At 72.7% G+C, this 54906-nt stretch carries 51 protein-coding genes (2 of these 51 only partly in view); 19 read left to right on the top strand and 32 right to left on the bottom strand.

The features are described from left to right. The 4 genes from FGE12_RS19580 to FGE12_RS19565 all read left to right on the top strand — a co-directional run. Window positions 1-1123, top strand: partial view of a GMC family oxidoreductase gene (locus FGE12_RS19580; RefSeq protein ID WP_153868040.1) — the 3' portion only. It extends 443 nt beyond the left edge of the window; only the last 1123 of its 1566 coding nucleotides appear in the window; the start codon falls outside the window, past its left edge; it ends in the stop codon at window positions 1121-1123. 82 nt (window positions 1124-1205) lie between these two features. Further along, window positions 1206-1484, top strand: a complete 279-nt coding sequence (locus FGE12_RS19575; RefSeq protein WP_153868039.1) for a DUF4342 domain-containing protein — start codon at window positions 1206-1208, stop codon at window positions 1482-1484. A gap of 118 nt (window positions 1485-1602) precedes the next feature. Next, complete coding sequence (locus tag FGE12_RS19570; protein ID WP_153868038.1) at window positions 1603-2913, top strand: HAD family hydrolase; 1311 nt, start codon at window positions 1603-1605, stop codon at window positions 2911-2913. A gap of 47 nt (window positions 2914-2960) precedes the next feature. Continuing rightward, window positions 2961-4025 carry a hypothetical protein gene (locus FGE12_RS19565; protein ID WP_153868037.1) on the top strand — a complete coding sequence of 355 codons (1065 nt, stop codon included), beginning with the start codon at window positions 2961-2963 and terminating at the stop codon, window positions 4023-4025. A 34-nt stretch (window positions 4026-4059) separates the two neighbouring features. Here FGE12_RS19565 and FGE12_RS19560 read toward each other — a convergent pair whose 3' ends face one another. Then, on the bottom strand, window positions 4060-5811 hold the full coding sequence (locus FGE12_RS19560) for a hypothetical protein (RefSeq protein ID WP_153868036.1): 1752 nt from the start codon (window positions 5809-5811) through the stop codon (window positions 4060-4062). A gap of 266 nt (window positions 5812-6077) precedes the next feature. Here FGE12_RS19560 and FGE12_RS19555 point away from each other — a divergent pair, with 266 nt between their 5' ends. Beyond that, complete coding sequence (locus FGE12_RS19555) at window positions 6078-6290, top strand: hypothetical protein (protein WP_153868035.1); 213 nt, start codon at window positions 6078-6080, stop codon at window positions 6288-6290. A gap of 49 nt (window positions 6291-6339) precedes the next feature. Here FGE12_RS19555 and FGE12_RS19550 read toward each other — a convergent pair whose 3' ends face one another. After that, on the bottom strand, window positions 6340-7962 hold the full coding sequence (locus FGE12_RS19550) for a long-chain-fatty-acid--CoA ligase (RefSeq protein WP_153868034.1): 1623 nt from the start codon (window positions 7960-7962) through the stop codon (window positions 6340-6342). A 170-nt stretch (window positions 7963-8132) separates the two neighbouring features. Between FGE12_RS19550 and FGE12_RS19545 the strand changes: the two genes are divergently transcribed. Beyond that, entirely contained in the window at window positions 8133-9113 is a 981-nt protein-coding gene (locus FGE12_RS19545) for a YncE family protein (protein WP_153868033.1), read from the top strand. Window positions 9114-9134: 21 nt separating this feature from the next. On the opposite strand, the gene FGE12_RS19540 is transcribed toward FGE12_RS19545, so the two are convergent. The 7 genes from FGE12_RS19540 to fsa form a co-directional block, all read right to left on the bottom strand. After that, window positions 9135-9626 (bottom strand): hypothetical protein, encoded by a 492-nt coding sequence (locus FGE12_RS19540; protein ID WP_153868032.1) that lies wholly within the window; start codon window positions 9624-9626, stop codon window positions 9135-9137. A gap of 95 nt (window positions 9627-9721) precedes the next feature. Beyond that, complete coding sequence (locus FGE12_RS19535; protein ID WP_153868031.1) at window positions 9722-10696, bottom strand: MBL fold metallo-hydrolase; 975 nt, start codon at window positions 10694-10696, stop codon at window positions 9722-9724. Between the two features lie 14 nt (window positions 10697-10710). Then, window positions 10711-11649 carry a DMT family transporter gene (locus tag FGE12_RS19530; protein ID WP_370459075.1) on the bottom strand — a complete coding sequence of 313 codons (939 nt, stop codon included), beginning with the start codon at window positions 11647-11649 and terminating at the stop codon, window positions 10711-10713. A 17-nt stretch (window positions 11650-11666) separates the two neighbouring features. Beyond that, window positions 11667-12773 carry a calcium/proton exchanger gene (gene cax / locus FGE12_RS19525; RefSeq protein ID WP_370459074.1) on the bottom strand — a complete coding sequence of 369 codons (1107 nt, stop codon included), beginning with the start codon at window positions 12771-12773 and terminating at the stop codon, window positions 11667-11669. 112 nt (window positions 12774-12885) lie between these two features. Beyond that, window positions 12886-13851, bottom strand: coding sequence for an electron transfer flavoprotein subunit alpha/FixB family protein (locus tag FGE12_RS19520; RefSeq protein ID WP_153868029.1), 966 nt, complete (start codon window positions 13849-13851; stop codon window positions 12886-12888). Window positions 13852-13891: 40 nt separating this feature from the next. Further along, entirely contained in the window at window positions 13892-14689 is a 798-nt protein-coding gene (locus FGE12_RS19515) for an electron transfer flavoprotein subunit beta/FixA family protein (RefSeq protein WP_194798081.1), read from the bottom strand. A gap of 179 nt (window positions 14690-14868) precedes the next feature. Further along, window positions 14869-15528, bottom strand: coding sequence for a fructose-6-phosphate aldolase (gene fsa, locus FGE12_RS19510; protein ID WP_153868028.1), 660 nt, complete (start codon window positions 15526-15528; stop codon window positions 14869-14871). A gap of 157 nt (window positions 15529-15685) precedes the next feature. On the opposite strand from fsa, the gene FGE12_RS19505 reads away from it, so the two are divergent. After that, on the top strand, window positions 15686-16801 hold the full coding sequence (locus tag FGE12_RS19505; protein WP_153868027.1) for an SIS domain-containing protein: 1116 nt from the start codon (window positions 15686-15688) through the stop codon (window positions 16799-16801). Window positions 16802-16806: 5 nt separating this feature from the next. On the opposite strand, the gene FGE12_RS19500 is transcribed toward FGE12_RS19505, so the two are convergent. From FGE12_RS19500 to mutM, 9 genes are all read right to left on the bottom strand, one after another. Beyond that, a complete protein-coding gene (locus FGE12_RS19500; RefSeq protein WP_153868026.1) occupies window positions 16807-18129 on the bottom strand; it encodes a tetratricopeptide repeat protein in 1323 nt (440 codons plus the stop codon). Continuing rightward, window positions 18126-18686 (bottom strand): 2-amino-4-hydroxy-6-hydroxymethyldihydropteridine diphosphokinase, encoded by a 561-nt coding sequence (gene folK / locus FGE12_RS19495; protein ID WP_194798080.1) that lies wholly within the window; start codon window positions 18684-18686, stop codon window positions 18126-18128. Before folK ends, FGE12_RS19500 begins: the two co-directional genes overlap by 4 nt. After that, window positions 18683-19471 (bottom strand): fumarylacetoacetate hydrolase family protein, encoded by a 789-nt coding sequence (locus tag FGE12_RS19490; protein ID WP_194798079.1) that lies wholly within the window; start codon window positions 19469-19471, stop codon window positions 18683-18685. Before FGE12_RS19490 ends, folK begins: the two co-directional genes overlap by 4 nt. Continuing rightward, the gene (gene dapB / locus FGE12_RS19485) at window positions 19468-20286 is read right to left on the bottom strand and encodes a 4-hydroxy-tetrahydrodipicolinate reductase (protein ID WP_153868024.1); all 819 of its coding nucleotides are present in this window, start codon (window positions 20284-20286) and stop codon (window positions 19468-19470) included. The genes FGE12_RS19490 and dapB overlap by 4 nt, the downstream gene beginning before the upstream one ends. A 37-nt stretch (window positions 20287-20323) precedes the next feature. After that, window positions 20324-21205, bottom strand: coding sequence for a 4-hydroxy-tetrahydrodipicolinate synthase (dapA, locus tag FGE12_RS19480; RefSeq protein ID WP_194798102.1), 882 nt, complete (start codon window positions 21203-21205; stop codon window positions 20324-20326). Between the two features lie 21 nt (window positions 21206-21226). Next, entirely contained in the window at window positions 21227-22471 is a 1245-nt protein-coding gene (lysA, locus tag FGE12_RS19475) for a diaminopimelate decarboxylase (RefSeq protein WP_153868023.1), read from the bottom strand. Then, on the bottom strand, window positions 22468-22800 hold the full coding sequence (locus tag FGE12_RS19470) for a hypothetical protein (RefSeq protein ID WP_153868022.1): 333 nt from the start codon (window positions 22798-22800) through the stop codon (window positions 22468-22470). The genes lysA and FGE12_RS19470 overlap by 4 nt, the downstream gene beginning before the upstream one ends. Before the next feature lie 15 nt (window positions 22801-22815). Then, a complete protein-coding gene (locus FGE12_RS19465; protein ID WP_153868021.1) occupies window positions 22816-24741 on the bottom strand; it encodes a TIGR04551 family protein in 1926 nt (641 codons plus the stop codon). A 149-nt stretch (window positions 24742-24890) separates the two neighbouring features. After that, window positions 24891-25706: a bifunctional DNA-formamidopyrimidine glycosylase/DNA-(apurinic or apyrimidinic site) lyase gene (mutM, locus tag FGE12_RS19460; RefSeq protein ID WP_153868020.1), complete on the bottom strand. Its 816-nt coding sequence runs from the start codon at window positions 25704-25706 to the stop codon at window positions 24891-24893. Between the two features lie 143 nt (window positions 25707-25849). Here mutM and FGE12_RS19455 point away from each other — a divergent pair, with 143 nt between their 5' ends. Continuing rightward, window positions 25850-26455: a superoxide dismutase gene (locus tag FGE12_RS19455; protein ID WP_194798078.1), complete on the top strand. Its 606-nt coding sequence runs from the start codon at window positions 25850-25852 to the stop codon at window positions 26453-26455. A gap of 237 nt (window positions 26456-26692) precedes the next feature. Next, entirely contained in the window at window positions 26693-27517 is an 825-nt protein-coding gene (locus tag FGE12_RS19450; protein ID WP_153868019.1) for a M48 family metallopeptidase, read from the top strand. Between the two features lie 7 nt (window positions 27518-27524). On the opposite strand, the gene FGE12_RS19445 is transcribed toward FGE12_RS19450, so the two are convergent. From FGE12_RS19445 to mtnP, 5 genes are all read right to left on the bottom strand, one after another. Next, window positions 27525-28568, bottom strand: coding sequence for a YihY/virulence factor BrkB family protein (locus tag FGE12_RS19445; RefSeq protein ID WP_153868018.1), 1044 nt, complete (start codon window positions 28566-28568; stop codon window positions 27525-27527). A 104-nt stretch (window positions 28569-28672) separates the two neighbouring features. After that, a complete protein-coding gene (locus FGE12_RS19440; RefSeq protein WP_153868017.1) occupies window positions 28673-28825 on the bottom strand; it encodes a hypothetical protein in 153 nt (50 codons plus the stop codon). Window positions 28826-28834: 9 nt separating this feature from the next. Continuing rightward, window positions 28835-29065: a hypothetical protein gene (locus FGE12_RS19435; RefSeq protein ID WP_194798077.1), complete on the bottom strand. Its 231-nt coding sequence runs from the start codon at window positions 29063-29065 to the stop codon at window positions 28835-28837. A gap of 8 nt (window positions 29066-29073) precedes the next feature. Then, window positions 29074-30081, bottom strand: coding sequence for a fatty acid desaturase (locus tag FGE12_RS19430; RefSeq protein ID WP_153868016.1), 1008 nt, complete (start codon window positions 30079-30081; stop codon window positions 29074-29076). A 154-nt stretch (window positions 30082-30235) separates the two neighbouring features. Continuing rightward, on the bottom strand, window positions 30236-31126 hold the full coding sequence (mtnP, locus tag FGE12_RS19425) for an S-methyl-5'-thioadenosine phosphorylase (RefSeq protein ID WP_153868015.1): 891 nt from the start codon (window positions 31124-31126) through the stop codon (window positions 30236-30238). A 241-nt stretch (window positions 31127-31367) separates the two neighbouring features. Between mtnP and FGE12_RS19420 the strand changes: the two genes are divergently transcribed. Further along, window positions 31368-34577: a TonB-dependent receptor gene (locus FGE12_RS19420; RefSeq protein ID WP_153868014.1), complete on the top strand. Its 3210-nt coding sequence runs from the start codon at window positions 31368-31370 to the stop codon at window positions 34575-34577. 187 nt (window positions 34578-34764) lie between these two features. Here FGE12_RS19420 and FGE12_RS19415 read toward each other — a convergent pair whose 3' ends face one another. Beyond that, on the bottom strand, window positions 34765-36819 hold the full coding sequence (locus tag FGE12_RS19415; protein ID WP_153868013.1) for an AAA family ATPase: 2055 nt from the start codon (window positions 36817-36819) through the stop codon (window positions 34765-34767). A 237-nt stretch (window positions 36820-37056) separates the two neighbouring features. Between FGE12_RS19415 and FGE12_RS19410 the strand changes: the two genes are divergently transcribed. Then, entirely contained in the window at window positions 37057-37914 is an 858-nt protein-coding gene (locus FGE12_RS19410) for a LytTR family DNA-binding domain-containing protein (protein ID WP_153868012.1), read from the top strand. Here the strand turns inward: FGE12_RS19410 and FGE12_RS19405 are convergent. Then, on the bottom strand, window positions 37881-38411 hold the full coding sequence (locus FGE12_RS19405) for a gamma carbonic anhydrase family protein (RefSeq protein WP_153868011.1): 531 nt from the start codon (window positions 38409-38411) through the stop codon (window positions 37881-37883). The two genes, FGE12_RS19410 and FGE12_RS19405, sit on opposite strands and share 34 nt — an antisense overlap. A 242-nt stretch (window positions 38412-38653) precedes the next feature. Here FGE12_RS19405 and FGE12_RS19400 point away from each other — a divergent pair, with 242 nt between their 5' ends. The 4 genes from FGE12_RS19400 to FGE12_RS19385 are packed head-to-tail and all read left to right on the top strand — an operon-like array spanning window position 38654 to window position 44285. After that, window positions 38654-40072, top strand: coding sequence for a TolC family protein (locus FGE12_RS19400; protein ID WP_153868010.1), 1419 nt, complete (start codon window positions 38654-38656; stop codon window positions 40070-40072). Next, window positions 40056-42638: an RND family transporter gene (locus tag FGE12_RS19395; RefSeq protein ID WP_153868009.1), complete on the top strand. Its 2583-nt coding sequence runs from the start codon at window positions 40056-40058 to the stop codon at window positions 42636-42638. Before FGE12_RS19400 ends, FGE12_RS19395 begins: the two co-directional genes overlap by 17 nt. Further along, window positions 42635-43450 carry a phosphatase PAP2 family protein gene (locus tag FGE12_RS19390; RefSeq protein ID WP_153868008.1) on the top strand — a complete coding sequence of 272 codons (816 nt, stop codon included), beginning with the start codon at window positions 42635-42637 and terminating at the stop codon, window positions 43448-43450. Before FGE12_RS19395 ends, FGE12_RS19390 begins: the two co-directional genes overlap by 4 nt. Before the next feature lie 28 nt (window positions 43451-43478). Next, window positions 43479-44285: a phospholipid-binding protein MlaC gene (locus FGE12_RS19385; protein ID WP_153868007.1), complete on the top strand. Its 807-nt coding sequence runs from the start codon at window positions 43479-43481 to the stop codon at window positions 44283-44285. Between the two features lie 37 nt (window positions 44286-44322). Here the strand turns inward: FGE12_RS19385 and FGE12_RS19380 are convergent, their stop codons facing one another. The 3 genes from FGE12_RS19380 to FGE12_RS19370 are packed head-to-tail and all read right to left on the bottom strand — an operon-like array spanning window position 44323 to window position 46850. Further along, entirely contained in the window at window positions 44323-45252 is a 930-nt protein-coding gene (locus FGE12_RS19380) for a DMT family transporter (protein ID WP_153868006.1), read from the bottom strand. Beyond that, the gene (queG, locus tag FGE12_RS19375; RefSeq protein WP_194798076.1) at window positions 45225-46244 is read right to left on the bottom strand and encodes a tRNA epoxyqueuosine(34) reductase QueG; all 1020 of its coding nucleotides are present in this window, start codon (window positions 46242-46244) and stop codon (window positions 45225-45227) included. The genes FGE12_RS19380 and queG overlap by 28 nt, the downstream gene beginning before the upstream one ends. 42 nt (window positions 46245-46286) lie before the next feature. After that, entirely contained in the window at window positions 46287-46850 is a 564-nt protein-coding gene (locus FGE12_RS19370) for a cob(I)yrinic acid a,c-diamide adenosyltransferase (protein ID WP_153868004.1), read from the bottom strand. A gap of 92 nt (window positions 46851-46942) precedes the next feature. Here FGE12_RS19370 and FGE12_RS19365 point away from each other — a divergent pair, with 92 nt between their 5' ends. Both FGE12_RS19365 and FGE12_RS19360 read left to right on the top strand, forming a co-directional pair. Beyond that, on the top strand, window positions 46943-47737 hold the full coding sequence (locus FGE12_RS19365) for a thymidylate synthase (RefSeq protein WP_153868003.1): 795 nt from the start codon (window positions 46943-46945) through the stop codon (window positions 47735-47737). Then, the gene (locus FGE12_RS19360; RefSeq protein ID WP_153868002.1) at window positions 47734-48222 is read left to right on the top strand and encodes a dihydrofolate reductase; all 489 of its coding nucleotides are present in this window, start codon (window positions 47734-47736) and stop codon (window positions 48220-48222) included. Before FGE12_RS19365 ends, FGE12_RS19360 begins: the two co-directional genes overlap by 4 nt. A gap of 68 nt (window positions 48223-48290) precedes the next feature. On the opposite strand, the gene FGE12_RS19355 is transcribed toward FGE12_RS19360, so the two are convergent. Beyond that, the gene (locus FGE12_RS19355; protein ID WP_194798075.1) at window positions 48291-49268 is read right to left on the bottom strand and encodes a kelch repeat-containing protein; all 978 of its coding nucleotides are present in this window, start codon (window positions 49266-49268) and stop codon (window positions 48291-48293) included. Between the two features lie 129 nt (window positions 49269-49397). Here FGE12_RS19355 and mtgA point away from each other — a divergent pair, with 129 nt between their 5' ends. Then, the gene (gene mtgA / locus FGE12_RS19350; protein WP_153868000.1) at window positions 49398-50300 is read left to right on the top strand and encodes a monofunctional biosynthetic peptidoglycan transglycosylase; all 903 of its coding nucleotides are present in this window, start codon (window positions 49398-49400) and stop codon (window positions 50298-50300) included. 22 nt (window positions 50301-50322) lie between these two features. Here mtgA and FGE12_RS19345 read toward each other — a convergent pair whose 3' ends face one another. Next, window positions 50323-52149 (bottom strand): DUF885 domain-containing protein, encoded by a 1827-nt coding sequence (locus FGE12_RS19345; protein WP_153867999.1) that lies wholly within the window; start codon window positions 52147-52149, stop codon window positions 50323-50325. 60 nt (window positions 52150-52209) lie between these two features. Then, entirely contained in the window at window positions 52210-53169 is a 960-nt protein-coding gene (locus tag FGE12_RS19340; RefSeq protein ID WP_153867998.1) for an MBL fold metallo-hydrolase, read from the bottom strand. 70 nt (window positions 53170-53239) lie between these two features. Between FGE12_RS19340 and FGE12_RS19335 the strand changes: the two genes are divergently transcribed. Further along, window positions 53240-54160: a LysR family transcriptional regulator gene (locus tag FGE12_RS19335; RefSeq protein ID WP_153867997.1), complete on the top strand. Its 921-nt coding sequence runs from the start codon at window positions 53240-53242 to the stop codon at window positions 54158-54160. Between the two features lie 6 nt (window positions 54161-54166). On the opposite strand, the gene FGE12_RS19330 is transcribed toward FGE12_RS19335, so the two are convergent. Beyond that, on the bottom strand, window positions 54167-54906 hold the final stretch of the coding sequence (locus tag FGE12_RS19330; RefSeq protein ID WP_370459072.1) for an MBL fold metallo-hydrolase. 790 nt of this gene lie beyond the right edge of the window; 740 of the gene's 1530 nt are visible here — the last part of the coding sequence; its start codon lies off the right edge, out of view — the gene reads right to left on this strand; it ends in the stop codon at window positions 54167-54169.

The following is a 54906-nucleotide window of genomic DNA, read 5'->3' as shown; positions in this document are numbered from 1 at the left end:
GCCGGAGCGCAACAACCGCAACAACCAGCTGCTCTGGGAGGGCCTGGGCAAGCTGGGCTGGAAGCGCGCGCAGCTGCGGCGCAACGTGAACAACTGCGTCAACGCGGGCAGCTGCGGCGTGGGCTGCCCGGTGGACGCGAAGCAGGGCATGCACGCCACGCTCATCCCGGACGCGGTGGAGCGCGGGCTCACCGTGTACGCGAACACGCGCGCGCTCCACATCGAGTGGAGCGGCCGGCGCGCGAGCGCGGTGCACGCCGAGGTGCTGCACCCCGAGACGAACCTCCCCACCGGCGTGCGCCTCACCTTCCGGCCGCGCGCGGTGGCCGTGGCCTGCGGCGCCCTCAACAGCCCCGCGCTGCTCTTGCGCAGCGGGCTGGAGGCGGAAGGCCGCGTGGGCACGCGCACCTGGCTGCACCCGGTGGTGGTCTCCAGCGCCGTCTTCGACGACCCCGTGGAGGCCTACTTCGGCGCCCCCTTGAGCGTGTGGAGCGACCAGTTCATCGAGCGGGGCCCCGGGCGCATCGGCTTCTTCATCGAGACCAGCCCCCTGCAGCCCCTGCTCGCGTCCACGGTGCTCTCGGGCATCGGCGCCCAGCACGCGGACACCATGCGCCAGCTTCCCCACGCGGCCACCTGCATCGGCATCAGCCTGGACGGCCTGCTGCCCGAGGAGCAGGGCGCCACGGTGCGCCTGCGCAAGGGCAGCGTCGGCCGGCTCAGCATCGACTACGCGCTGGGGCCCAAGAACTGGGAGGCGCTGCGCGAGGCGCAGAAGGCCATGGCCCGCATCCAGCTCGCCGCCGGCGCCCGCCGCGTCTCCACGCTGCACGCGGACCCGGTGGTGCTCGAGCGCGCGGAGGACGTGGACCGCGCGCTCGATGCGGCCCCCTTCGAGCGCAACCGGGTGCGCGTCTTCACCGCCCACCAGATGGGCGGCTGCAGCATGGGGCAGGACCCCGCGCACAGCGTGGTGGACAGCACCCTGCGCTTCCACGACCTGGACAACCTCTACGTGACGGACGGCTCGGTGCTGCCCACCGGCCTGGGCGTCAACCCCATGCAGACCATCCTCGGGGTCGCGCGCGTGGGGGCGAGCCACCTGGCGGCGAGCCTCGGCTGAGGCCCGGGCAGCCCCCGGTGCAATCGCTCTGGACGCAGTGCGTAGGAGAGGGCAGACACCCTCTCCACCGGAGACCACCACCATGGCCGAATCGAAGACCGTCTGGGAGCGCCTCAACCTCGCGGGCGACCAAGTCGTGGACACGCTGAAGCGGCTCCTCCGGGAGGGGAGCGTGCGGCGCCTCATCGTGAAGAGCCGCCAGGGCCGCACGCTGCTGGACCTGCCCGTCACCGCGGGCATTGTCGGCCTCGCGCTCGCGCCCGCCTGGGTGTCGCTCGCCACCGTGGGGGCGCTCGTGGGCGGGCTCACCGTGGACGTGGAGCGCAGCGCCGAGCCCGAGGGGCCCTCCACCACGGGCTGAGGGCACCTGGCCGAGGGCGGCCCGCGAGGCCAGGGCCCGCCCGCTCCCTCCCCCTCCGCCCACGGGCGGGGGGCGGTGGCGCGGGATGCTTAGCTTCGGGAGCATGGAAGCGCAGGACATGCCCCGCACGCGCGTCGTCGGCTCCTTCTGGAGCGCTGGCGAGCCGCTCTCCTTCCGCGAGCTCTGCGAGCGCGCGGTCCCTCCGGACACGCGCCTGCTGGTGCTGGACCTCGACCGCACGCTGCACCTCGGCCGCAACATGGGCGAGCTGCTCGGCTGGGAGATCAACGCGTACCAGGCCTACGGCGCCGCATACCTGCGCGACCTGGAGCCGCAGCGCACCGCGGGGCGCTTCTACCTCGAGCGCACGCGGCCGCTCGCGGCGCTGCGCTACCTGTGGAGCGCCGTGCGCGTGTGGGGACTGCCCGGGCTCTCCTACCTGCTCTGGGGCAAGGTGGCCGCGCGGCTGGGCCTCGTGCGCCGCCGCAGCTTCCTGCGCTTCGGCCCCGAGCCGGTGCAGGCCGTGCAGCGCGTGCCCCAGTACGCGCTGTTCCGCCAGATGGCCTCGGTGCCGGAGCCGCTGGTGCGCGAGCTCGCGGCGCGCGTGTGGGCGCGCTACCGGCAGGACCTCATCCTCGAGCGCGAGGACGTGGCCTGGCTGCGCGAGCGCTGCCCCGGCATCCGCATCGTGCTGAGCAGCGCCTCGCCCCAGCAGGTGGTGGAGGCCGCGGGAGAGGCGCTGGGCATCGAGGAGGTGATCGGCTCCTCCCTGCACCGCATCAACGGCGGGCGGGCGAAGCTCGAGGAGCTGCGCGCGCGCTACCCCGGGCTGCTGGACGCGCCGGGCGTCACCACCGTGGGCATGTCCGACACGGGCTACGGCGAGGACCACAGCTGGGTGGAGGCCTTCACGCACCTGGTGGACGTGAACAGCAGCACGGGCTTTCCGCCCATCGTCTCCAGCGCCTCGCCGCTGCAGGCGCTCTACTCCGCGCACATCCTCACCCGCGCCGAGAAGGAGGCGCGCGCACGGGGCGAGCAGTGGCTGGACCCGCGGCGCGGTCGCGCGGGGCGCCGCCACGGCCGCGAGCTGCGGGCCTCCGAGCTCGAGGCCCTGCTCGCGCCGCTGCGCAGCGCGGTGGAGCGGCTCGCCCGCGAGCTGGAGCTGCGCCAGCGCCAGCTCGCGGACGTGCTGGAGCGGGCGCGCGAGGAGCTCGCTGCGATGGACGCGGCGCTCGAGCACGCGGCCGAGTCCTTCGTGGTCGCGCAGCGCGAGCACGTGCGCGAGCTGCGCGACCGGGTGGAGGCGCGGCTCTCCGCGCAGCGCGCGCTGGCCCGCAGCGCCCGGCCCGTCTCCGAGGTCGCCTTCGCCATGGCGCAGGCGCTCGAGCGCTCGCGGCTGCTGCTGGAGCGGCGCGCGCACGCCTGAGCGGGCGTGAAGTTGCCAGCAACTCTCCGCGCGCTTGAAATGGCCGGATGCCCCTCCAGCTCTCGCCCTGGACCGTCTCGGTCCTGCCCCTCCCACGCCTGCCCCGCACGTCCAGCGTCTACCCGTTCGGCTTCTGCGGCGACCTCCCGGTGGGCAGCTGCAGCGGCAGCTCCGGCACCCCCAAGCACTGCGTCTGGCGCGGGGGTGTCGCCGAGCTGCTCGCCCTGCCGCCCAAGCGGCGCGATGTCGGGGTGCGCCTGGGGCGAGGCCACGCGCTGCCGGGCTACTGGACGGGCAGCGGCGCACGCTGCGCGGGCGGTGCACTGCTGTGGCGCCCGGATGCACAGGGCGCCCTTCAGCCCCAGGAGCTCCCGGCGACGGGCTGGCTGAGCGCAGAGGCCTGGGCCGTGGCGGGTGACGTGGTGGTGGGGCACGGGAAGCGCAAGATGAACGCGGACGACCGGCCGCTGGTGTGGCGCGGCGGTGCGGAGCCCGAGGAGCTGCCTGCGCCCGAGTGGGACGCGAACGTGACGGCCACGGATGGCACGCAGCACGTCGGGAGCACCGGCGGCATCCCCTTCACGCGCGCCGCGCTGTGGGACGGGGCGGCGCGCACCTATGTCGACCTCGCCCCGCCGGGCAAGGGGCCCATGACGGCCGCGCAGGGCGTGGGAGACGGGCAGCAGGTGGGGATTCTCTCCGAGGGCGGCATCGCCACGCGCGCGGTGCTCTGGCACGGGACGGCGGACTCGCGCGTGGACCTCACCCCTGCAGGACATGTCGGCGCCTCGGCGTGGGACTGCAAGCGCGGCCTCCAGGTGGGCGTGGTGCAGCGGCGCGTGCTCCATCACACGGACGCGCAGGGTGAGCCGGCCCTGAACGAGTGCTACGAGCGGGCCGCGCTCTGGCAGGGCACGGCGGACAGCTTCGTGGAGCTGCACGGCGTGCTCCCGCCCGAGCTCGTCACCTCCACGGCGCGGGAGCTCCGCGTCGAGGGCGAGCGCGTGCGCGTCTTCGGCTGGGCGCAGCGCCGCCTGAAGGCCCCCGAAGCGAACGGGGACGAGCGGGGCGAGCCTGTGGCCGTCATCTGGGAGGCCACCGCGCGCGGCTGAGCGCCGCGTGCCCGCCCGCGCTGCGGCCCCGTCCTCAGCGCTCCTGCGAGAGGCGCCGCGCGCGCAGGGACGGGCGCCCCAGCGCGAGCAGCGTCAGCAGCACGAGCCACGGCGCGAGGCCACCCCCTGCCCCGCTGCAGCCGTCGTGGTGGCCCTCGTCCGCAGCGGCCGGCTCCTCGGGGATGTCGGTCGCAGGGGTGAACTCCGCCCCCGTCTGCAGGAGATAGAGGTGGCGGCCGAGCGCGACCCTCCACTCGCCCTCGCGCAGCCGCGGCACCCCCAGCGCGCTGGACAGCTCGCGCTCGGGCTGCCCTGCCACCGGAATGAAGCGGCGGCCGTCCCGCTCGAACAGCACCTCGCCGCCCGCGCCCAGGGCATCCACACTGCTCGAGTTGGAGCGCGGGCTCACCTGGACCGGGGTGCCTCCGGTGGGGGGACGGACGAAGACCTGGTACGCGCTTTCGACCGGGAGACTGAAGGCCGCCCACCCCTGCTCGAGCTTCACCGGGAAGGACGGCACGTCGAGGCTGCCCTGCGCCGTCTGCAGCGTCGTGACGAAGCTGCTCTGGCCGCGGACCGGCCATCCCTCGGCGGTGTACGTGAGGTTGATGCCGTCCGTGGCCACGCGCTCCGCGGGACGCACGGCACCCGAGGTGGTGAAGCTCTTGCGCACGCCGTCGTCGAGCCACACCACCTCGCGTTGCTCCGCGAACACCGCGTCGCCATCCGGCCCCAGCGCGAAGGGCGCCATGGTGCCACTCGAGGCCAGCTGCACCTCGTCGCCCGAGCCGAGCTCGCGCCGCACCAGCGCACCGCCCGCCCCAGACAGCAGCGCCCATCCAGCGTTCGCCGCGACGAGGCGGCCCGTGAGCGGCTGCAGCTGTCCCCCCCTCCACTGGAAGGCCTGCTCGCCCAGCGCGAACACCGCTCCGTTCGCGGTGAGCGCCGCAGGCCCCACCGGAGCTCCCGGCACCTCGGCGAGCAGCGTGGCGGTGCGGGTGGCCAGCGTGAGCAGCAGGATCCGCCCTCCGGGCTCCTGGAACAGGATGCGGCTCGCGTCGAAGTCGAGGATGGGACCCTGCACCTGCGCGAGCTCGAGGAGGCGGGGGCTGCGCTCGACGAGGATCGCGCGTGAGGCGACCGCCGGCTGCCCGGCCGCATCCGTGGCGGTGACTTTCAGGTTCAGCGCGCGGCCGTCGAGCGACCGGGTGTCGAGCGTGCCCTCGAAGCGCGAGCTGTCCGCGCTGGAGCGCTGCAGCGCCACCTCCTCCGCGAGCGGCTGTCCGAACGTGCTCTCGAGCACCGCGCCCACGCGCGCACAGCCCGTCGGGTCGTCGTCCGTGCAGCGCACCTGCACCGTGAGCGTGCCGCGCGAGGTCGTCCCCTCGAGCGGCGCGAGCACCTCCACACTCGGTGCCCGGTCGGTCCGGAAGCCCACGCTCGCGCTCGCACTGGAGCCGGCATCGTCGGTGGCCACGACCTCCAGCGCGTGCGGGCCGGACGCGAGCCCCGCGACATCGACGACGCCCTGGAAGTTGCCCGCGATGTCGCCCGAGAGCACCTGCTCGCGGCCCTCCACGCGCGCTACGACGCCCGCGATGGCGAGCTCCGAGTCCACCTTCACCTTCAGGTTGACCTGCAGGTTCGAGACCTGGTTCGCAGCGGGCTCGAGGATCCGGACCGTGAGGGTTCCCGCCTCGGCCCACGCAGACGCGAGCAGCAGCAGGACGCCCAGCGCGCGCCCACCTCGTGTGAGCAGTCGCGGGGTCCATCGGAGGTCGCTCATTCCCCGATTAGACGTGATTGCCTGCGCCGAGGCCATGGAGAAGCGTGCGGCGCCGGCAGGAGCGTCACCTCGCGGCCCCGGAGCCACGGCTGCGCCTGGCACGCGGCTCGCTAGAGCGGGTGCCATCGACCTCGCGCAGGTTGCACGCGGTCGAATTTCCTCTCCCCTCGCCCGTCCGTGTCCCCGTGCACCCTCCCCTCTCCTCTTCCCGTCCCCCTCCCGCGTGGCGCGCAGTCGTCTCCTCGAGGGGCGCCGCCTACGCTTTCGTGCTCGGGGTCTGGCTCGCCGCGCTGGGCACCAGCAGCTGGCTCGCGCACCGTGCGCAGGAGCACTGGACCGCGGGCTCCGTCCGGATGCCCGAGCTCGCCCCCACCGAAGCCCTCCCGAGCGCTCTGGCCGAGCGCCCCGCGCGCGCGGCGCGTCACGGCGCCGAGCGGCGCGCGAACCTCCCCGCCAGCGTCGACGCCTCCCTGCCCTGACGACCTGCCGCGTCGGCCGACATGTCGAGAGCCGCGCTGAGCGGGCCCCTCACTCCAGCGCGTAGCTCGCGAAGCGCTGGCGCAGCTCGCGCTTGAGCACCTTTCCGGTGCCTCCGAGCGGCAGCGCGTCCACGAACTCCACCGCATCCGGCATCCACCACTTCACCAGCCGGGTCTCCAGGTGGCGCAGGAGCTCCTCGCGGGTGAGCTCCTTGCCGGGCGCCCGGACGACGACGAGCAGCGGCCGCTCCTGCCACTTCGGGTGCGGCACCCCGATGGCGGCCGCCTGGGCCACCGCGGGATGCGACATCGCGGCGTTCTCCAGCTCGATGCTGCTCACCCACTCGCCGCCGGACTTGATGACGTCCTTGCTGCGGTCGGTGATCTGCATGTAGCCGTCCGGGTCCACCGTGGCGATGTCCCCGGTGAAGAACCAGCCGTCCTGGTGCGCCTCGTCCGGGTCGCGCCGGAAGTAGGCGCTCGCCACCCACGGCCCGTGCACCTGCAGGTGGCCGGGGGTCCTCCCGTCGTGCGGCAGCACGTTGCCCGCATCGTCCACGAGCCGCAGGTCCACGCCGAACACGGGCCGACCCTGCTTCGCCTTCAGCGCGAGCTGCGCCTCGGGCGCGAGCGCGCGGTGCTTGGGCAGCAGCACGTTCGCGGTGCCCACCGGGCTCATCTCCGTCATGCCCCAGGCGTGGATGACGCGGGCGCCGTGCTCGCGCTCGAAGGCCTCGATCATGCTCGGAGGACACGCGGAGCCGTCGATGGTGACCTTCTCCACGCCGCTGAGCTTCCGGCCCACGCTGCGCAGGTGCTGCAGGAGTGCGAGCCACACCGTGGGCACGCCGAGCAGGCTCGTCACCCCTTCCGAGTCGATGAGCTCGAGCAGACTCGCGCCATCCAGCCCGGGGCCGGGCAGCACCAGCTTGGAGCCGGTCATCGCCGCCGCGTAGGGCACGCCCCACGCGTTGACGTGGAACATGGGCACCACGGGTAGCGTCACGTCCTGCGCGGAGATGGCGAGCGTGTCCGCCATGGAGATGGCGTACGAGTGCAGCACGGTGGAGCGGTGCGAGTAGAGCACGCCCTTCGGGTTGCCCGCGGTGCCCGAGGTGTAGCAGAGCGAGGAGGCCGTGCCCTCGTCGAGCAGGGGCCAGCGGAAGGTGTCCGGGTGGCCGGCGAGGAGCCCCTCGTAGTCGCGCAGCTCGGGGAGCCCCACGCCCTGCGGCAGGTGGGCCGCATCCGTGAGGGCGACGAAGTGGCGCAGCGCCGTGCCCTGCTGCGCGAGGAACTGGGCGAGCTTGAGGAAGGTGGTGTCGAAGCACAGCACCGTGTCCCCGGCGTGGTCCACGATGTAGCGCAGCTGCTCCGGCGGCAGGCGCGGGTTGAGCGTGTGCAGCACCGCGCCGATGCCGGACACGGCGAAGTACAGCTCCAGGTGGCGCTGCGTGTTCCACCCCAGCGTGGCGATGCGGTCTCCGGGCTTCACCCCCAGCTGCTCGAGCGCGTGCGCGAGCCGGCGCACGCGGCGGGCCACCTCCCCCCAGGTGGAGCGCGCGATGGGGCCCTCCACCGTGCGGGTGACGACCTCGGTGGCGGCGTGGAAGCGCGCCGCGAACTCGATCTGCCCCGAGATGAGCAGGGGCTCGTTCATCATCTGACCCAGCATGGAAGCCTCCCTGGGCCATAGCGTACGCGCGTTGGCCCCGGCGTCCCGCACCGCCGGCGTGCGCGATGTGCACCGGACAGACAGTCGCGGGGGAGGACCGCAGGTCCAATGACGAGCACCTCGGGCTGAGCCATCCTTCCCCCGTGCCCCCCGGGGCTTCGAGGTGCGCCATGTCCCAACTGCTCGCGTTGCCGCTGCTCCTCGCACTCCAGGTGCCCTCCGCTCCGACGTCGATTCCCCTCCCGGGCGAGGCGCCCGTGGCGATGGACTACCTCGCCTTCGACCCTGCCACGCACCGGGTGCTGTTGCCGGCCGGCAACACGGGCCGCCTCGACGTGGTGGATACGACCACCGGGAAGCTCACGGCGCTCGAGAGCTTCCCCACGGCGAAGCGCGGCGAGCGCACGGTCGGGCTCAGCTCGGTCACCGTGGGTGAGGGCTCGGTCTTCGTGGGCAACCGCGCGGACTGGACCGTGTGCGCCCTGGAGCAGCGCTCGCTCGCGCGCGAGGGCTGCGTGAAGCTCGCCTCCCAGCCCGACGGCGTCATGTACGTGCCCGCGACGAAGGAGGTGTGGGTGACGCTGCCGGAAGCCCACGCCATGGAGGTGCTCGACGTGAAGAATCCGGCTAGCCCTGCCGTCGTGGCGCGGGTGCCGCTCGCAGGAGAGCCGGAGGGCTACGCGCTGGATGCGGCGCGCGGGCTCGTCTACACGAACCTGGAGGACGCGGACCGCACCGTGGTCATCGACGCGCGCGCCCGCCGGGTGCTCGACACGTGGAAGCCCGGCTGCGGCGAGGCGGGCCCGCGCGGGCTCGCCTTCGATGCCTCCCACCGCCAGCTCGCGGTCGCGTGCACCGACCGGGTGAAGCTGCTGGACGCCGCGCACGCAGGCGCGATTCGCGCGGAGCTGGGGACGGGCGGCGGCGTGGACAACCCCGCCTGGGACGCGGCGCACCACCGCCTCTACGTCGCGAGCGGGAAGACCGCGACGCTGACCATCGTCGACCTGAGCCACGCCGGAGAGCTGCGCAAGGTGGCGAGCGCTCCGACCGCGCAGGGCGGGCGAAACGTTGCGGTGGACGCGGACGGCACGGCCTACGTGCCCGACTCGCGCGGAGGCCGGCTCGTGGTGGTCCGCTTTCCGCGCTGAGGCCGTCAGGACGGAAGGGACTCAGCTCAGCAGGCGCCGCAGGTCCTCGAGCACCTCCCGCTCCTCCCAGCCCAGCAGCGGCCGCGCGAGCAGACCGAGCGCGAGCGGCACGCACCAGAGCAGCAGCACGAGGCCGAGCAGCCCGGGCTTGCGGTCCCACAGCGCGAGCCCCACGCCGCCGAGCGAGAGCAGCAGCAGGGGCGTCCAGGGAGGCGAGTCGAGCCACGCGGGCCGAAGGAGGAGCGACAGTCGCGAGCCTCCGGCAGTCGCCTCCACCTGGCCACGCGTGATGGCGTGCAGGTTGCGCACGAGCGGCCCGCTCACGGCCGCGCGCCGCACGACGAAGCGGGCGCCCTCCACGTGGCCCACCCAGCGCTGGCCCGAAGGCATCCGGGTCCCGGTCCTCTCGAGCATCGGCCCGCGCACGCCGCGCAGCTCCGCCTCGAGGCGCGCGAGCACCTCTGCTGGAGCGAGCGGCACCTCGAGCTGCGCGCTGCGAGAAAAGAGGGACATGACCGGCCCACCATCCTCGACAATGCCCTGGAGGCCAACCGCGCTTCGCCGAGCGTGTTCTGCGGAGGAGACCGGCGCGTCGCCGCGACCCGGCGCTACAGCAGTGCGAGCTGCTGCGGCTTGCCCAGCGGCCGCGCATCCACGCCCGCGTCCTTGAGCGCCTGGGCCAATTCCTCGGCGAAGCCGTGGTGCGTGATGACGTCCGTGGCCCCGGTCTCCTTCGCGTACTTCACGAGGCTCTGGCAGTCCGCGTGGTCGCTCAGGGGGAAGGCCACCTGCGCGCCGTAGCGCAGAGCGCAGCCGGGGTCCATCGCCCAGCCGGTGAGCACCGCGGTCGCGCGCGGCCAGATGGGCGCGAGCCCTCCCTTGCGCGCGAGGTGCGGCGGGTAGAACACCACCTCGTCCGGCTGCACGGTGCCGTTGAACTTGCGCAGGTTCTCGATGGGGACGCCGAACTCCGCGTACAGCTCCGCCACCTCGTAGATGGAGGCGTGCGCCGCGAGCTTGAAGCCGCGCCCCGCGAGGAACTTCATCGCCTCCTGGCTCTTGCCCAGCGCGTAGCCGAGCAGCACCGGCGTCACGCCGCGCTCGAGCTGCTCGCGCACCCAGGCCTCCACCCGCCCCAGCGTCTCCTCGCGCGGCGGGAAGGCGTAGCGCGGATGGCCGAAGGTGCTCTCGATGATGAGCGTGTCGCACTCGGCCACCTGCGCGCGCTCCGCGGTGAGGCTGGGCACGAGATTCAGGTCGCCGGTGAAGACGATGCGCTGGCCATCCGCGCGCGTCACGCGCAGCTGCGCGCTGCCCAGGATGTGGCCCGCCGGCAGCAGCTCGAGCACCAGCGGCCCCAGCTCGAAGGGGCGGTTGTAGGGCGCGGGCAGGGGCGCGCTCAGCTCGCCGAGCCGGTGCGCCATGAGGCGCAGCGTGGCCGCCGTTGCGATGGTGCGCTCGTGGCGGGCAATGTGATCCGAGTGCGCGTGGCTGACGAAGGACAGGGGGGTCTTGCGGATTGCATCCAGGGACAGGGGGGTGCCCGTCAGGTGCAGGCCGGTTCGCTTCAGCTCGACGCTCATGGGGACGGCCGGGGTTATACCGCGTCCTCCCGACGCTCCCCCATCCCCGGCCGGAAGCGGTCCAGGAGGTGGGCCCCCAGCTCGGCGACCAGGACGCCGAGCATGATCAGCCCGCCGCCCAGGGCCTCGCGCGCCCCGAGCCGCTCGTAGCCCAGGAGCACCGAGTAGGCGGCCGCGAACACGGGCTCCAGCGAGTAGATGAGCGCCGCGCGCACCGCGCTGGTGCGCGCCTGCCCCCAGGTCTGCACGCTGATGGCCACGGCGCTCGCGAAGACGCCGCAGAAGAGGAAGCCCATGACGAAGGAGCCCGTCCACTCCACCCGCGGGCCCCCGGGCTGCAAGGGCACACACAGGGCCGAGAGCAGCGCCACGCCCCACAGCTGCACCGCCACCATGCCCATCACCCCCTGCTTCGGGGCGAGCTTCTCGGTGAACGCGATGTGGAAGGCGTAGGCCACGGCGCAGCCCACGGTGAGGAGGTCCCCGCGGGTGAGGCCCCCACCCGCCCCGGCCGCATCCGGCCGGGTGAGCGCCCACAGCCCCGCCACCGCGAGCACCACGCCCACCAGGGACGGCAGGCGCGGCACACGGCGGAAGAACACGAGCGACACGAAGGGCACGCCCACCACGCTCAGGCCGGTGATGAAGGCGCTGCGGCTCGCGGTGGTGCTGGTGAGCCCCACCGTCTGCAGCGCGAAGCCGAGGAAGAGGAACACCGCGAGCAGGCCGCCCGCGCGCAGCGCCTGAGGCTGCAGCACCTGGCGCCCCGCGAGCAGCGAGAGCAGCAGCGCCCCGGTGGCGAAGCGCAACGCGAGGAAGGTGAAGGGGTCCGCGTGGCCCAGCGCGTCCTTCACCACCACGAAGGTCACGCCCCAGAAGGCGGTGATGAGCAGGAGCGCGAGGTCCGCCTGCAGGCGGCCCCTCCTCTCGTGCTCGACGGCGTGCTGGGACACGGGGGCGCGCTCCGGGCTCAGGGGATGAAGAAGAAGGTGACGCCGAGCAGCGCGTACACGGCCATGAGCATCGCGCCCTCCAGCCAGTTGCTCTCGCCGTCCAGCCCGATGAGCGTGGCGCCGCCCACGCCGATGGCGATGCCCAGCACCTCCATGTGGCTGAACTCCAGCGTGAGGTGCTGGCCGAAGGGGATGGAGAGCAGCACCAGCACGGGGGCGACGAAGAGGGCGATCTGCTTCGAGGACTCGAAGGCGATGTTGAACGCCAGGTCCATCTTGTTCTTGAGCGCCATCAGCACCGCGGTGGAGTGCTCGGCGGCGTTGCCCACCGTGGCGATGATGATCACGCCCACGAAGGTGTGGGTGAAGCCGAAGGTGGCGATGGCCGCCTCCAGCGCGTGCACCAGGAACTCGGCCACCACCACCACGCCCAGCGTGGAGAGCAGCAGGATGGCGGTCGCCTTCTTCGTGCCCCAGGCGGGCGCCTCCTCCAGCTCCAGGTCCCCTTCCGCCGCGGGCTCCCCGCCCTCGTCCCCGCCCTGGTACAGGTGCGAGTGCGTGCGCAGCGAGAACACGAGGCTGAGCGCGTACACCACCAGCAGCACCACGGCGATGGCCACCGACATGGGGAAGAGCACGGGCTCGGCCGCCTTGCCGCGAGACGCGTGGAACAGGTCCGGCAGCGCGAGCGCCGTGAGCGCGAGGAACATCATCGCGCTGCCGGAGAGCGCCGCCGTCATGTTGAAGGTCTGGCGCGGGTAGCGCAGGCCGCCGGCGAAGATGCTCGCGCCGAGCACCAGCAGCAGGTTGCCCAGGATGGCGCCGGTGATGGAGGCGCGCACCACGTCCAGGTGCCCCGAGCGCAGCGCGGCGATGGCGATGATGAGCTCCGCCGCGTTGCCGAAGGAGGCGTTCATCAGCCCGCCCAGGCCGCTGCCCAGCTTGTGGCTGATGGCCTCGGTGGCCTCGCCCATCAGGCGCGCGAGCGGCACCAGGGCGATGGCGCAGAGCACGAAGGTCCAGGTGCCGGCGCCCAGGAAGTGCGCCGTCACGGCCGCCGGGAACGAGACCACCAGCAACGCGAGGAAGATGCGGTCGGCAGGGGCGGCGGGGGTCGCGGACACGGGCACTCTCCGGGGACGGAAGCGGCGCTTGTCGCACAACGCGCCGAGGGCGGCCAGCGCTCCCTTCCGGAAGCTCTGCCGCCCTCGTGCGACTCCTGCGGACTGCTGCGGACTACTTGCTGCCGTGGATGGCGGCGCGCAGCTCGGGCAGGACCTTGAAGAGGTCCGCCACCAGGCCGTAGTCCGCCACCTGGAAGATGGGCGCCTCGGGGTCCTTGTTGATGGCCACGATGGTCTTGCTGCTCTTCATGCCGGCCAGGTGCTGGATGGCGCCGGAGATGCCCGCCGCGATGTACAGCTGCGGCGCGACCACCTTGCCCGTCTGGCCCACCTGCAGATCGTTGGGCACCCAGCCCGCGTCGCACACCGCGCGGCTCGCGCCCACCGCGGCGCCGAGCTCGTCGGCGAGCGCCTCGATCTCCTTGAAGTCACCCTTGGTGCCGCGGCCACCGGAGACCACCACCTTGGCCTCGGTGAGCTGCGGCCGCGCGCTCTTGACCTCCTTGAAGTCCACGAACCTGGTCTTCGCGGCCTCGATCTTCGCGTCGAAGGTCTTGACCTCGGAGGCGCCGGCGCCGCCCGCGGCCGCCGGGAACTCGCTGGTGCGCACGGTGAACAGCTTCACGGGGCTGGTGAGCTTCACGTCGGCAATCACGCTGCCGGCCCACATGGGGCGGGTGAAGGTGATGTCGGCGCCCGAGCCGCCGAAGGCCATGATGTCCGTGGCCATGCCGGCCTTGAGGCGGGCGGCCACGCGCGGCAGCAGGTCCTTGCCCACGGCGGTGGAGGCCATGCCCACGAAGTCTGCCTTCACGCTCTGCGCGAGCGCGGCGAGCGTGGGGGCGTAGGCCTCGGCGGTGTAGTGCTGGAAGGCGGCGTTCGTGCTGGTGTGCACCACCTTCGCCCCGTAGCCCTTGAGCTCGTCGACCACCTTGCTCGGGTCGGCGCTGAAGAGCGCGAGGTGCAGCTCGCCACCGGTCTTCTCGGCGAGCGCCTTGCCCGCGGCGATGGCGTGGAGGTTGGCCTTGCGCAGCTGCCCGTCCGGCTGCTGCTCGGCGACGATGAGGACGATCGGCATGGGAGTGGCTCCTGGAGTCCTGGAAGGATCTTGGAAAGGGTTAGAGCGCCTTCGCCTCGTTGCGCAGCTTCTCCACCAGCGCGGGCACGTCCGGCACCTTGATGCCGGCCTTGCGCGGCGGGGGGCTCTGCAGCTTGAGCACCTGCACCACGGGGGTCACGTCCACGCCGAGCTTGGCGGGGGTGAGCTCCTCGATGGGCTTGCTCTTGGCCTTCATGATGCCGGGCAGCGAGGCGTAGCGCGGCAGGTTCAGGCGCAGGTCGGTGGTGACCACCGCCGGCAGCGCGCACTCGAGCGTCTCCAGCCCGTTGTCCACCTCGCGCACCACGCGCACGCTCTTGCCGTCCGCGCCCACCTGCAGCGCCGGCGCCTTGCTCTTCTCCGCGTCGCTCTCCAGGCTCTCCACCTTGGAGGCGAAGGTCGCCTGGCCCGCGCCCATGAACTCGGCGAGGTACTGGCCCACCTGGTTCTGGTCGTCGTCGATGCTCTGCTTGCCGAGGATGACCAGGTCCGGCTTCTCCTTCTCCACCACCTTCTGCAGCAGCCCGGCGATGGCCATCTGGTCCAGCACGCCCGCGTGGTTCACCCACACGGCGCGGTGCGCGCCCATGGCGAGCGCGTGGCGCAGCTGCTCCTGCACCACCTTGTCCCCGATGGAGACCACCACCACCTCACCGCCGTGCTTCGCGGCCAGGCGCAGCCCCTCCTCGACGGCGATCTCGTCGAAGGGGTTGATCTTGTACTTCAGCCCCTCCTGCACGATGCCCGAGCCATCCGGCTTCACCTTGATCTTGGACTCGGGATCTTCCACGCGCTTGGCGGTGACGAGGATCTTCACGGCGACTCCTCTCTCGAAACGGAGACTGGACTTGAGGTGGTGCGGCGCATGACGCACCGCGACGAAACGCGGACGAAGTAATAGGCATCCGGCGCCGGGGGCGGCAACGAGAAACGCCCCAAGCGCGCAGTTTTCCTTGCCTATCTCAACAGAAGGACCCGGGGCCCGGGGCGCTCCGCCTACTTCTTGGCGGCGGCCTTGGGGACCTTCTCCCAGTCGGCGAGGAACTTCTTGATGCCGAGGTCCGTGAGCGTGTGCTGGGCGAGCTGCTGGATCACGCTGTAGGGCAGGGTCGCCACGTCGGCGCCGAGGCGCGCGGCGTTGGTCACGTGGATGGGGTTGCGCACGCTGGCGACGAGCACCTGGGTGCTGAAGTCGTAGTTGCGGTAGATCTCGACGATCTGCGCGATGAGCTCCATGCCGTCCTGGCCGATGTCGTCCAGGCGGCCCACGAAGGGGCTCACGTAGGTGGCGCCGGCCTTGGCGCACAGCAGGGCCTGGTTCGCGCTGAAGCAGAGGGTGACGTTGGTCTTGATGCCCTCGGCGGTGAGCGCCTTGACCGCCTTCATGCCCTCCACGCCCATGGGGATCTTCACCACCACGTTGTCGTGGATCTTGGCGAGGCCGCGGCCCTCCTCGATGAGCGCGGGCGCCTCGAGCGACACGCACTCGGCGCTCACCGGGCCGTCCACGATGGAGCAGATCTCGCGGATGGTCTCCTCGAGCGGCCGGTTGGCCTTCATCAGGAGCGAGGGGTTGGTGGTGACGCCGTCCACGCAGCCCATGTCGTAGGCCTTGCGGATCTCGCCCACGTCCGCGGTGTCGATGAAGAACTTCATCTGGTAGCTCCTGAAGAGGGTTGGAACTCGGAACAGAACGAAAGCTGCGCGCGGCGCGCCGGCCCGGCCAGCGTCCGGGCGTGCCCGTAGTCGATGCCCCCCCATGCGTCAAGCTGGCAGGGGGGCGGCCAGCGGGAGTAGAAGCCGCGGTCAGACCATGGCCCGCGCTCCCAAAGATGTAACCCCCAAGCCCCGCCTTCGCGCCCTCCCTTCGCAGGCCCCGGCGCCCCGGCGTCCGCGCGCCTCCCGCAAGGGTGGGCAGCAGGCGGCCGCCATCGCCGGGAGCACGGACGCCCGGAGCACGGACGCGGAGACGCTCGCCTACGCGCGCGGCGTGCTCGAGGCCGAGGCGCGCGCCATCCTCGGGCTCACGGGGCGGCTGGGCGAGCCCTTCCTGCGTGCGCTCGCCCTGGTGCGCGGCTGCGAGGGCCAGGTGGTGGTGACGGGCATGGGCAAGGCGGGCCTCATCGCCCAGAAGCTCTCCAGCACGCTCGCCTCCACCGGCATCCGCTCGCTCTACCTGCACCCGGCCGAGGCCGTGCACGGCGACCTGGGCCGCGTGGCGCGCGGGGACGTGATCATCGCGCTGTCCAACAGCGGGGCCACCGAGGAGCTGGTGCGCATCCTCCCCTCCTTCCGCCGCCTCGCCACGCCCCTCATCGCGCTCACCGGCGACACGGAGAGCGCGCTCGCGCGCGGCAGCGACGTGGTGCTGGACATCGGCCGCATCGACGAGGCCTGCCCCCTGGGGCTCGTGCCCACCGCCTCCACCGCCGCCCTGCACGCGCTGGGCGATGCGCTCGCGATGGCGCTGCTCAAGAGCCGCCAGTTCACCCCGGACGAGTACGCCCTGCTGCACCCGGGCGGAAAGCTGGGCCGCTCGGTGATGCGCGTGTTCGAGGTGATGCGCTCGGGCAAGAGCAACCCGGTGGTGAAGGAGAGCGCGCGGCTCAGCGAGGTGGTGGTGGTGATGACCAACACCCCGGGCCGCCCCGGCGCCGCGCTCGTGGTGGACCGCGGCGGGCGCCTGGTGGGCATCTTCACGGACGGTGATCTGCGCCGCCTCGTGGAGCAGGGCCGCACCGACTTCGACGTGCCGGTGCGCGAGGTGATGGCGCGCCACCCGCGCTTCATCGGGCCGGAGATGCTGGTGCTCACCGCGACCGCGCGCATGCGGGAAGCGCGCGTGGACCAGCTGCCGGTGGTGGACGCCGAGGGCAAGCCCGTGGGCCTGCTCGACGTGCAGGACCTGCTCGCGGCGAAGTTCGTCTAGCGCGGCTACTCGCGCAGCTTCGCCTCGAGGCCCTTCTTGCCCGGGTAGTCCGGGGCGCTCGCGTCCAGGCGCTGCCACAGCGCCTTCGCGCCGGCCGCGTCGTTCTTGGCCTTGAGCGTGTCGCCCAGCTTCTCCACCGCCGCCGGGTCCCCGCTCACCGCCACGCTCCACACGCGCTCGGCCATGGGGCGCTTGAGCCCCACCAGCGCCCACGCCATGCCGGCGCGCGCGCGGCCGTTGTCCGGCTGGAAGGGCATCACGCGCGTGTAGGCGCCCAGCGCCTCCTGGTAGCGCCCGCGCGCGAGGTGCTCCTCGCCCTCCTCCACCAGCCTCGCGAGCCCCGCCTCGAGCTCCGGCGTGCGCTCGGTGTTCTTCACCGCGTCCAGCATCTCCTTCGTCAGCGCGGGCGGCGCGTCCGGAGGCGGCGCCCCGTCCATGCCCGGCGCGCCCGCGGCGGGCGGCTGCGCGGGCGGCGCCTCGGCGAGCACCTGGCTCAGGCGCACCTTGCGGTCCTCGGCGCGGCTCGCGAGGTACTTCTTGCGCCCGCCTGCGTCGATCGTCTGCTGCGTCATCTGGCCGAGCTTGCGCGCGAGCGCGGCGCGCGGCGACTGCGGGTGCGCAGCGAGGAAGGCCTCGAAGCCCTTGCGCGCGCTCTCGAGCGCCTTCAGGTCCTCGCCGCGGGTCTCGTAGAGCAGCGCCGCGTGGCCGAACTGGGCCTCCTCGTGGGTGGGGGCCACCTCGAGCACGTCCTCGTACGCCGCGAGCGCCGCCTTGCTGTCACCGGCGAGCACCAGGGCGCTGGCGCGCATGCCCTCCACCTCGAGCGCGGGCGCGAGCGCCGCGCGCGCGCAGGCCGCGGCGCCCGGCGCATCGCCCGCCTTCGCGCGCTGCTCGGCCGCGCTCGCCATCGCCTCGAGGGCCGTGTCCGGACCGAAGCCGCACCGGGCCTCCTCCGCGCTGGGCACGGGGCGCTTGCCCAGGCGCTTCACCTGCGCGAGGTACAGCGCGCGCACGCCCTTCGCCTTGGCCTCGGCCTGCTCGAAGTAGGGCACCGCGTCCTGGGGCCGCCCGTTGGTGAAGTAGAGCTTTCCGAGCGCGGCGGCGATCTCGAAGGACTTCTCCCGCTCCTTGAGCCCCAGGGTCGCGTCCAGCTGCTGCAGCAGCTGCTCGGCGGTGGGCGCGGGGCGGCCGCCGTTGGCCACCGGCGGGTGGTCCGCGGGCAGCGGCGCGTTCGCGGCGGGCTGCTCCACCTTGGGGTGATCCTTGGGCAGCGGCGTCTGGGCGAGGGCGGAGAGCGCGTACAGGGACAGCAGGAGGGAGGAGGTCATTGCTCGGAGGGAGGCGGCGCCTCGGGCCAGCTCGTGGCCTCGCGCCGCTGAACGTCCTGGGGCGAGAGCTGCCGCAGCAGCTGCTGCACCGACTCTCCCAGGACCGGGTGGAGCACCTCGGGGGCCAGCTCTGCGAGCGGCTCGAGGGCGAAGCGCCGCTTGTGCAGCTCCAGGTGCGGGACCTGGAGGTTCGGGTCGGCCACGACGGCGCCGTCCCACAGGAGGATGTCCAGGTCCAGCGGCCGCGGGCCCCAGCGCTGGGCGCTGGGCCGGCGCCCCTCGTCGCGCTCGATCTGCTGGAGGATGGCGAGCAGCCGCTGCGGGGCGAGGTCGCAGGCGAGCGCCACCGCGGCATTCAGGTAGCGCGGCTGGGGCGGACCCACCGGCGCGCTCTCGTAGAGCGAGGAGCAGGCGACCACGCTGACCGCATCGATGCGCGCGAGCGCGGTGAGCGCCCGCACGAGGTGCGCCTCGCGGTCGCCCTCGTTGGAGCCCAGGCCCACATAGACGAGCCCGGAGCCGAGCCCGGACGCGGCGCTATGGTCGGTCGGGTTCACAACCCCTTCTCAACAGGGTTGGAGAGGGTCCCGATTCCCTCGAGCTCCACCTCCACCCGGTCTCCCGCCGCGAGCTTCCCCACGCCCGAGGGCGTGCCGGTGCTCACCAGGTCTCCGGGCAGCAGCGTCATGCCCTGCGAGATGAACGAGACGAGCCGCGCGGGGCTGAAGATCATGTCCGAGGTGCGCCCGTCCTGGCGCACCTGCCCGTTCACCCGGCACACCACGCGCAGGTCTCGCGGCGACAGCTCGCGCGCCGCGACCGCCCAGGGCCCCGCGCAGGCGAAGGTGTCGAAGCCCTTGGCGCGCGTGTGCTGGATCTCCTTGCGCTGGATGTCGCGGGCCGTCACGTCGTTGAAGCAGGTGAGCCCCCAGATGGCGCGCTCGGCCTGGGCCTCGTCCGCGCCGCTCACGCGCTCGCCGATGACCAGCGCGAGCTCGGCCTCGTAGTGCACCTCCTCGCTCACGCGGGGGATGCGGATGGGGGCGCCGTGCGGGTTGAGCGCGGTGGACGGCTTGATGAAGATGAGCGGCTCCACCGGCACCGGCTTGCCCATCTCCTCCGCGTGCTTGCGGTAGTTCTGGCCCACGCAGACCACCTTGGAGGCGTCCGCCGGCACGAGCAGCGCGAGCCCCTCGAGCGCGAGCACCTCGCCGGTCTCCGCGCCCTTGCGCCAGGGCGCCGCCGAGAGCACCCGCACCTGCCCGTCCGCGCCGAGCCGGCCGTGCAGGGCCTCGCCGCTCTCCGGGTGGGTGAAGCGCAGGTAGCGGGCGGGGGTGTTCACGGGAGCAGCTCCTTGAGGCCGAGCACGTCGGCCATGTCGTAGAGGCCAGGAGGACGGCGGGCCACCCAGGCCGCGGCGCGCAGCGCGCCCTTGGCGAACTGGTCGCGGCTGGTGGCGCGGTGGGTGAGCTCCACGCGCTCGCCCTCTCCGTAGAAGAACACCGTGTGCTCGCCCACCACGTCCCCGCCGCGCAGCGTCTGCACGCCGATCTCGCGCGGGGGGCGCTCACCGATCTGCCCGTTGCGCTCGTAGCGCAGGTCCCCCGGGGAGCGCTGGAGCGCCTGCGCGAGCGCATCCGCGAGCTTCAGCGCGGTGCCGCTGGGCGCGTCCTTCTTCATCCGGTGGTGCGCCTCGAGCACCTCCACGTCGAAGCCCTCGCCCAGCAGCTGCGCGAGCCGCGCCGCCACCTGGATGACCACGTTCACGCCCACCGACATGTTGGGCGCGACCACCAGGGGGATGCGTCGCGCGAGCTCGACCAGCTCCGCGCGCTGCGCCGCGCTGAAGCCCGTGGAGCCCACCACCAGCGCGACCCCGGCGGCCGCGCAGGCGCGCGCGTGCACGAGGCTGGCCTCGGCGCTGGTGAAGTCGATGACCACGTGGGGGCGCGCGCCCTCGAGCACCTTGGCCAGGTCGTCCGAGAGCGGGGTCGCGAGCGAGCCCAGGCGCGCGGCGAGGGCCGCGTCCAGCAGCGGGAGCCCCGCGCCCTTGCGGTCGCTCGCGCCCACCAGCTCGAAGGTGTCCGAGGCGTTGACCAGCCGCACCAGCGTGCTGCCCATGCGGCCGGTGACCCCGGTGATGACGGTGCGGATCATGTGCGGTCTCCCGGGGAGAGCGAGGGAGGGCCCCGGCTCAGAGCAGGCCCAGCTTCTTGAGCTCTGCCTGCAGCTTCTGGGCGTTCGGCTCGGTCATCTGCACCAGCGGCAGGCGGAGCTCCGGCCCGAAGAGGCCGAGCAGGTGCAGCGCCCACTTCACCGGGATGGGGCTGCTCTCCACGAAGAGCAGGCGGTGCAGCGCGTTCATGCGCACCTGCAGCTCGCGCGCGCGGGCGAGGTCCCCGCCGCGCGCCGCCTGCACCAGGTCCGCCATCATCCGCGGCGCCACGTTGCTGGACACCGAGATGACGCCCTTGCCGCCGCAGGCGATGAAGGGCAGCACCGTGAAGTCGTCGCCGGACAGCAGCGTGAGCCGCTCGCCGCACTTCTCGACGATGTCGAGGGTGCGCGCCACGTTGCCCGTGGCCTCCTTCAGCGCCACCACCTCGGGGAGGTCGCACAGGCGCTGGCAGGTCTCCGGCAGCAGGTCCACGCCGGTGCGGCCCGGCACGTTGTAGGCCACCAGCGGGTAGCCCGGGTGCGCGGCCGCGATGGCGCGGAAGTGCTCCACCAGGCCCGCCTGGGTGGGCTTGTTGTAGTAGGGCGTGACGATGAGCGCGCCGTCCGCGCCGGCCTCGCGCGCGCGGGCGACCCCGTCGATCGCCTCGCGGGTGCTGTTGCTCCCCGCGCCCGCCACCACCGGCACCCGCCCCTTCGCGCTCGCCACGCAGACCGCGATGGCGCGCTGGCGCTCCTCGGGGGTCATGGTGGCGCTCTCGCCCGTGGTGCCCATGGGGATGAGCACCTGCGTGCCCCCCGCCACCTGCTGCTCCACGAGCTTCGCGAACGCCGCCTCGTCCAGGGCCCCGTCGCGGAACGGGGTGGCGAGCGCCGTCATCGACCCTTCGAAGGTTCGGATTGCCATGCGCTGCTCTTTAGGTCAGGCCCGCTCGCCGCGCCAGAGGTCCTCCAGCGCCTCGCGCTCGCGCACCACCCGCCACGCCTCCCCGTCCACCAGGACCTCGGCCGGGCGGGGGCGGGAGTTGTAGGTGCTGGCCATGCTCATCCCGTAGGCCCCGGCGCTCATCACCGCGTACAGGTCCCCCTGCCGCGGCAGCACCAGCTCGCGCCCGCGCGCGAGCACGTCCGTGGACTCGCACACCGGGCCCACTACATCCACCGGCTCCGCCTTCCCGCCGCGCGGCTTGCGCAGGGGCTGCAGGGCGTGGTGCGCGTCGTAGAGGGCCGGGCGCATCAGGTCGTTCATGCCCGCGTCCACCACCACGAAGGTGCGGGCGGGGGTGCGCTTGCGGTACAGCACGCGGGTGAGCAGCACGCCGGCGTTGCCCACCAGCACGCGCCCCGGCTCGAATACCAGCGTGGCGCCGGTGTCCCGGGTCGCCTGCAGCACCGTCTTCGCGTACTCCACGGGGCTGGGCGGGGTCTCGTCCACGTAGGTGATGCCCAGGCCGCCGCCCACGTCCAGGTACTCGAGCCCATGGCCGCGCGCCTTCAGGTCTCGGTACAGCCCCGCCACCTTGGTCAGCGCCGCGCGCACCGGCCCCGTGCGGGTGAGCTGGCTGCCGATGTGGCAGTCCAGCCCGCGCGCCACCAGGCCCTTCATGCGCTTGGCCCGCTGGTAGAGCGCGCTCGCCTCCTCGAAGGGGACGCCGAACTTGGAGGTCTTGAGGCCGGTGGAGATGTGCTTGTGGGTGCGCGCGTCCACCGCCGGGTTCACCCGCAGCGCGAAGGGCGCGGGGCGGCCGAGGCGCCGGCCCACCGCGTCCAGCATGGCGAGCTCCTCGGCGCCCTCCACGTTGAAGAGCAGCAGCCCCGCGGCGAGCGCGCGCTCCATCTCCTCGGGCGTCTTGCCCACCCCGGCGAACACCGTGCGGGCGGGGTCACCGCCGGCCGCCTGCACGCGCGCCAGCTCGCCGCCGGACACCACGTCGAAGCCGCAGCCCTCGCGGGCGAGCAGCCGCAAAACCGCGAGCGTGCTGTTGGCCTTCACCGAGTAGCAGATGAGGTGCGGCGCCTCGCCGAAGGCCTCGGCAAGGACGCGGTAGTGCCGCACCAGCGTGGCGCTCGAGTAGACGTACGTGGGGGTGCCCACGGCCTCCGCGATCGCGGAGAGCGGGACCCCCTCCGCGTGGAGACTGCCGCGGCGGTAGCTGAAGTGGTTCATGACCCTGCGTCGGGAGTGGAGCCGGCGTCCGTGCCCGCAGCGCTGCCGGGAGACGCGCCGGCGTCCGGCGGCGGCATGGACGGGAAGGGGCCGCGCGGGGCCACCTCGCCGGGCGCGGTCGCGTCCGGGGCGGCGGGACGCGCGGGCTCACCCGCGGGCTGCCCCGCCGGCTGCTGCTCGGGAGCGGCCGAGGGCGCGGGCGGTGCGGCGGGCGGCAGCGGGGGGCGCGGCGCCCCCTTGATGCCGCAGCCGGCGAGCGCCGCCGCGCTCCCCCCCACGACTGCGAGGAGCAGGGCGAGGCGGCGCGCAGCGGGCGGGAACGTCGGCATGGAGGAGGGCTCCGGCTAGAACTTGATGCCCAGCATCGCGCGCAGCGCCTGCGGCGTCTTCAGCGTGTTGGGGAAGCCCGCCTGCTCGAGGCCCGAGAGCGGGAAGAGGATGCCCCAGTCCAGCCCCGAGATGAAGCCGTCCTCGGTCTCGTAGCGCACGCCCGCGTTGAACTCCACGCCGAGGTTCGCGCTGCCCAGGTCCTTGCCGGTCTCGACGTCGAAGAAGGAGGGCGTGGACTCCTTGAAGACGGCGCGCGAGTAGATGAGGCTGCCGTGCAGGTCGAAGCCCGGCGCCAGCGTGTACTTGAGCGTGGGCTTGGCGTAGATGGCGTCCGTCAGGCCGCCGAGGATCTCGCGCCAGAGGATCATGTCCACGCGGTAGTCGCGGTTGAAGCGGAAGTTGCGGATGGCGCGGTCGTCGCACGAGGTGGTGTTCGCCCGGGTCGTGCAGTCGAACTGCGGCTCGGTGAGCACCACGGTGGTGCCGTCCGCCCCCACCGTCTGGCGGCGCGGGTAGTTGCCGAAGCCCGGCGCGTCGTCACCGGACGCGTAGCCCAGCTCGAGCCCGAGTGAGAGCGCGTTCTTCATCAGCTTCGCCTCGGCCTGCACCACCGCGCCGAACTGCACGATGGACAGCGACTGGTTCTGGCCGGGCACGTTGGCGAGCGCCGGGTCCAGGGCGCGGTTCTCGATGTCGCCCAGCTGCGCGGCGGCCTCCATCTCGAGGCGGAAGGACTTCTGCTCGTAGCGCAGCCAGAAGTCCGGCACGAAGAGGCGTCCCTTGCGCGGGATGAAGCCGGTGGCGCCGCTGGCGCCCGCGTTCACGTCACCCTGGCCGTAGTCCGTGTCCCAGCGCTGGGTGCGGTAGGTGAAGTGCAGGCCGTAGTTGAGCACGCCCTGCCCGTCCGCCAGCTTCGCCTTCACCTGCTGCTCGGTGTCGCGCCGCGCCACCGCGAGCACCAGGCTGTGGGCGTCGTCGGACTGGGTGAGATCGTAGGGCTCTCCCGCGGCGTTGCGACCCTCGCTGGTGAGGCCCTCGGAGTTGAAGTCGAACATCGGCGTCACGTACCAGCCGTTGAAGGGCTCGGTGACGAACTGGATGCGGTCCACCGTGTCGCCGAAGTCGCAGTCCAGGCAGTTGCCGTCGTTGCGCAGCATGCCCAGGCCCCAGTGGCTGCCCATGCGGCCGAAGCGCAGGATGCCCACCGGGGTGCTCACCTCGCCGTAGGCGCGGCGCACGAGGATGGAGTCCTTGAGCGCGTTCACGCCCGAGGTGGGCGGGCTCTGGCTCTCCGAGAAGAGCGTGAAGGCGTTGCGGTCGCTCGAGGTGAAGGCGGTGTCCGGCGTGCTGCCCAGCAGCACGTTGTCCAGCGCGTCCACCTGCATCTTGATCCGCACCTCCTCGGAGACGTTGAAGGTGGGCTCCAGGCGCACGCGCATGTTGGCGCCCGCCTGCGTCTGCTCCTTGCGGGTGCGCGGGCTGTTGGGCCAGATGAGGTTGCGGCCGGCGGTGGGGTCCTTGCCGAGGTCGAACTTGTAATAGAGCGTGGGGCGCAGGCGCAGGTAGCCGTCCAGCGTGAACAGCTCCAGCTTCTTCTGCTGGGTCACGAACTCCGCGTTCCACTCCTCGGAGGTGCTCTGCGTGGCGAGCTGCGCGGTGATCTCCTGGCGCATCTCCTCCTTCGCGGCGGCGATCTTCGCGTCCACGTCGTCAGTGGAGTTCTGGCCAGCGGTCTGGCCAGCCGGAGCCGCGGGGCGCGAGGGCTGCGCGGGCGCGGGGGCCGCGTCCTCGTCCTCACCGGCCGGAGCGGGCTGCTGCTGCGGCTGCTGCGCAGACTTCGCGGCCGGGGCGGGGGCGGCAGGCTTGGTGCCGGGCGCCGGGGTCTGCGCAGTGGCCGTGGCAGAGGCGACGAGCAGCGCCGCCAGCAGGTGGTGAGGCATGGGTACGGTTCTCCGGGAGCTGTGACGAGCGGTGCGGCGAGGGCGGGGGAGTTAAGCGGGGGGCCCGAGGGGTGTCAACGCGAATCCCCGGCGAGGCGCGAGGGGGCCCCGCGCGCCGGTTTCCAGCCCTTGCATGTAGGGATGGACCCTCACTCCGGGTGGGGCTGACAGCGGGGGCAGAAGTGCGTGGTGCGCCCGCCCTGGGTGAAGGACTCCACCGGGGTGCGACACTTGCGGCAGGGCTCGCCGGCGCGCCCGTAGATGCGGAAGGGGTTCTTCGCGCCGGGCTCCTCCAGGTAGTCCATCTCGTCGCCCTCGCCGTTGAGCTCGAAGGCGTAGTCCAGCGTGGCCTGGATGGCGCGCGCGAGCTTCGTCCACTCGGCGCCCGTGAGGCTCGCGGGCTTGCGCGAGGGGTGCAGGCCTGCGCGAAACAGCGCCTCGGCCGCGTGGATGTTGCCCAGCCCCGCGATGCGCCCCTGGTCCATCAGCGCGACCTTGAGGTCCTGCTTGGAAGTTCCCAGGGCCTCCTTCAGCTGCGCGGCGCTCAGGCCGTCCACCAGCGGGTCCAGCCCCAGCGCGGCCACCGCGGGGAGCTGCAGCAGCGTGCCGGCCGGCGCGGGCTCGAGCCGGCCGAAGAGGCGCGGGTCGCGAAAGTGCACCACGTCCCCGCCCTCCAGGTGGAAGCGGGCGCGGCTGTAGGGCTCCACGTGGCCTTCGGGGCGGCGCACGAACTTGCCCGTCATCCCCAGGTGGCCCAGCAGCCCGCGCCCCTCCTCGAAGGTGAAGAGCAGGTACTTGCCCCGGCGCTCGAGCGACTGCAGGCGCCCGCGCAGCTGCGTGAAGCGCTTGGGCTCGGCGCCGCGGAACACGCGCGTGGCGTCCGCCTCGGCGGAGAGGACGCGGCGTCCCTCCAGCCAGCGCAGGAGCGCACGGCGCGCAAACTCGACCTCGGGAAGCTCGGGCATGGCACGGACCGGGATAGCAGATTTCTTCTTGTTGATGGCCACACACGGGCGTGAAAGAGAGGCGGCAGTCCGTGCGCGGCGCCTTTACAAGGGGCCCTGCACGCGTTGCAGCTCTGCACCCACGCTTCTCTCAGGGAGGCCCCATGGCCGACATGCCGCAGAAGAAGTACACCCCGATGCAGTTCCCCAAGCTCAAGGGACTCAAGGGCCTGAGCGACGCGGTCCTCGAGACGCACTTCAAGCTCTACGAGGGCTACGTCAACCGCACCAACAAGCTCACCGAGACGCTGCAGGGCCTGCAGGGCAAGGGTGAGGCCGCCGGCACCAACCCGGTCTATGCCGAGCTCACCCGCCGCCTCGGCTTCGAGTACAACGGCATGGTCCTGCACGAGTACTACTTCGAGAACATGCGCCCCGGCGGCTCCGGCGAGCCCAAGGGCAAGCTGAAGCAGGCGATGGAGGCGAGCTTCGGCAGCTACGAGAACTGGCTCGCCGACTTCCGCGCCGTGGCCACCATGCCGGGCATCGGCTGGGCCGTCACCTTCCAGGACCCGAAGAACGGCTGGCTGAGCAACCACTGGATCACGCTGCACGAGACGAACAACATCGCCGGCTTCCGCCCCGTCATCATCATGGACGCGTGGGAGCACGCCTTCACCCCGGACTACAAGGCGAACGAGCGGGGCAAGTACGTGGACGCGTACTTCTCCAACATCGACTACGAGGCCTGCGAGCCGCGCCTGAAGTAGCGCGCGCACCGCAGCTGCTTCCCCCGCGGCGGGTGGGCCTCCGGGCCTGCCCGCCGCGCTCTTTTTCGCGGGCCCCTCCCCTGCCCGCCCGGCCCCCGCCCGGCCTGCCACGAGCGTCCACCCGGTGAATGGGGCGGAGGGGGCTCGCGTCCAGTGCTTGCCGGGGCCCCGGTACGCCCGCTAGGCATGCCCGCCCCACGTCAGGTCCCGTTCCCGTTCCAGAAAGGCACACCCGCCATGAGACGCAACCTCGCAGCGCTGCTCGCCCTCTCCCTCGCCGCCGGGGCCCTGCCCGCCTGCACGATGGCGCAGCGCCGCGGCGCGGAGACGGCCGCGGCCAAGGCGCTCATCACCCCCGAGCAGGAGCTGCAGCTCGGCCAGCAGGTGAAGAGCGAGCTCGAGACGAAGGAGAAGATCAAGTACGTCACCGACCCCGAGGTGGTGAACTACGTGAACGGGGTCTCGCAGCGGATCCTCCAGTTCGCGAGCAAGGACCGCCCCGAGGTGAAGTGGCAGGTCCACGTCATCGACGACCCCAAGACGGTCAACGCCTTCGCCACCCCCGGCGGCTTCCTCTACGTGTACACGGGCCTGCTGCTCGCGGCGGACAACGAGGCGGAGCTCGCGGGCGTGATGGGCCACGAGGCCGGCCACGTGGTGGCCCGCCACTCCGCGCGCCAGATGGTGGACGCGTACGGCCTGCAGGCGGTGACCGGCATGGCCCTGGGCCAGAACCCCAACGCCATCGCGCAGATGGCCGCGGGCCTCGCCGGCAACGTGGGGATGCTCAAGTTCGGCCGCGACATGGAGAAGGAGGCGGACGAGTACGGCGCCACCTACAGCAGCGCCGCGGGCTACGACCCGCGCGGCCTGGTCACCTTCTTCCAGAAGCTCGAGGCCCAGGAGGGCAACCCCGGCGTGCTGCAGTTCCTCTCCACGCACCCCTCCAGCGCGCAGCGCGTGGAGCTGATCAACGCCTTCATCGCCCAGCACAACCTCTCGGGCACGGACGTGGGCGCGGACCGGCTCGCGCCGATCAAGCGCAAGCTGGGCGGCAAGTAGCAGCGCTTCAGGGCAAGGGGCCGCGCGGCCCGGGCTCCACCGGCTCGGGCGGCTGGCCCTGCGCCACGCGCCGGCGCCAGCGCCAGAACGCGAGGCGCGTCTTGCGCGCGCTCTCGGCGCTCTTCGCGGCGCCGGGCGTCTTGAGCGGCGGCTCGAGCGGGGGCAGCTCCCCCTCGCGCCGCGCCCCCTTCATCTTCCCGCGCGTGCTCGCGTGCTCGAGCACGGCGTTGAGCTCGCCGCCGAGGATGAAGATGAGCCCGGTGATGTAGAGCCACAGCAAGAGCACCACCACGCCGCCGATGGAGCCGTAGGTGACGTTGTACTTGCCGAAGTGCTCCACGTACTGGGTGAAGGCCCAGGTGGAGAGCAGCCACCCCAGCGTGCCGAAGATCGAGCCCGGGGTGATGTACTTGAAGCGCTGCTTCACGTCCGGCAGCAGGTAGTACGCGAGCGCGAGCGCGAACATGATGAGCAGGGCCGTGAAGGGCCAGCGCATCAGGTTCCAGAAGATCACGAACTCGTCGATGATCTGCAGCTTGTCCGCGAGCCACTCCCCCAGCCGCCCGCCCAGCACGAAGGCCGCCACGGCGATGGGGATGAGCAGCGTGCCGGCCAGCGTCATCAGCATGCTGAGCGCCTGCGTCTTCCACCACGGGCGCGACTCGGGCACGTCGTAGGCGAGGTTGAGGCTCTTGCGCAGGGCGTCCACCCCGCGGCTCGCGCTCCACAGCGTCACCAGCACGCCCAGGGTGAGCAGCTTGGGGCGCGTCTCGCTCACCAGCGACTGCAGGTGCTCGCGCAGGAGCGAGAGCGCGTCGCCCGGCATGAGGTGCGCGACGCGGTCCATCATCATGTCCACGGCGCCCGGCCCCAGGGGCAGGTAGGCCACGAGCGTGACGAGGAAGAAGAGGAAGGGGAAGAGCGAGAAGAGGAAGTAGTACGCGAGCTGCGCGGCGCAGTCGGTGACGGTGTCCTCCTCCATCTCCTTGTAGAAGCGGCGCGCGAACTCGCGCCACGTCAGGTGCTTGAGCCTGGGGGGCCACCACGTCATCGCTCGCGCTCGCTCCTCCCGTCTGCCAAGAGCAAAGGTAGGCGCGCATCCTGCCGGAGCAGCAGGCGGCCGGGCGAGCGCCCGCTCACAGCACTGCCACTTTGTTAGCGGCGCGAGAGCACGGCGCAGGCGGCGTAGCCCAGCACCTGCTCACCGTCCTGCAGCGCCGAGGGCGTGGGGCGCCACCCGCGCGCAAGCCGCGCCTCGAGCAGCGCGGGGGCATCGGGGCGCGTCCTCCAGACGGCGACCGCCGTCACGTGCCCGAGTCAGGTGACGTCGAAGACGAGGCAGTGGCCCTCGGGCTGCGTGAGCGGAACCACCACGTCGTGCGTGAACTCGTCCTGGACGAGCACCTCGGCGATGTCCAGCGCGGGGCGCTGCGCGAACGCCCAGCGCGCCACCTGCTCCAGCGTGCGCAGCGGCGCGAGCTGCGCCTGCAGCGCGGCGCGCGCCTCTGCCGCCAGCCCTGCCCGGTCCTCGAGCGCGAGCGGCGCCACGGCGCGCGCTACTTCCCCGCGCCGGTGGCGAGCAGCCCCTCGGTGTGCTCGGGGGGCGCGTCCAGCTTCGCTGCGGTGTTCCCGCCGCGCGTCATGCGGCTGTAGAGCGAGAGCTTCGGGTCGAAGAGGAACTGCAGCCACAGCTTCGTCCAGCTCGAGTGCGAGTGCAGCGACTCGTAGAACTCGGGCGCGATGCTGCGCACCTGCGGCAGGCGCGTCCACGGCACGCGCATCACGTCGTGGTGCTCGTTGTGGTAGCCCACGTTGAAGGCCACCACGTTGAACGGGCCGTAGTACGAGTAGGTCTCCTGGTCCGGCTTGACCAGGTAGTGCTCCTGGATCCAGCGCGCGCCCACCGGGTGCAGCCCGATGGAGAAGATGCTGGAGAGGAAGAGGAACGCGAGCGCGCCCCAGCCCAGCCAGAACACCACGCCGCCGATGAAGGCGACCTGGATGAGGAGGTTCGCCACGTACCAGCGGTCGAAGAAGGGGATGCGCTTGAGCCGGCCCACGCGGCTGGCCTGGAACGCCCAGAAGAAGAGCATCCAGAAGGCCTTGCCGAAGGTGGAGTTGCCGATGAGCTTCGCCTCGAGCGGGCTCGCCAGGTCCGCGTCCAGCTCGGGGTCACCCTGGAAGCGGTGGTGCAGCAGGTGGTACTTGCGGAACGAGATGGCCGCCGGGAAGAGGATCGGCAGGTTCGCGAACATCTGCAGCAGCGCGTTCATCCGCGGGCTCTTGAAGACCAGGTTGTGGGTGCACTCGTGGATGAGCACCCACAGGCCGTGGTTCACCACCGCGCCCACCAGCCAGGAGGCGGCGAGGATGACCCACCAGGGCTGCGCGCGCAGCAGCGCCGCCATGCCCACCATGATTCCCACCAGCGCCGCGACGAAGAGCGCGGTGATGGGCGTGTGACCGCACAGCGCCTTCAGCTCGGGGTGGGCCACCAGGATGGCGCGAGCGCGCGCGAGGTGCGGCTCTTTCTCGGTGGAGCGGGCGAAGGCGAGCTGCGCCATGGGACTGGACCTCGGTCAGGTGGGGGGAAGGGAAGCAGCCCGGGACGAACGCTGCCGGCCCCCTCATACCATCCCCGGGCGCCTGTCCCCACTCCCCGGTGGGGAACCCGCCGGCCCTCCCCTGCCCGCCTGCCTGGTATGGGGAAGAACTCCCTCAGGTTGCCGGCAGGTACTTGCCCAGCAGCGGGGCGAGGCGGCGGCGCACCTCGGGCGGGGTGCGGGCGCGGTCGGACCAGATGCCCAGCGCGAGCGCCGAGTCGCAGCCGCAGCCGGCGGGCAGCGCCGCCACGCGCGGCAGGGCGCGCCGGATGAGCGCGAGCCCGCTCGCGGTCACCGCGCGCAGGTTCTTCACCACGCCCTCGACGATGCTCTGCGCGCTCGCGCCGGGCGGAGGCAGCTGCCAGCAGTCGTAGTCGGTGGGCAGCGCCACCAGCGCGTAGTGCAGCTCCGCCTCACGCGCGAGCTTCGCCTCCGGCATCGCCGTCATCCCCACCAGGTCCGCGCCCCACGCGCGGTGCATGAGGCTCTCGGCGCGGGTGCTCAGCGCCGGGCCCTCCATGCACACGTAGGTGCCCTGCGCGTGCACCCGCGCGCCGCCGCCCGCGGCGCCCGCCTCCAGCAGCGCGCGCCGCAGCGCGGGGCAGAAGGGCTGCGAGAGCTCCACGTGCACGCTGAGCTCCTCGAAGAAGGTGCCCGCGCGCCGCGTGGTGCGATCGATGAGCTGGTCCGGCACCACCAGGTCGCGCGGGGCGATCTCCTCGCGCAGCGAGCCCACCGCGCCGCTCGCCAGCACGTGCGTCACCCCCAGCGCCTTGAGCGCGAAGAGGTTCGCGCTGTAGGGCACCTGCGTGGGGTTGAGCAGGTGGCCCTCGCCGTGGCGCGAGAGCAGCGCCACCCGCACGCCGTCCACCTCCGTGAGCGTGATGGGGCCGGAGGGCCGCCCGAAGGGCGTGTCCAGCTCGCGCACCTCGCCCGGCCCCAGGGCGCCCAGCGCCTCGCCCAGCCCCGTACCGCCGATGATCGCCACAAGCGTCTCTGCCGCCATGTCCTCGTCCTCCAGGGCAACTCGCGCGGCCCCGCGCACCGTTGCATTTTGAGAGTGAAAACGGGCCTTTGGGGGCTTTGCAGAGTGGGGCGAGCCGTCACGCTTTGAAAACGCCCCCGGTGCCATCTTCCCCCGTGGAGCACGGGTCTTCCGTCCTTCTCTGCGCGCCGTCCAGGTGCGGTCCGCGCAGAGACCATCCTGCAGTCCACGCAGCAGGCGTGCACCTGGAAGGAGTGAAACGATGCAATGGCCTCGTGTACTCCGGGCAACCGGAGCGTTCCTGGTCGCGGGCCTCTTGTATGGCACCGCCGCCTTTGCTCAGAGCGGCGTCATCACCGGTACGGTGAGCGACGCTTCCAACAAACAACCCGTCCCCGATGTCGTGGTGACCGCGACCTCGCCCAACCTCCAAGGTGAGCAGGTGGTGGTGACGGACGCCACCGGCCAGTACCGCATCCCGCAGCTGCCCACCGGCAATTACACGCTGCGCTTCGAGAAGGAGCAGTTCCAGCCCTACAGCCGCGCGGGCGTCCAGCTGCGCGTGGACCGCACCATCCGCGTGAACGTGGAGCTGCTGCCCACCGGCATCACCGAGAACATCGTCGTGCAGGGCACGGCGCCCACCATCGACGTGGGCTCCACCTCCACCGGCGTCAACGTGGGCGCGGACTTCGTGCGCAACATCGCCGTGGTGCGTCCCACCGGCAAGGGCGGCGCTGCGCGCTCCTTCGAGTCTCTCGCGGACATCGCCCCCGGCGCGAATGCCGACCAGTACGGCGTGAGCATCAGCGGCACCACGTCCCCCGAGAACTCGTTCGTCATCGACGGCCTCTCCGTGAACGACCCCGGCTTCGGCGTGCTCGGCACGCCCCTGAGCGTGGAGTTCATCCAGGACGTGAACGTCATCACTGGTGGCTACATGCCCGAGTACGGGCGGGCCACCGGCGGCGTGCTCAACGCCGTGACGAAGAGCGGATCCAACGAGTTCCACGGCTCCGTGTTCGCGAACTTCACCCCGGGCGCGCTCGAGGGCAACGCGAAGACGGTCCTCTCCCAGGCGAGCGCCTTCTCCGTCAACACGAGCCTGCACAACCTCGGTGACTTCGGCGCCGAGCTCGGCGGTCCCATCCTCAAGGACAAGCTGTGGTTCTACGCGGGCTTCGCCCCCTCGTTCACCCGCTACAGCAACGAGCGCAACGTGAACGCGCGCGTCCCCTGCTCGGACCCGGACGGCACGAACAACTGCTTCGGCGGGCTGCTCCGCATCCCGGGCTCCTCGGGCGCCCTGACGGCACGCAGCCTCTTCGCCTCCGAGGTCGTCCCGGGCACCGAGAGCAACCGCTTCGCGGACCAGAAGAGCTTCCAGTACATCGGCAAGCTGACCTACCTGCTCAACCAGAATCACAACGTCAGCCTGTCCGTGTACGGCTCGCCCTCCAAGTCGGGCAGCAGCACCAGCTTCCCCTTCGACAACCAGGACGGCACTCCGACGGTGTTCGTGAACGGGCAGTTCAACGCCCTGTCCACCATCAACACCGCCAACTCCATGGACCTCGCGCTGAAGACGGCCTCGTCGTTCGCGGACAAGAAGTTCCTCCTGGACGTGACGGCCGGCTGGCACCACCAGGATGCGAACATCCTGCCGGTGGACGGCACCCACGTGGCGGACACCTCGGGCATCGCGGCGACCCCGCTCGTGCAGTTCCGCGCGCGCTCCGGCGCCGGCGCCTACCGCGCCACCGACTTCGAGTACGCGAGCGACCCCGCCGTGGTCGCGGCGTGCACGGGTCCCGGCGGCGCCAACCTCTGCCCGGTCACCACCTACTCGGTGGGCGGCCCCGGCTTCATCACCGAGGACAAGCTCGACCGCTACCAGGCGAAGGGCGTGGGCACCTACCTGGCGAACCTGGCCGGCCGTCACGTGTTCAAGGTCGGCGTGGACTACGAGTACCTGAACTACGACCGCAACAAGGCGTACTCGGGCGGCGCCTGGCTGCGCGAGACCCTGGACCGCACCGCGACGGCGCCCTCCACCGGCTTCCAGGAGTTCCGCAACTACGGCTACCTCACCGCCCCGGGTCAGTTCACCCGTCAGGCCTCCGTGCCGGCGGCCACCAGCAGCAACACCATCGGTGGCTTCGTGCAGGACAGCTGGAGCGTGCTCGACCTCTTCACCATCAACGCCGGCGTTCGCTACGACCAGCAGAAGATGTACGGCGCCGATGACATCCTCGCGCTCAGCCTGGGCAACCAGTGGAGCCCGCGCGTCGGCGTCCTGTACGACTTCACCCAGCAGGGCCGCTCCAAGATCTACGCGAACTACGCGCGCTTCTACGAGCAGGTTCCCCTCGACCTGGCCGACCGTCAGTTCCCCGGTGAGCGTCAGGCCAACATCGTGCACGCGCGCTCCAACTGCAACATGACCGCCGCGAACGGCGTGGTGGACATCTCGGCTGCCACCGCGGGCTGCCTCTCGGTGGACCCCGCGGGACTGGTGTCCGGCAGTGACCCGAGCGATCCCAACGAGTTCCTGCAGCCCACCGGCGGTGTCCGCAGCCCTGTGGACCCCGACCTGAAGCCCCAGAGCTCGGACGAGTTCGTGGTCGGCGGCGAGTACGAGGTCATCAACAACGGCCGCCTGGGTGCGAGCTACACCCGCCGCTACATGAACCAGGTCATCGAGGACATGAGCCGCGACGAGGCGAACACCTACTTCATCGGCAACCCGGGCACGGGCGTGGCCTCGGACTTCCCCAAGGCGACGCGCGACTACGACGCGGTGACGGTCTTCTTCGACAAGACCTTCGCCGACCTGTGGCTCGCCCAGGTCAGCTACACCTGGAGCAAGCTCGAGGGTAACTACGCGGGCCTCTTCCGCCCGGAGACCGGCCAGCTGGACCCGAACATCAACTCCGACTTCGACCTCATCTCGCTGCTGGCGAACCGCACCGGCAAGCTGCCCGGTGACCGTACGCACAGCATCAAGGTGTTCGCGGCGAAGGAGTTCGTCCTCACGGATGCCGTCAGCTTCAACCTCGGCGCCACCTACCGTGGCCGCTCGGGCACGCCCATCAGCTACCTGGGCGCGCACCCCATCTACGGCCAGCAGGAGGCCTTCCTCGCCGAGCGCGGCACCGCGGGCCGTACCCCGTGGCGCAACGACATCGATGGTCGCCTCGGCCTGAACTACAAGCTGAGCGAGAACAACCTCATCACCGTCGGCGTGGACGTGTTCAACCTGTTCAACTTCCAGACCGTGACCACGGTCGACCAGGCCTACACCACGCAAGCAGTGACGCCGTGCACGGGCAACCCGCAGGGTGACGAGGCCGTGAACCAGTGCTTCCAGGACCAGGGCTTCACGGATGCGGACAAGAACCCGAACTTCCGCAACGCCACGGCCTACCAGGCGCCTCGCTCCGTCCGCTTCGGCGCGAAGGTGACCTTCTAGCGCAGCAGCCCCGCAGTCCCCGCTCCGGCCCCGCTCGAGCGGGGCTCCCGCCCCACGCTGGCGGGGGCCTCGCGCGAGGCGGGGCCGCGGCGCATCGGAGGGGCGCATCACCGGGACGCATCGCCGGAGACCTGAGCCCGGATCCCCACCCCAGCGCCCGCAGCGACGCGCGCCCTGCGGTGGGCCTTCAGGGAAGCAGCACCTGCAGGTCGGGCGCATCGTCCCAGGTGGTGCGGGCGCCCCGCCCCGCCGCGCTCGCGGCGGCCAGGCCGCGCCGGCGGGCGAGCGCCGGGGCGCAGCGCGCACGCAGCAGCTGCGCGGTGGCAGGGGCGCTGGCGAGCGCGACCCGCAGCGCACCGCACACGCCGAAGGGCTGCGGGGGCGCCGCGCCCACCACGCCCATGCGCTGCAGCGCCTCGAGCGCCGCGGCCATCTCCAGCTCGGGCAGCTGCAGCAGCTCGGCCACGAGCGCCGCCGTGATGCGCCCGTCCTCGCCTTCGCCGTGCTCGGCCAGGTGCTCGGAGAGGTGCTCGGCGGCCACGGCCGCGGCCAGGGCCGCCGGCAGCGCGTGCGGGTGCAGGCGCGCCACCCGGCTGCGGGCGGTGGCCGCCACGCTCTCCGAGCCCACCGCGACGCCCGCGGGATCCGCGCTGCCCGCAGCGCGGCGCACCCAGTCGCGCAGCGCCTCGAGGACGAGGAAGGGGTTGCCGCCGGCGAAGCGCCACACCGCCTCGCCCAGCTCCCGCGCGGCGTGAGGCAGGGAGAGCGAGTCCACGAGTGCGAGCACCTGCACGCGCGACAGCGGCGCGAGCTCCACGCGCTGCGCGTGGGCCAGCAGGTGCGCCACGTCCGGCTCCGCCGCGGGCCAGCGGCTCGAGGCCCCCCCCTGCCACTCGGTGCAGCAGAGCAGCCGCAGTGCGGAGCCCTCCCGCGCGGGGCCTTCCGGCGACTGCGGCGAAGCGGTCTGCAGCGAGGCGATCCACGCGCCGAGGAAGGCCAGGCTGTGCGCGTCCCAGTCGTGCAGATCGTCGGCGACGAAGGAGGTGGCGTGCGGCGCGAGCAGGCTGAGCGCGTGGCCGAGCGCCCCGTGCAGCCGGACCTGCAGCGCGTGCTCGCTGCGCCGGCGTGCGCGCCGCGGCGGGGACAGCTCGGGCAGCAGCTGCGAGAGCTCCGCGCGCACCCAGGTGGGCAGCGCGCCGGCGGGCGCGACGCGCAGCAGCTGGCGCAGCGCGCGGGTGAGCGTGGCATAGGCGACCGGGGCGTCCGCCGGGTGGCCGGTCACCAGGAGGAACTCGCCCTGCGCTGCGGCGAAGTCCAGTGCGAGCCGGCTCTTGCCCACTCCGGGCGCGCCGGCGAGGCAGAGCACGCGGCCTCGCGCCCAGCCGTCCTGCAGCTGCTGCCACGCGTCCTCGCGCCCCACGCGCAACCAGGGGCGGCGCAGCTGCAGGGGCGTGGCCGAGGCGATGGCGGCGGCGCTGCGGTCCTGCTGCAGGCTGCGCGCGATGCGGCGCGCGAGCCCCGCCGTCTCCTCGGTGGGCGCGACCGCGAGCTCCTCGGCGAGCCGGGCCTTGAGCTGCTCGTACACGTGCAGCGCGGCGTGGCGGCTGCCGGCCACGTGGTGAAGGCGCATCAGCGTGCGGGCGATGGGCTCGGACTCCGGCTCGAGGCTGAGCCAGGTCTCCGCCACGCCGATGGCGCCCAGCAGGTCGCCCACGTCCTCGCGCCGCCGCAGCTCCAGCCCGATGAGCTTGCGGAACCAGCCCTCGGCCGCGAGCCGCGCCCCGTCCAGCCAGCGGGTGAACTCGGGCAGCTCGTCGAAGTCCAGCCCGGCGAGCAGCGAGCCCTGCAGCCCCAGCACCTCCTCGGAGTGCCCGCGCCGGGCCGCCTCGCGCAGCCGCAGCAGGTCGCACTCCACCGCCTCGTCCAGCACCAGCGCGTCCTGCTGCCCCACGCTCTGCAGCAGGGGCTCTCCGCACGCGAGCCGCAGCCGGCGCAGCAGCTGGCGCAGGTTGTTGCGCTCCTGGGAGGGCACGGTGTCCGGCCACAGCAGCCCGGCGAGCTGGGCCTTGGGCGTGGGGGCGGACCAGGCCACGTACGCGAGCGCCGCCGCGATGCGGCCCTCCAGCGGGATGCGCCCGCGCGGGCCGCACAGCTCCACGCTGCCCAGCAGCTTCAGGCGCCAGCCCGGCACTGCCGGGCCGCTGCCCCTGTTCTCGGCTCGCTGACCACCTGCTGAGGCCATGGTCTCCTCGCCCCCGGCCGTGCGTGGCTCCTTGCTGAAGAAACGAGTGCCGTGCGGGGAACCTGCCGCAATTTGCAGCGAGCCGGCCCGGGGAGCCTGCGAGCGGGCCCCGGGGGCCTGCCAGGCGGCCCGGGGGCCCGCGCCGGGAGATCGTCCGGGACCGGGCAGCCGCGCGGGGGGCGGCCGGTGGGCAGAGCGCCCGCCCGCTAGGATGGCGCTTCGCGCCGCTGGAGGACCATGTTCGCGGAAAGCCGCCTTCCCCCGCCCCTGCACACCCTGCTCGTGGACGACGAGCCGGCGGCGCGCGCGGCGCTGCGCGAGCTGCTCGAGCGCGACCCGGAGCTGGAGCTGGTGGGCGAGTGCGCTTCGGGGCGCGAGGCGCTGCGGGCGCTGCAGCAGGCGCCGGTGGACCTGCTGCTGCTGGACGTGGGGCTGCCGGACCTGGACGGCTTCGAGCTGCTGCGCGAGGCGGGGCCCGGCGCGGCCGCGGCCGTGCTCTTCGTCACCGGCTCGGACGCCCACGCGCTGCACGCCTTCGACGTGGGCGCCCTGCACTACCTGCTCAAGCCGCTGGACGCCGAGCAGCTCGCGCGAGGCGTGGCGCGCGCCAAGGAGCGCGTGCGGGCGCTGCGGGTGCAGCAGCTGGCGCGGCAGCTCGGGGCCCTGTACGGCGGCAGCGCCGCGCCCGGCGGCCCGGAGGGTCTTGGTGCGCCCGCCACCCAGGGCTACTTGCAGCGGCTCGCGCTCAAGGAGACGGGCCGGGTGACGCTGCTGCCGGTGGAGGAGGTGGACTGGGTGGAGGCGGACGACTACTACGTGCAGGTGCACGCCGGGGGCAGGAGCTACCTCCTGCGCCAGAGCCTGCGCGCGCTGGAGGGGCAGCTGGACCCGCGCCGCTTCCTGCGCATCCACCGCTCCACGCTGGTGAACGTGGCGCGCGTGCGCGAGCTGCAGCCGCTGTTCCACGGCGAGTACTGGGTGGTGCTGCAGGACGGCAGCCACCTCAAGCTCAGCCGCAGCTACCGCGAGCGGCTCGACGCGCTGCTCGCGGGGCGCGAGCCTCAGTCGCCCACGGGCCGCAGCCCCTTGCGGTAGCGCTCGGCGTTGTGCACGTAGTGGGGACCCGAGCCCTGGAGCACCATCAACTGCTTCTCGTTCACCGGGCGCACGACCTTGGCGGGCGCGCCCAGCACCAGGCTGCCGTCGGGAATCTCGGTGCCCTCGGTGACGAGCGCGTGCGCGCCGACGAGGCAGTGGCGCCCGATGCGCGCGCCGTTGAGCACCGTGGCCCCGATGCCGATGAGGCTGCCCTCCCCCACGCTGCAGCCGTGCAGCATCGCGCGGTGGCCCACCGTCACGTGCGCCCCCAGCACCAGGGGCACGCCGGCGTCGGTGTGCAGGATGGCGCCGTCCTGGATGTTGGTCCCCTCGCCGATGTCGATGAGGTCCATGTCCCCGCGCAGCACCGCGCCCCACCACACGCTCACGTCGCGCGCCAGGCGCACCCTCCCGATGACGGAGGCGGTGGGCGCTACCCAGTAGGCGCCGGGCACCACCTCCGGGACCATGTCTTGCAGTGCATACAGGGGCATGTGTCCCACCCAAGCGCACCCCGGCGCCCCGCGCAAGCCCGGCGTGTCCCCGGGAAGCCCGTCTGGTGCGCGGGGTGAGGAAAAATATTGACGCTGCGCAACACGCTGGCTGAAGGGTGGCCTCGCTTCTAGTGTTGCGCCCGCCGCGCGCCCCCCGTACCAGGCAGCGCGGGCAGTCTTTGCTTTCCGAGGGTCGAATGCGCGCGTGCTTCACGATTCTGAGCTTGTGGGTAGCGGGGCCCGTGCTGGCCCAGGCCCCGGCTCCCCCCGCGGCGTCCGCGCCCACCTCCGCACCGGCTCCCACACCGGCGCCTGCCGCCGCGGCTCCGGCGGCCCCCGCCCCGCCCACCGCGGCGCACGCGCGCCCGGCGCAGGCGCTGGACCTGCCCGCGCTGATCGAGCGCGCCCAGCGCGGCGCCCGCGTGGAGATGGTGCGCTCGCAGGTGCAGTCGATGCAGGCGAAGCAGGACGAGGTCGCGCGCGTGACCCTGCCCCAGGGCGAGCTCACGGTGCTGGGGGCGCCCAGCCCGCGCATCAACTGCATCCCGTCCGTGGACGACTGCATCACCACCGACCCGCGCGAGCCGGGCGTGCACTTCCAGGGCGCCCTGGTGCGCATCGACCTGCGCGCCGTCTGGCCCATCTACACCTTCGGCAAGCGCGAGGGCGGCCTGCGCGCGGCGAAGGCCGGCGTGGCGGCGACGCAGGCGCTGGTGGAGGCGGGCACGGCAGACGCCTCGGTGGACGCGGCGCGCGCCTACTACGGCGTGAAGCTGGGGCGCGAGCTGGTGTCCATGCTCGAGGAGGGCCAGGACATCCTGCGCCAGGCGGTGAAGCGCACCGAGGAGGAGCTCGCGCAGCCGGACACCGAGCTGGGCGAGGGCGACCGCCGCCGCCTGCGCGTGCTGCAGACGGAGGCCGCCGGGCGGCTCGCCGAGGCGCGCAAGCTGGAGGCGGTGGCGCTCGCGGGCGTGCGCTTCCTCGCGGGCGACGACAAGGTGGACGTGGACGAGAAGCCGCTGGAGGCGCTGCCCGGGCGGCTGCCGCAGCTCGCGCACGCGGAGAGCGAGAGCTCGGGGCGGCCGGACGTGCGCGCCGCGCAGTACGCGGCCAAGGCGGCCGAGGGGCTCTCGGACGTGGAGCGCGCGCGCCTCTTGCCAGACCTGGCGGTGGTGGCGCAGGGCGCCTTCGCGCGCGCCGCCGGCGCCGAGAACCCGCACAACGCCTACTTCGCCGACCCCTTCAACACCACGAGCGTGGGCGCGGGGCTCGCGCTGCGCTGGACCATTGACCCGGCCACGCGGCTCGCGCGGCTGCGGGGCGCCGAGGCGGACGCCGCGCGCGCGCGCACCGGCGCGGGGCTCGCCGCCTCCGCCGCGCAGCTCGCCGCGCGCGCGGCCTGGGCGGACGCGCAGGATGCGCTGGGGCGCCGCGAGGCGGCGATCGCCGGCGAGGCCGAGGCGCGCGCCTGGCTCGTCTCCAGCCTGCAGGCGGAGGCCGCGGGCCTCGTGGACACCAAGGACATCGGCGACTCGCTCACGGCCTGGTTCGGCCAGCGCGCGCGGCTCGCCCAGGCGACGTTCGACTGGGACATCGCCGTCTTCACCCTGATGCGCGCCATGGGCGCCCCCTATACCGAGGCCTATGCACTCCCCAAGTGAACCGGGCTCCGCCCCCTCCGAGCGCAGCCTCCGCTGGGCGACCTGGCTGGACACGAACCGCGTGCGGGTGCTCGCGGTGTCCGTGGTGCTGGTGCTGCTGTGCGGCTGGCTCTCCTCGCGCCTGCCGGTGTACGGCGACTTCTCCTGGCTGCTGCCGCCGGACGCGAAGTCGGTGCGCGACCTGCGCGCGCTGCAGCAGCGGGTGAGCTCGCTGGGCACCCTGCTCATCGCGGTGGAGAGCGACGACGCGGCCCTGCGCACGCGCACCGCCGAGCAGGTGGCACGGCGGCTGCGCACCATCGATCCGAAGCTGGTGGCGAGCGTGGCCGCGGACGACGCGAAGGCGCGCGAGTTCCGCTGGCAGAACCGCTTCCTCTTCGCCCCGCTCGCGGACCTGCAGTCCGCGCACGACGCGCTCAGCTCGCGCATCACCGAGGCGAAGCTCAAGAGCAACCCGCTCTACGTTTCCTTCGAGGACGAGGACGAGGCGCCGGCTCCCAAGAAGGACGCGAAGAAGCAGGGCGCGGACAAGGGCTCTGACGACAAGGGCTCTGACGACAAGGCCTCTGGAGACGCGCCGGACACGCGCATCGAGGAGCTGCGCACGCGCATGCGTGACGCCGAGAAGAAGGCGCACGAGTCCGCGGGGCTGGTGTCCAAGGACGGCAAGATGCAGCTGCTCATCGTGCGCACGCCCTTCGCCTCGAGCGAGGTGCGGCTGTCGCGCGAGCTGATGAGCGCGGTGCGCAAGGCGGTGCAGGAGGCCTGCGCCGAGGTGGGGCCGGGCTGCAGCGCCCCGCAGGTGCAGGACGGGCCGGTGGCGAAGGCGGCCGCAGGCCCCACGGTGACGGTGGGGCTTGCCGGAGACGTGGCCAACGGCCAGGCGGAGCAGAAGTCCATCCTCAGCGGCATGCTGCTGGCCACGGTGCTCACCATCGTGCTGGTGGGGCTGGGGCTGTTCGCCTACTACCGCTCGGTGCGCGGGGTGGGGGCGCTGCTGTGGACGCTGACGGTGGGCACGCTGCTCACCTTCGCGCTGACCAAGCTGACCATCGGCCACCTGAACCTGGCCACGGCCTTCCTCTCGGCCATCGTGGTGGGCAACGGCATCAACTTCGGGATCGTGCTGCTCGCGCGCTACTTCGAGGAGCTGCGCGCGGGGCGCCCGGACCTGGACGCGCTCGCCCACGCGCTGGGCGGCACGCTCAAGGGCACGGCGACCGCGGGGCTCACGGCGGCGGTGGCCTACGGCTCGCTCATCGTGACCCAGTTCCGCGGCTTCCGGCACTTCGGGATCATCGGCGGCATGGGCATGGTGGCGTGCTGGGTGGCCACCTACACGGTGCTGCCCGCGCTGCTGGCGGTGGCGCGGCGGCGCGGGATGCACCCGCGCGGCGAGCCGAAGAGCGGCCAGGCGCTGGCGAAGCTCTACCCGAGCCGCACGGCGCCCGTGGCGCTGGTGAGCCTCGCGCTGCTGCTGGTGAGCGTGCTGGGCGCGGTGCTCTACCTCGCGCACGACCCGCTCGAGCGCGACTTCCGCAACGTGCGCTCCTCGAGCGCGGAGATCCTGGCCATCCGCGACTGGCTGGACAAGGTGGACCGGGGCTTCGGCCGCGGCATCTCGGGCGGCATGGTGATCGCGCTGCCCACGCAGGAGGCGGCCACCCAGGTGGCGGCGCGGCTGCGCGCGCACGACGCGGGCAAGCAGGACCAGGAGAAGCTCTTCAGCCGCATCTCCACGCTGGAGGACCAGCTGCCCACGGACCAGCCGCAGAAGCTCGCGCTGCTCCAGGACATCCGCAGCCAGATGCTGCAGGGCGCGGCCGCCTCCGAGCTCTCGGACGAGGACCGCCGCCTGCTGCTGCCCCCCGAGGGCCTGCGCGCGCTCACCACCCAGGACGTGCCGGTGGAGCTGGCCTGGCCCTACACGGAGCGCGACGGCACGCGCGGGCGCATCGTGCTCGCGGGCGTGGGGCTGCACTACAACACCTGGCTCGCCGAGGACCTGCGCTCCTTCGTGAACGACTTCCGCAAGATCGACGTGCAGGGCGCCCAGGTGGGCGGCAGCACCTTCGTGTTCGCGGACCTGCTGGACTCCATGAACACGGACGGCCCGCGCGCCACGGTGGCCTCGATGGTGGGCGCCACGCTGGTGGTGCTGCTGATGCTGGGCTTCTCGCGCCACGCCACCATCACGCTGCTGGCGAGCCTGCTGGGCACCACGATGATGCTGTGGCTGTGCGCGGTGATGGGGATCAAGGTCAACTTCCTGGACTTCGTGGCCCTGCCCATCACCATCGGCATCGGCATCGACTACGCGGCGAACCTCGCCGCGCGCCACCAGCAGACGGGCGAGAGCCCGCGCCAGCTTTTGTCTACAGTGGGCGGCGCTGTGTTCCTTTGCTCCTACACCACCATCGTCGGCTACGGTTCGCTGCTCATCTCCGAGAACCAGGGGCTGCGCTCGTTCGGCGGCGCCGCGATCCTCGGGGAGTTCACCTGCCTTGCCGCGGCGCTCGGTGCCGTGCCTGCCCTCCTGACGCGACTGACTGCGAGCCGGCGATGAGCCCCACCAGCCTCCCCTCCGTCCCTGCGCAGCCGCCCACCTCGGCGCTCGCGCGGCTCGCCCAGCGCCGCCCGTGGGCGATGGAGTGGCTGTACTTCCTCCTCGCGCTGGGCGTGTACCAGCTGAGCCGGGCCATCGCGATCGGGGGGGAGGAGGTGGCGATGGGCCACGCGATGGACATCGTCCGCTTCGAGCGCGCCCTGGGGCTGTACGTGGAGCCCGGGATGCAGGCGCTGTTCCTGCCGCACGAGGCGCTCAAGCAGGTGCTCAACGCGGTGTACATGCGCGCGCACCTGCCGGTGACGATCCTCTTCTTCATGTGGCTGTACCGCTACCACCGCAGCGACTACGCCTGGGTGCGCAACGGCTTCTTCGTGGCCAATGCCATCGCGGTCATCATCTACGTGGTGTACCCGGTGGCCCCGCCGCGGCTCATGGAGGCGCTGGGGATCGTGGACACGCTGCGCCACTCGAGCGGCGTGGACCTGTACCGCGGCTGGCGGCGCCACTTCTTCAACCAGTACGCAGCCGTGCCCTCCATGCACTTCGGCTACTCGCTGCTGGTGAGCACCGGCATCGTGCGCTGGGCGCGCCCGCTGTGGGTGAAGGCGGTGAGCGCGCTGTACGCCCCGCTCATCCTCCTGGTCATCGTGGTGACCGGGAACCACTTCGTCCTGGACGCGGCCGCGGGCGGCCTGGTGATGGCGCTCGCCTTCGTCCTGCTGTGGCAGTACCAGCGCCTGCAGAACCCCGCGCTCGCGCGGCTGCGCCCGCTCGCAGCCGACTCCGCCTCGGCCCAGTCGGTTGAATAGACCGCCGCCTCCATCGGTACAGATGACCATGAGCCACTCCCCCTCTCTCTCTGCCACCCGCCGCACTCCCTCTGCCGCCCGGCCCCGCGTCCTGCGCGCCAGCCTGCTCGCACTCGGCCTGATGCTGCTCGGCCGCTCGGCAGCCGCCCAGACGCCGGCTCCCGCGGCCGCCCCCGCGCCGAGCGCCCCTGCGGCGGCCGCGGCCCCCAGCGCCCCGGGCCCCGAGACCGGCGCCACGCGCGCCCTGCGCGATGCGAACGTGCGGCTGCGCAAGCTGCTGCAGGCGGTGCCCGCCGGCCAGGCGCCGGACGCGAAGACCTCGCGCGCCATCACCGAGGAGCTGCGCTCGCTCTTCGACATCGAGGACCTGGCGAAGCGGGCGCTCGCCTCGCACTGGGGCACCATGACCCCGGCGCAGCGCAAGACGCTCACCGAGACGCTGCGCGACGTGGTGGAGCAGAACTACCTCTCCCAGCTGCGCAGCAACCTCAACTACGAGATCAAGTACGAGGGTGAGGAGGCGCGCGGCGCCGACCAGCTCGTGCACACGCGCATCCTCGCGCAGCGCCGCGGCCGCCCCTTCGAGGTGCGCATCGACTACCTGCTGCACCCGCAGGGCCAGGGCTTCCGCGCCTACGACGTGGTCACGGACGGCGTGAGCATCCTCGAGAACTACCGCAGCCAGTTCAACCGCATCATCCGCAAGGACGGCGTGGACGGGCTCATCAAGAAGATGAAGGCGCGGCTCGCGCGCGGCAGCGGCGAGAGCCTCACCGGCGGCGCGGGCAGCGGCGGCAGCGGCTCGGCCACCCCGGCTCCCGCCGGCCAGCGCTAGGCCCCGGCCCGGTGACGAAGAACGGCGCGCGCGCGGGCTAGACGCGCGCGCGCTGGGTGAGGCGCACGCCGGCCACGATGAGCAGGCCGCCCACCCACAGCTCCCAGTGCAGCGACTCGCCGAGCAGCAGCCACGCGGCGAGCGCGGTGGCCGCGGGCTGCAGGTTGCTGAAGATGGCGACCTTCGAGGCCTCGGTGCGCGAGAGCGCGTAGTACCAGAGCAGGTAGGCCACCACCGAGGTGAGCACCGCCAGGTACGCGATGCACCCGCGCGCCGCCCCGCTCGCCTCCATCACCTGCAGCGGGTGCGCCGCGAAGGGCGCCGCGGGCAGGGTGAGCAGCGCGGCGGCGATCATGCTCCAGGAGGTGGCGCGCACCGGGCCCACCTCCGCCGCGAAGGGCTTGCCCTCCGTGGTGTAGACGACCCAGGCGGCCACGGCGGTGAGGATGAGCAGGTCTCCGAAGAGCGAGCCCTGCGCCTGCGCGAGCCCGCGGCCCAGGAGGAGCACCACCACGCCCGCGAGCGCCGTGGCGATGCCGCCCGCGGCGCGCGCGGACACGCGCTCGCGCCCGCGCGCGAGGCTCAGCAGGTACACGCCCATGGGCGTGAGCGCGTAGAGCAGCGCGGCGTGCGCGGCGGTGGAGCGCGAGAGCCCGTAGAAGAAGAACATCTGGTTGAGCGGGCCCGCGAGCAGCCCGAGGAAGAGGATGCGCGGAAGGCTCGCGCGCGGCGGCAGCTTCGGCCCCTTCGTCACGGCGAGCAGCAGCGCGAACACCAGCGCGCTCAGGAAGAAGCGCCAGAGCACCACGGTGATGGGCGGCAGCTCCGCCATGGCGCGCTTGCCGGCGAGGTAGGTGCCGGCGCTGATGAGCACCTGCAGCGTGAGCGCGGCGTACACCCGGCCGGAGGGCGCGGCATGAGTCGGCGGCGGGGAGGAGGTCACGGCGCGAGCTGGCGGAGAGCCCATTGCGCGGCGCTACGTACCAGCTCGCTGGGGTCCTCGCCGAGCTTTTCCAGGGTGGGGCGCGCGTCCTCGCGGCGCAGTGCGCCCAGCGCGTAGGCGGCGTTGCGGCGCAGCCCGTCGTACTTCGCGCGCGCGAGCGGGGTGCCGGGCACCAGCTGCTGGTACTGCTCGGGCGTCATCGCGGCGAGCTCCAGCACGCCCAGCTCCGCCACGGCGCGCGGCGCGAAGCGCTCGTGGGGGTTGAACACCGGGTGGCGGTTGAGCGGGCACACGTCCTGGCAGATGTCGCAGCCGAACACGATGCCGCCCATCGCGAGCCGGAAGCCCTCGGGCACCTCGCCGTGGCGGTTCTCGATGGTCTGGTAGGAGAGGCACGCGCCCGCGTCCACCCTCCCCTCGCCCTGCAGCGCGTGCGTGGGGCAGGCCACGAGGCAGCGGCGGCAGGGGCCGCAGCGGTTCGCGGTGGGGCCGCCCGCGTAGGCGTCCAGCTCGGCGTCCAGGATGAGCCCGGCGAGCAGCACCCAGGAGCCGTAGCGCTCGTGGATGAGCAGCCCGTTCTTGCCCACGTAGCCCAGCCCCGCGCGCGCCGCCCACACCTTCTCCATCATCGGCCCGTGGTCCACCGAGCCGTAGTCCTGCACCTGCGGGAAGCGCTCGCGCAGCAGGCGCCGGAAGTGGCGCAGGCGGTCCTTCAGCGTGGCGTGGTAGTCGCGGCCGCGCGCGTAGCGCGCGATGGGCGAGCCCTGCGTGGGCGCGTCGTCGCGGTAGTAGTTGGAGGCGAAGACGAGCACCGAGCGCGCATCCGGCAGCAGCTCCCGGACGTCCAGGCGCTCGGCCAGCCGCTCGCCCATCCAGTCCATGTCCGCCGCGTGCCCCGCCTCGAGCCACTCGGTGAGCACGGCGGCCGGGATGGGCTCGGCGCGCGCGAAGCCCACGTCGTCGAAGCCCGCCTCGCGGGAGAGGGCGCGCAGCACGTCTGTGGGCAGCGGGGTCACGGCGGGCATCTCGAGAGCGGCCCCGCGCGGCGGCGGGGCGGGTTACTTGGCGGCGGGCTTCTCCGGCATCCACTTCACGTCCTGCACGCCCGCGCGGTGGTTGGCCAGGCGCGCGAGCGTGAAGAGCAGGTCGGAGAGGCGGTTCAAGAAAACCACCACGCCCACCGGCGCCTTCCCGGCGGCGAGCAGCGGCACCACCCGGCGCTCGGCCCGGCGGCACACGGTGCGCGCCACGTGCAGCGCGCTCGCAGCGGAAGTCCCGCCCGGGAGGATGAAGTGGGTCATGGGGGAGAGCTCGGCCTCGGCCGCATCGATGGCCTGCTCCATCGCCTCGGTCCACTCGGGCTTGAGCACGGGGATGTGCGCCGCCGCCTTCGTGTCCGCCGGCGTGGCGAGCACCGCGCCCACCGTGAAGAGCTGGTCCTGCAGCCGCTGCAGCAGCGCGTCCAGGTCCTGGGGGAGCCCGAAGCTGCGCGCGAGGCCGAGGTGGGCGTTGAGCTCGTCCACCTCGCCGTAGGCGTCCACGCGCTCGTCCGCCTTCGAGACGCGTCCGCCGCCGAACAGACCCGTTTCTCCCGCATCCCCGGTCTTCGTGTAGATCTTCATGGCGACCGCCTTCTAACGGTGCCGAGCACGAGGCGTCCACCGCCGTGACGGAAAGGTGGATCCCGCTCGGGACTGAATCTAGACAGAGAGGGATGAGACAGTACCTCGCACTGCTCGAGCACGTGCTGCAGCACGGCACCCGCAAGACCGACCGCACCGGCACCGGCACGCTCAGCGTGTTCGGCCACCAGATGCGCTTCGACCTCACCGAGGGCTTCCCCCTGGTGACGACGAAGAAGGTGCACCTCAAGAGCATCATCTACGAGCTGCTGTGGATCCTCGCGGGCAGCACCAACGTGAAGGACCTGCAGGCGAACGGCGTCACCATCTGGGACGAGTGGGCGGACGCGAACGGCGAGCTGGGCCCGGTGTACGGCAAGCAGTGGCGCAGCTGGGCCGCGCCGGACGGGCGCGTCATCGACCAGATGGCGCAGCTGGTGGAGGGCCTGAAGAAGAAGCCGGACAGCCGCCGCCACCTGGTGAGCGCGTGGAACCCGGCGGACGTGGACGCGATGAAGCTGCCGCCCTGCCACACCCTGTTCCAGTTCTACGTGGCGGACGGGAAGCTCAGCTGTCAGCTCTACCAGCGCAGCGGAGACCTGTTCCTCGGGGTGCCCTTCAACATCGCCTCCTACGCGCTGCTCACCATGATGGTCGCGCAGGCGACGGGGCTCGTGGCGCACGAGTTCATCCACACGCTGGGTGATGCGCACCTGTACCTGAACCACCTGGAGCAGGCGAAGACGCAGCTCACGCGCGAGCCGCGCCCCCTGCCGCGCATGCACCTCAACCCCGAGGTGAAGGACCTCTTCGCGTTCAAGTACGAGGACTTCCGGCTCGAGGGCTACGACCCGCACCCGGCCATCAAGGCGCCGGTGGCGGTATGAGGCGCTCGGCGCTGGTGGCCATGGCGCGCAACCGCGTCATCGGCCGCGACAACGCCCTGCCCTGGCGGCTGCCTGCGGACCTCGCGCGCTTCAAGCGCCTCACCATGGGCCACACGCTGGTCCTGGGGCGCAAGACCTACGAGTCCATCGGGCGGCCGCTGCCCGGCCGGCGCATGGTGGTCATCAGCCGCCAGCCGGACTTCCGCCCCGAGGGCGTGCAGGTGGTGCACTCGCTCGAGGCCGCGCTCGCCGCGGCGCCCCCGGACGAGCAGGAGCTGTTCATCGGCGGCGGCGCGGAGATCTACCGCCAGGCGATGGAGCTCACGGACCGCATCTACCTCACCATCGTCGAGCGCGACGTGGAGGGGGATGCGTACTTCCCGCCGGTGGACCTGAGCGGGTGGACGCTCGTCGAGGAGGAGGCGCACGTGGGCGCGGAGGAGCCGCTGCCCTATCGCTTTCTCACCTACGACCGGCGGAGCTGAACAGGGGCGCGGCTTCTCCCGGCTCCCTCACCCGGTCCCTCTCCCAGAGGGCGAGGGGACCGCATTGCTCACGGGAACCGGAAGCGCTCGACGATGGTGCTGCCCTCCGAGGAGTGGCTGCGGCCGGCGAGCGGACTGCCGCCCACGACGTAGATCGCGTCTCCCAGCAGCACCGCGCGCGCGTAGTTGCGCGCCGTGGGCAGCGGCGGCGCGTCGCGCCAGGTGCCCTCGGTGGGGTCCAGCCGCAGCACGCTGTCGAGGCTCCGTCCCAGCGCCTGCGACTCGCCTCCGATGACGTAGAGGGCGCCACGGTAGCGCACCGCGCCCGCGGTGCCCCGCGGCGGGATGGGGGGCCCCGAGCTCCAGCGGTCCTGCGCAGGGTCGTAGAGATACACCTCGCCGAAGTCCGAGGGCCCGCTGCGCCCGCCGATGGCCCACAGCTTCCCGTCCACCGCGAGCGCCGCGGGACTGCCCTCCGAGCGCGGCAGCGGCGCGCGCTCCGACCAGGTGTTCGTGGCCGGGTCGTAGACCGAGTGCAGCGCGAGCGTGGACTGCGAGTTGCCTCCGCCCAGCACGTGGAGCTTCCCGTCGAGCACCACCGCCGCATGCCCTCCGCGCGGCGCGGGCAAGGGCGCAGCCTCGCTCCAGGTGTGCTGCGAGAGCGAGTACCGGTACACCCGGTCCGTGGGCAGGTTGCTCACCCCGCTGAAGCCGCCCACCAGGTACAGGGTGTCCCCCAGCACCACGGCCGCCGGCGCGTTGAGCCCGTCTCCCGGCAGCTGCGTCTCCACCTGCCAGCGCGTGCCGTCGAAGCGCTCCACCTCGCGCACGGGCACGCCTCCGGCGCCGGAGCCCGCGAGCGCGTAGATGCTCTTCCCGTCACTCACCACCGCGTGCGCCGAGCGCGCATGCAGCATCGGCGGTGCGGGCTCCCACGTGCCCTCGCTGCGCGCAGCCTCTGCAGCGGGAGCGGGGGCTGCGGAGCGGCAGGCGGCGAGCAGCGCGCCTGTGAAGCAGAGGACGGCGAGCGCGTGACGGGGCGACATGGGACCTCCAGCGAGGGGCGTGCCCCAGGACAGCCCGCGGGGCGCGGCATTCCCATTGCGCCCGGGTGCGCAGCAACCCCGGGCCATGTTCTGGACAGCACCGGAGGCCTGAGGCAATTGAGCCGGCAGATGGCCACCCGTCCGCCCTCCGCCCGCACCTCCTCCGTCAGGACGCAGAAGACGAAGCGCTCCGCCACCGCCGCCCCCTCGCGCTCGGGCGGCTCGGGGCTGCGGTGGGGCCGCTGGATGCTCCTGGGCTGGCTGCTCACCGTCGTGTGGCTCAGCGTCGAGTACGCGCGGCTCCCGGACGTGGCCCCCCTGCTCAAGAGCAACCCGCGCAGCACCTCCCTCATGGCGCAGCGGGCCGAGGAGGCGCGAGACGAGGGCCTGCGGCCCCGCCAGCGCCAGAGCTGGGTGGCGCTCTCCTCCGTGGCGCCGCACGCGGTGGCCGCGGTGCTCGTCTCCGAGGACGCGCGCTTCTACCAGCACGCGGGCGTGGACTGGGTGGAGGTGCAGAACGCGCTGGGCGATGCGCTCGCCGAGGGACGGCTGGGCCGCGGGGCCTCCACGCTCACGCAGCAGCTGGCGAAGAACCTCTACCTCTCCACGGACCGCAGCCTGCTGCGCAAGGCGAAGGAGCTGCTGCTCGCGCGCCGGCTGGAGGAGACGCTCCCCAAGCAGCGCATCCTCGCGCTCTACCTGAACGTGGTGGAGTGGGGAGAGGGCGTGTACGGCATCGAGGCGGCGGCGCGCGAGCACTTCGGCGTCCCCGCGCGCAGCCTCAGCGTGGCGCAGGCGGCGGTGCTCGCGGGCATGCTGCCGGCGCCGCGCACCTGGCTCCCCGCGCGCAAGCCCCCCACCCTGCACAAGCGCGCGGCCGCCATCGTCGAGCGGCTCGAGCAGGCGGGCCACATCACCCCGCAGCAGGCCGCCGAGGCACGCGCCGAGCTGGGGCGCTTCTTCGGCGTGCCCACCGCGCCGGCCACCGTGGCCGAGGCCATCGCGGCGCTCGCGGACCGCCCCGCGCCCTGAGCGTGGGGCGTCGGGCACGCGGCTACTTCGAGCCCGCGGCCTTCCCTGCCCCCACGAACTCGGCGAGCACGGCCGTGCGCAGCAGGTCCGGCGGCAAGAGCCCCTGCGCGAGGATGAAGTCGTGGAAGCGGCGCGCGTCGAAGCGCTTGCCCTGCGCGGCTTCCACCTCGGTGCGCAGCGCGTTGAGGCGGGTGAAGCCGTAGAAGTAGCTGGTGGCCTGGCCGGGAGAGCGGAAGGTGTAGCGCTCCACCTCCTGCGTGGCCATGCCGTCCGAGAGCATCACGTCCTGCATGAGCAGCGCCTTCACCTTCTCCGGCGTGGTGCGGCCCAGCTGCAGCTCCGGGTCGCTGAAGGCGCGCGCCGCGCGCAGCAGCCGGTGCTGCAGCGAGATGAGCTGGCCCTCGGGCGGCATGAAGGGCAACGCGATGCGCTCGGCGTACAGGCCCCAGCCCTCCACGTTGGTGCTGTTGAAGGCGAAGATGGCGCGGGCGTCCGAGACGCCCGCCTCGAGCACCTTGGCGAACTGCAGCTCGTGCCCGGGGCGCGCCTCGTGCGCGGTGAGCGTCCAGGAGGCGGCGGCGAAGGTGAAGTCGTCGAAGCGCTTGGCCTTCGCCGGGTCCTTGGAGGGCATGTTGAGCGGGAGCACGAACTCGCCCTGCTCGCCCGTGTTGCCCAGCAGGCGCGGCGGGCGCATGTGCGGCGCGGGGCTCTGCGCGCTCTCCGCCTCGCTCGCGAGCCGGATGCGCGCGGGCCGGGCGGGCAGCGTGAGCAGGTGCTCGCGGCGGATGATGCCCTCCAGGTCCTTCAGGCGGGCCTGGTAGTGCGGGAGGATGGCCTCGCCCACCAGCTGCTCCTTCTTCAGCTCGCGGATGACGGCGCGGTAGTCCGGGTCCTTGAAGCCGCGCGCCTTCGCCACCTGCGCGGCGACGGTCTGCATCTGGGCCTGCAGCTCGGCGTAGGCCTGGTGCGCCTGGGCCATGAGCTGCTCGGGCGGCAGGTCCACGCCGATGCGCTCGAGGTTCTGCGCGTACACCTCGGGCGGCAGGCGGAAGTCCGTGCGGGCGCGCGGCAGCAGCTCCGTGCGCACGAAGCCGTCATAGGCCGCGAGCTGCGCCTTCAGCTTCGCGAGCGGCTCCTGGTAGCCCTGCAGGCCGTAGCGCTCGAAGAGGGGCGCGAGCCCGTCCAGCATCACCTCGCTGCCCTCCAGGTCTCGGTCGAGCTCGGCCTTCGCCGGGAAGAGCAGCTCCTGGCGCTTCATCGCCGCGCGCGTGTCCGCCATGGCCAGCTCGGCCACCGGCGTGGTGCCCGGCTCGACGCCCGCGTAGCGGCGCAGGCGCACCAGGGCCGCCTTGCGGCGCTCGGGTGACACCTGGTCGTCCAGCAGCGCGCGCAGGCCCGAGAAGGCGAGGTCCCCCACGTTCGTGTAGGGGACGAAGTACTTCTCCTGCAGCAGGTCCCCCTGGAGGCTGCGCTCCTGCGAGGTGAGGAGGATCTGCAGGTCCTGGCGCACCTGCGGGTCCTGCTCCGCGTCCAGGCGCTTGCGCAGCTCGGCGATGACCGCCTGCGACGCGGCGCGCACCCGCTCGCGGTAGCCGGGGGTGAGATCCGTGATGCGCTCGTCCAGCCCCTCGACGCCCGCCTGCCCTGCCCCCTCCGGCCCGAACTTCGCGAGCGCGTCCAGCACGTAGCGGGTGTTCACGTTGCTGCGCTTCACCCACGCGGGGGCGGCAGGCGGCTTCGCGGGGTGCGCGGCCGCAGCCGGCGGGCGCTTCGCGGGGGCCTGTGCGCCCGCCACGGGCGCGAGCAGTGAGACGGCAGCAGCGAGGGCGACGGTCCTGCGTGTCTTCATATCCACTCCGGCCTGCGGGAAGGGCACAGCCTGCCCCGAGGCAACGGATGAGCGCGCCTCCTATTTCCGGGCTTCGGCCGGAGGCGTGCCCACGCAGGGCGGCACGGGGACGGTGTCCGGGCCGAAGAGGGCCTCGTACGCGCGCTTGTCGTGCGCGGGGAGGATGACGAGGCCGGGGTCCTGGCGGTGCAGCTCGAAGAGCCGCTCCACCTCCGCCTCCGTGCGCGCGCCGTCCTCGTCGGTGAGCTCGCGCATCACCCAGGACTTGCCCACGTGGCGCTCCACCGACTCCTGCAGGTTGAGCAGGTCTCCCACGTGCACGAGCCGCAGCGTGGGCGAGACGTTGAGGAAGGTGGCCACGCTGCCCGGCGTGTGGCCGTAGGTCGGGACCACCACCACGGAGCCGTCGCCGAAGACGTCGTCGCTCTGGTCGTAGGTGGCGTAGGGCGTGCTCGTGAAGGGCAAGGCCACCATGCGCCCGGCCAGCGCGCGGGCATGCGCGGGCACCACCACCCCGCGCGGGTGGGCGAGCTCCTGTGCCACGAGCGCGCGCTCGGGCTCCGCGAGCGACACCGGCACGCCGGGCAGCAGGGCCGCGCCGCCCACGTGGTCCGGGTGCGCGTGGGAGAGGAGCACCGCCTTCAGGTGCGTCACCCCGAGCGCGGCCAGCGCCTCGGGCAGCGAGCGGCGAGGCAGGTTCTGACCGGCCGTGCGGTCGAACACGAAGCGCCGCCAGGTGCCCAGCTCGCGCGCCTCCGCCTGGGCCGCAGGCGAGATGCCCGCATCCAGGAGCAGGTCTCCCTTCGGGTGGCGCACCAGGAGCGCCGCGGACGTCACCTCCCACTGCTTTGCCCGCGCGTGCCCCGCGGTGCCGAAGCCTCCGTCGACGGTGACTCCGCCAGTGTCGATCCAGCACAGCTGCAGAGGGACGCGCGCTGGCGGGGGCGGGACGTAGGCATGGGGGGTGGCCGAGCGGCAGGCGGTGAGCAGCAGGGACAACAACAGGAGGGCTCTGGGCATCGGAGGCTCCGGGAAGGGGGTTCCCCGCAACAGTGCCCTCGCGGAGCGAATCTGCCCGCTGGATGTGCGAATGATGGATATTCAGCGCGTGAATCTCGCGAGCTTCGACCTGAACCTGCTGCGGGTGCTGGACGCCCTCTTCCTCGAGCGCAGCGTGAGCCGCGCCGCCGCCCGGCTGAAGCTCTCCCAGCCCGCGACGAGCAACGCGCTCGCCCGGCTGCGGGACGCGCTCGAGGATCCGCTCTTCGTGCGCAGCCGCGAGGGCATGGCGCCCACCCCACGGGCGCTCGCGCTGCGCGGGCCGCTGAGCGCGGCGCTGCGGCAGGTGCAGGAGGCGCTCACCGAGCCCCTGCCCTTCGAGCCGGCCACCGCGTCGCGCACCTTCGTGCTCGCGGCGAGCGACCACGCGCAGCTCGTGGTCCTGCCCCAGCTCGCGAAGCAGTGGGTGCGCTACCCGGGCGTGAAGCTGCGCGTGGTGCCCCTGCCCCGCGACTTCCCCACCGCGGAGCTGGAGAGCGGGGCGGTGGACCTGGTGCTCGGCGTCTTCGACCTCGCGCCCGGAGACAGGGCGCCGCGCAGCCTCAAGCGCCAGCTGCTCGTGGAGGAGCGCTTCGTCCTCGTGGGCCGCAAGGGCCACCCGGCGCTGCGCAGGCCGGAGGGGGTGGACCTGCGCCTTCCCCAGCTGCATGTGGCCCCGCGCGGCGGCTCCGAGAGCGCGTACGACCGGCGCTCGAAGCTCCAGCGCAACGTGGTGCTCTACACGCCGCACTACCTCGTCGCGCCGTGGGTGCTCTCGAGCACGGAGCTCTTCGCCGCGCTCCCCGAGCGCGTGGCGCGCCGCTTCGCCGAGGCGTTCCCGCTCGACGTGGTGCCGGTGAAGCGGCCCCATCCGCCGCTGCGCATCCAGCAGCTGTGGCACCCGCTGCGGCAGGGGGAGCCTGCGCACCGGTGGCTGCGCGAGCAGGTGCTCGCGGCGGCGCGAAGGGCGTAGGCCCCCTCAGGGGCTGGGGATCCGCGCGTAGCGCAGGCCGTCCACGCGCACGCGCCCCTCGCGCTCGAGCTTGATGAGCGACGCGAGCGCGCTGCGCTCGGCGACCGGGTGGAGGAAGGGGGGCGTGTCCGCGTAGGCGAGCCCCACCACCTCGTGCACGGTGATCCCGGCGCCGCGGTCCGGCAGCGCCTCGAGGATGCGCTCCTCGCGGGCGCGGCGGTGCGCCAGGTACTCCTCCAGCTTGCGCGGCCCGTCCGGGATGGGCGGCCCGTGCGCGGCGTAGAGCGTGCCCACCGGCAGGTCGCGCAGGCGCGCGAGCTGCTTCAGGTAGTCCTGCATGTCGCCCTCGGGCGGGTCGATGACGATGGTGCCCACGCCGGCCACCATGTCCCCCACCACCGCGGCGCGCGTGCGCTCCTCCACGAAGCACAGGTGCCCCTGCGCGTGCCCCGGCGTGTGCAGCACGCGCCAGTGCTGCACGGGGTCTCCCTCCAGGGTGAGCACCTCGCCGTCCTCGAGCAGCCGCTCCACCGGGAAGTCGAGCCGGTCCGCGGTGCGCGCGTGGCACCACAGCGGGATGCCGAGCCGCTCCTTCACCGCGCGCGCCCCGCCGATGTGGTCCGCGTGGTGGTGGGTGAGCACCACCGCGAGCGGGCGCTTGCCCTCGTCCTTCAGCCCCGCCACCAGGCTGAGCAGCTTCGCGTACTGGCGCACGTCGCTCGCGCCCGGGTCCACGATGAGCAGCT

It is taken from the genome of Aggregicoccus sp. 17bor-14 (genome assembly GCF_009659535.1).
Classification (GTDB): Bacteria; Myxococcota; Myxococcia; order Myxococcales; family Myxococcaceae; genus Aggregicoccus.
This window is presented reverse-complemented; position numbering and strand designations above follow the sequence as displayed.

What these genes read in the sequence shown, in the direction of transcription:
- FGE12_RS19575 (WP_153868039.1), top strand. Translation starts at nt 1,206, where the DNA reads ATGGCCGAATCGAAGACCGTCTGGGAGCGCCTCAACCTCGCGGGCGAC.
- FGE12_RS19570 (WP_153868038.1), top strand. Translation starts at nt 1,603, where the DNA reads ATGCCCCGCACGCGCGTCGTCGGCTCCTTCTGGAGCGCTGGCGAGCCG.
- FGE12_RS19565 (WP_153868037.1), top strand. Translation starts at nt 2,961, where the DNA reads ATGCCCCTCCAGCTCTCGCCCTGGACCGTCTCGGTCCTGCCCCTCCCA.
- FGE12_RS19560 (WP_153868036.1), bottom strand. Translation starts at nt 5,811, where the DNA reads ATGAGCGACCTCCGATGGACCCCGCGACTGCTCACACGAGGTGGGCGC.
- FGE12_RS19550 (WP_153868034.1), bottom strand. Translation starts at nt 7,962, where the DNA reads ATGCTGGGTCAGATGATGAACGAGCCCCTGCTCATCTCGGGGCAGATC.
- FGE12_RS19545 (WP_153868033.1), top strand. Translation starts at nt 8,133, where the DNA reads ATGTCCCAACTGCTCGCGTTGCCGCTGCTCCTCGCACTCCAGGTGCCC.
- FGE12_RS19540 (WP_153868032.1), bottom strand. Translation starts at nt 9,626, where the DNA reads ATGTCCCTCTTTTCTCGCAGCGCGCAGCTCGAGGTGCCGCTCGCTCCA.
- FGE12_RS19535 (WP_153868031.1), bottom strand. Translation starts at nt 10,696, where the DNA reads ATGAGCGTCGAGCTGAAGCGAACCGGCCTGCACCTGACGGGCACCCCC.
- FGE12_RS19520 (WP_153868029.1), bottom strand. Translation starts at nt 13,851, where the DNA reads ATGCCGATCGTCCTCATCGTCGCCGAGCAGCAGCCGGACGGGCAGCTG.
- fsa (WP_153868028.1), bottom strand. Translation starts at nt 15,528, where the DNA reads ATGAAGTTCTTCATCGACACCGCGGACGTGGGCGAGATCCGCAAGGCC.
- FGE12_RS19505 (WP_153868027.1), top strand. Translation starts at nt 15,686, where the DNA reads ATGGCCCGCGCTCCCAAAGATGTAACCCCCAAGCCCCGCCTTCGCGCC.
- FGE12_RS19500 (WP_153868026.1), bottom strand. Translation starts at nt 18,129, where the DNA reads ATGACCTCCTCCCTCCTGCTGTCCCTGTACGCGCTCTCCGCCCTCGCC.
- dapB (WP_153868024.1), bottom strand. Translation starts at nt 20,286, where the DNA reads ATGATCCGCACCGTCATCACCGGGGTCACCGGCCGCATGGGCAGCACG.
- lysA (WP_153868023.1), bottom strand. Translation starts at nt 22,471, where the DNA reads ATGAACCACTTCAGCTACCGCCGCGGCAGTCTCCACGCGGAGGGGGTC.
- FGE12_RS19470 (WP_153868022.1), bottom strand. Translation starts at nt 22,800, where the DNA reads ATGCCGACGTTCCCGCCCGCTGCGCGCCGCCTCGCCCTGCTCCTCGCA.
- FGE12_RS19465 (WP_153868021.1), bottom strand. Translation starts at nt 24,741, where the DNA reads ATGCCTCACCACCTGCTGGCGGCGCTGCTCGTCGCCTCTGCCACGGCC.
- mutM (WP_153868020.1), bottom strand. Translation starts at nt 25,706, where the DNA reads ATGCCCGAGCTTCCCGAGGTCGAGTTTGCGCGCCGTGCGCTCCTGCGC.
- FGE12_RS19455 (WP_194798078.1), top strand. Translation starts at nt 25,850, where the DNA reads ATGGCCGACATGCCGCAGAAGAAGTACACCCCGATGCAGTTCCCCAAG.
- FGE12_RS19450 (WP_153868019.1), top strand. Translation starts at nt 26,693, where the DNA reads ATGAGACGCAACCTCGCAGCGCTGCTCGCCCTCTCCCTCGCCGCCGGG.
- FGE12_RS19445 (WP_153868018.1), bottom strand. Translation starts at nt 28,568, where the DNA reads ATGACGTGGTGGCCCCCCAGGCTCAAGCACCTGACGTGGCGCGAGTTC.
- FGE12_RS19430 (WP_153868016.1), bottom strand. Translation starts at nt 30,081, where the DNA reads ATGGCGCAGCTCGCCTTCGCCCGCTCCACCGAGAAAGAGCCGCACCTC.
- mtnP (WP_153868015.1), bottom strand. Translation starts at nt 31,126, where the DNA reads ATGGCGGCAGAGACGCTTGTGGCGATCATCGGCGGTACGGGGCTGGGC.
- FGE12_RS19420 (WP_153868014.1), top strand. Translation starts at nt 31,368, where the DNA reads ATGCAATGGCCTCGTGTACTCCGGGCAACCGGAGCGTTCCTGGTCGCG.
- FGE12_RS19415 (WP_153868013.1), bottom strand. Translation starts at nt 36,819, where the DNA reads ATGGCCTCAGCAGGTGGTCAGCGAGCCGAGAACAGGGGCAGCGGCCCG.
- FGE12_RS19410 (WP_153868012.1), top strand. Translation starts at nt 37,057, where the DNA reads ATGTTCGCGGAAAGCCGCCTTCCCCCGCCCCTGCACACCCTGCTCGTG.
- FGE12_RS19405 (WP_153868011.1), bottom strand. Translation starts at nt 38,411, where the DNA reads ATGCCCCTGTATGCACTGCAAGACATGGTCCCGGAGGTGGTGCCCGGC.
- FGE12_RS19395 (WP_153868009.1), top strand. Translation starts at nt 40,056, where the DNA reads ATGCACTCCCCAAGTGAACCGGGCTCCGCCCCCTCCGAGCGCAGCCTC.
- FGE12_RS19390 (WP_153868008.1), top strand. Translation starts at nt 42,635, where the DNA reads ATGAGCCCCACCAGCCTCCCCTCCGTCCCTGCGCAGCCGCCCACCTCG.
- FGE12_RS19385 (WP_153868007.1), top strand. Translation starts at nt 43,479, where the DNA reads ATGAGCCACTCCCCCTCTCTCTCTGCCACCCGCCGCACTCCCTCTGCC.
- FGE12_RS19380 (WP_153868006.1), bottom strand. Translation starts at nt 45,252, where the DNA reads ATGGGCTCTCCGCCAGCTCGCGCCGTGACCTCCTCCCCGCCGCCGACT.
- FGE12_RS19370 (WP_153868004.1), bottom strand. Translation starts at nt 46,850, where the DNA reads ATGAAGATCTACACGAAGACCGGGGATGCGGGAGAAACGGGTCTGTTC.
- FGE12_RS19365 (WP_153868003.1), top strand. Translation starts at nt 46,943, where the DNA reads ATGAGACAGTACCTCGCACTGCTCGAGCACGTGCTGCAGCACGGCACC.
- FGE12_RS19360 (WP_153868002.1), top strand. Translation starts at nt 47,734, where the DNA reads ATGAGGCGCTCGGCGCTGGTGGCCATGGCGCGCAACCGCGTCATCGGC.
- FGE12_RS19355 (WP_194798075.1), bottom strand. Translation starts at nt 49,268, where the DNA reads ATGTCGCCCCGTCACGCGCTCGCCGTCCTCTGCTTCACAGGCGCGCTG.
- mtgA (WP_153868000.1), top strand. Translation starts at nt 49,398, where the DNA reads ATGGCCACCCGTCCGCCCTCCGCCCGCACCTCCTCCGTCAGGACGCAG.
- FGE12_RS19345 (WP_153867999.1), bottom strand. Translation starts at nt 52,149, where the DNA reads ATGAAGACACGCAGGACCGTCGCCCTCGCTGCTGCCGTCTCACTGCTC.
- FGE12_RS19340 (WP_153867998.1), bottom strand. Translation starts at nt 53,169, where the DNA reads ATGCCCAGAGCCCTCCTGTTGTTGTCCCTGCTGCTCACCGCCTGCCGC.
- FGE12_RS19335 (WP_153867997.1), top strand. Translation starts at nt 53,240, where the DNA reads ATGATGGATATTCAGCGCGTGAATCTCGCGAGCTTCGACCTGAACCTG.